This is a genomic window from Polynucleobacter sp. HIN7 (genome assembly GCF_030297595.1).
Classification (GTDB): domain Bacteria; phylum Pseudomonadota; class Gammaproteobacteria; order Burkholderiales; family Burkholderiaceae; genus Polynucleobacter.
On record NZ_AP028138.1, the window covers coordinates 1,484,956 to 1,542,626 of the forward strand.

General features: G+C 47.8%; 48 protein-coding genes (2 of these 48 only partly in view). 31 read left to right on the forward strand and 17 right to left on the reverse strand.

The window, feature by feature from the left end; translation table 11 throughout:
• The 5 genes in view from hda to panB are tightly spaced (at most 43 nt apart) and all read left to right on the forward strand, a layout consistent with a single transcriptional unit that may run on beyond the window.
• Positions 1–530, forward strand: partial view of a DnaA regulatory inactivator Hda gene (hda, locus tag QUE64_RS07465; RefSeq protein ID WP_286225166.1) — the 3' portion only. The gene continues 232 nt to the left of window position 1, outside the view; only the last 530 of its 762 coding nucleotides appear in the window; its start codon lies off the left edge, out of view; its stop codon occupies positions 528–530.
• Positions 527–1,207: a histidinol-phosphatase gene (locus QUE64_RS07470; RefSeq protein ID WP_286225167.1), complete on the forward strand. Its 681-nt coding sequence runs from the start codon at positions 527–529 to the stop codon at positions 1,205–1,207. The genes hda and QUE64_RS07470 overlap by 4 nt, the downstream gene beginning before the upstream one ends.
• Before the next feature lie 20 nt (positions 1,208–1,227).
• Complete coding sequence (gene pcnB / locus QUE64_RS07475; protein WP_286225168.1) at positions 1,228–2,655, forward strand: polynucleotide adenylyltransferase PcnB; 1,428 nt, start codon at positions 1,228–1,230, stop codon at positions 2,653–2,655.
• 43 nt (positions 2,656–2,698) lie between these two features.
• Entirely contained in the window at positions 2,699–3,208 is a 510-nt protein-coding gene (gene folK / locus QUE64_RS07480; RefSeq protein ID WP_286223441.1) for a 2-amino-4-hydroxy-6-hydroxymethyldihydropteridine diphosphokinase, read from the forward strand.
• Between the two features lie 15 nt (positions 3,209–3,223).
• Positions 3,224–4,039 (forward strand): 3-methyl-2-oxobutanoate hydroxymethyltransferase, encoded by an 816-nt coding sequence (panB, locus tag QUE64_RS07485; RefSeq protein WP_286223442.1) that lies wholly within the window; start codon positions 3,224–3,226, stop codon positions 4,037–4,039.
• Here panB and dnaJ read toward each other — a convergent pair.
• From dnaJ to hrcA, 5 genes are all read right to left on the reverse strand, one after another.
• Positions 4,036–5,154: a molecular chaperone DnaJ gene (gene dnaJ / locus QUE64_RS07490; protein WP_286225169.1), complete on the reverse strand. Its 1,119-nt coding sequence runs from the start codon at positions 5,152–5,154 to the stop codon at positions 4,036–4,038. The two genes, panB and dnaJ, sit on opposite strands and share 4 nt — an antisense overlap.
• Positions 5,155–5,234: 80 nt before the next feature.
• Positions 5,235–7,163: a molecular chaperone DnaK gene (dnaK, locus tag QUE64_RS07495; protein ID WP_286225170.1), complete on the reverse strand. Its 1,929-nt coding sequence runs from the start codon at positions 7,161–7,163 to the stop codon at positions 5,235–5,237.
• Positions 7,164–7,266: 103 nt separating this feature from the next.
• Positions 7,267–7,794: a nucleotide exchange factor GrpE gene (gene grpE / locus QUE64_RS07500; RefSeq protein ID WP_286223445.1), complete on the reverse strand. Its 528-nt coding sequence runs from the start codon at positions 7,792–7,794 to the stop codon at positions 7,267–7,269.
• Between the two features lie 65 nt (positions 7,795–7,859).
• A complete protein-coding gene (gene hemH / locus QUE64_RS07505; RefSeq protein WP_286225171.1) occupies positions 7,860–8,957 on the reverse strand; it encodes a ferrochelatase in 1,098 nt (365 codons plus the stop codon).
• 14 nt (positions 8,958–8,971) lie between these two features.
• Complete coding sequence (gene hrcA / locus QUE64_RS07510; RefSeq protein WP_286226201.1) at positions 8,972–9,988, reverse strand: heat-inducible transcriptional repressor HrcA; 1,017 nt, start codon at positions 9,986–9,988, stop codon at positions 8,972–8,974.
• Between the two features lie 34 nt (positions 9,989–10,022).
• On the opposite strand from hrcA, the gene QUE64_RS07515 reads away from it, so the two are divergent.
• The gene (locus QUE64_RS07515) at positions 10,023–10,928 is read left to right on the forward strand and encodes an NAD kinase (RefSeq protein ID WP_286224761.1); all 906 of its coding nucleotides are present in this window, start codon (positions 10,023–10,025) and stop codon (positions 10,926–10,928) included.
• 15 nt (positions 10,929–10,943) lie between these two features.
• Positions 10,944–12,608, forward strand: coding sequence for a DNA repair protein RecN (gene recN / locus QUE64_RS07520; RefSeq protein ID WP_286225172.1), 1,665 nt, complete (start codon positions 10,944–10,946; stop codon positions 12,606–12,608).
• Positions 12,609–12,614: 6 nt separating this feature from the next.
• On the opposite strand, the gene glnE is transcribed toward recN, so the two are convergent.
• A complete protein-coding gene (gene glnE / locus QUE64_RS07525; protein WP_286225173.1) occupies positions 12,615–15,428 on the reverse strand; it encodes a bifunctional [glutamate--ammonia ligase]-adenylyl-L-tyrosine phosphorylase/[glutamate--ammonia-ligase] adenylyltransferase in 2,814 nt (937 codons plus the stop codon).
• A gap of 57 nt (positions 15,429–15,485) precedes the next feature.
• Here glnE and QUE64_RS07530 point away from each other — a divergent pair, with 57 nt between their 5' ends.
• The 4 genes from QUE64_RS07530 to QUE64_RS07545 are packed head-to-tail and all read left to right on the forward strand — an operon-like array spanning position 15,486 to position 23,162.
• Complete coding sequence (locus QUE64_RS07530; RefSeq protein WP_286225174.1) at positions 15,486–19,640, forward strand: YhdP family protein; 4,155 nt, start codon at positions 15,486–15,488, stop codon at positions 19,638–19,640.
• A 26-nt stretch (positions 19,641–19,666) separates the two neighbouring features.
• Positions 19,667–20,488 carry a carbon-nitrogen hydrolase family protein gene (locus QUE64_RS07535; protein ID WP_286225175.1) on the forward strand — a complete coding sequence of 274 codons (822 nt, stop codon included), beginning with the start codon at positions 19,667–19,669 and terminating at the stop codon, positions 20,486–20,488.
• Positions 20,489–20,495: 7 nt separating this feature from the next.
• Entirely contained in the window at positions 20,496–21,983 is a 1,488-nt protein-coding gene (gene tldD, locus QUE64_RS07540; protein WP_286225176.1) for a metalloprotease TldD, read from the forward strand.
• Positions 21,984–22,040: 57 nt separating this feature from the next.
• The gene (locus QUE64_RS07545; protein ID WP_286225177.1) at positions 22,041–23,162 is read left to right on the forward strand and encodes a 3-deoxy-7-phosphoheptulonate synthase; all 1,122 of its coding nucleotides are present in this window, start codon (positions 22,041–22,043) and stop codon (positions 23,160–23,162) included.
• A 45-nt stretch (positions 23,163–23,207) separates the two neighbouring features.
• On the opposite strand, the gene QUE64_RS07550 is transcribed toward QUE64_RS07545, so the two are convergent.
• Complete coding sequence (locus QUE64_RS07550; protein WP_286225178.1) at positions 23,208–23,783, reverse strand: cob(I)yrinic acid a,c-diamide adenosyltransferase; 576 nt, start codon at positions 23,781–23,783, stop codon at positions 23,208–23,210.
• Between the two features lie 34 nt (positions 23,784–23,817).
• Here QUE64_RS07550 and QUE64_RS07555 point away from each other — a divergent pair, with 34 nt between their 5' ends.
• From QUE64_RS07555 to proC, 5 genes are read left to right on the forward strand one after another with little or no spacing between them, the layout of a single operon-like run.
• On the forward strand, positions 23,818–25,314 hold the full coding sequence (locus QUE64_RS07555) for an FAD-linked oxidase C-terminal domain-containing protein (RefSeq protein WP_286225179.1): 1,497 nt from the start codon (positions 23,818–23,820) through the stop codon (positions 25,312–25,314).
• A 2-nt stretch (positions 25,315–25,316) separates the two neighbouring features.
• Positions 25,317–26,450 carry a glycolate oxidase subunit GlcE gene (glcE, locus tag QUE64_RS07560; protein WP_286223455.1) on the forward strand — a complete coding sequence of 378 codons (1,134 nt, stop codon included), beginning with the start codon at positions 25,317–25,319 and terminating at the stop codon, positions 26,448–26,450.
• Positions 26,451–26,452: 2 nt separating this feature from the next.
• Complete coding sequence (gene glcF, locus QUE64_RS07565) at positions 26,453–27,706, forward strand: glycolate oxidase subunit GlcF (RefSeq protein ID WP_286225180.1); 1,254 nt, start codon at positions 26,453–26,455, stop codon at positions 27,704–27,706.
• Complete coding sequence (locus QUE64_RS07570) at positions 27,703–28,437, forward strand: YggS family pyridoxal phosphate-dependent enzyme (protein WP_286223458.1); 735 nt, start codon at positions 27,703–27,705, stop codon at positions 28,435–28,437. Before glcF ends, QUE64_RS07570 begins: the two co-directional genes overlap by 4 nt.
• A complete protein-coding gene (gene proC / locus QUE64_RS07575; protein ID WP_286225181.1) occupies positions 28,434–29,282 on the forward strand; it encodes a pyrroline-5-carboxylate reductase in 849 nt (282 codons plus the stop codon). Before QUE64_RS07570 ends, proC begins: the two co-directional genes overlap by 4 nt.
• Position 29,283: 1 nt before the next feature.
• Here proC and ubiA read toward each other — a convergent pair whose 3' ends face one another.
• The 3 genes from ubiA to recG are packed head-to-tail and all read right to left on the reverse strand — an operon-like array spanning position 29,284 to position 33,189.
• Positions 29,284–30,144 (reverse strand): 4-hydroxybenzoate octaprenyltransferase, encoded by an 861-nt coding sequence (gene ubiA, locus QUE64_RS07580; RefSeq protein ID WP_286226202.1) that lies wholly within the window; start codon positions 30,142–30,144, stop codon positions 29,284–29,286.
• Positions 30,144–31,070, reverse strand: a complete 927-nt coding sequence (locus QUE64_RS07585; protein ID WP_108508992.1) for a LysR substrate-binding domain-containing protein — start codon at positions 31,068–31,070, stop codon at positions 30,144–30,146. The genes ubiA and QUE64_RS07585 overlap by 1 nt, the downstream gene beginning before the upstream one ends.
• Positions 31,071–31,080: 10 nt before the next feature.
• Complete coding sequence (recG, locus tag QUE64_RS07590) at positions 31,081–33,189, reverse strand: ATP-dependent DNA helicase RecG (protein ID WP_286225182.1); 2,109 nt, start codon at positions 33,187–33,189, stop codon at positions 31,081–31,083.
• 30 nt (positions 33,190–33,219) lie between these two features.
• Between recG and queA the strand changes: the two genes are divergently transcribed.
• The 5 genes from queA (at position 33,220) to secF (ending at position 38,744) form a co-directional block, all read left to right on the forward strand.
• Positions 33,220–34,281, forward strand: a complete 1,062-nt coding sequence (queA, locus tag QUE64_RS07595) for a tRNA preQ1(34) S-adenosylmethionine ribosyltransferase-isomerase QueA (RefSeq protein ID WP_286225183.1) — start codon at positions 33,220–33,222, stop codon at positions 34,279–34,281.
• Positions 34,282–34,293: 12 nt separating this feature from the next.
• Positions 34,294–35,448, forward strand: a complete 1,155-nt coding sequence (tgt, locus tag QUE64_RS07600; protein ID WP_286225184.1) for a tRNA guanosine(34) transglycosylase Tgt — start codon at positions 34,294–34,296, stop codon at positions 35,446–35,448.
• Between the two features lie 88 nt (positions 35,449–35,536).
• Positions 35,537–35,866, forward strand: a complete 330-nt coding sequence (yajC, locus tag QUE64_RS07605) for a preprotein translocase subunit YajC (protein ID WP_286225185.1) — start codon at positions 35,537–35,539, stop codon at positions 35,864–35,866.
• A 40-nt stretch (positions 35,867–35,906) separates the two neighbouring features.
• The gene (gene secD, locus QUE64_RS07610) at positions 35,907–37,766 is read left to right on the forward strand and encodes a protein translocase subunit SecD (RefSeq protein WP_286225186.1); all 1,860 of its coding nucleotides are present in this window, start codon (positions 35,907–35,909) and stop codon (positions 37,764–37,766) included.
• 3 nt (positions 37,767–37,769) lie between these two features.
• Positions 37,770–38,744: a protein translocase subunit SecF gene (secF, locus tag QUE64_RS07615; RefSeq protein ID WP_286225187.1), complete on the forward strand. Its 975-nt coding sequence runs from the start codon at positions 37,770–37,772 to the stop codon at positions 38,742–38,744.
• Here secF and waaA read toward each other — a convergent pair.
• The gene (gene waaA, locus QUE64_RS07620; protein WP_286225188.1) at positions 38,722–40,098 is read right to left on the reverse strand and encodes a lipid IV(A) 3-deoxy-D-manno-octulosonic acid transferase; all 1,377 of its coding nucleotides are present in this window, start codon (positions 40,096–40,098) and stop codon (positions 38,722–38,724) included. The genes secF and waaA overlap by 23 nt on opposite strands.
• Positions 40,095–41,480: an adenylosuccinate lyase gene (gene purB / locus QUE64_RS07625; RefSeq protein WP_286225189.1), complete on the reverse strand. Its 1,386-nt coding sequence runs from the start codon at positions 41,478–41,480 to the stop codon at positions 40,095–40,097. The genes waaA and purB overlap by 4 nt, the downstream gene beginning before the upstream one ends.
• 80 nt (positions 41,481–41,560) lie before the next feature.
• On the opposite strand from purB, the gene QUE64_RS07630 reads away from it, so the two are divergent.
• Positions 41,561–42,175, forward strand: coding sequence for a glutathione S-transferase family protein (locus QUE64_RS07630; RefSeq protein ID WP_286225190.1), 615 nt, complete (start codon positions 41,561–41,563; stop codon positions 42,173–42,175).
• A gap of 3 nt (positions 42,176–42,178) precedes the next feature.
• Here QUE64_RS07630 and mnmA read toward each other — a convergent pair whose 3' ends face one another.
• Complete coding sequence (mnmA, locus tag QUE64_RS07635; RefSeq protein WP_286225191.1) at positions 42,179–43,288, reverse strand: tRNA 2-thiouridine(34) synthase MnmA; 1,110 nt, start codon at positions 43,286–43,288, stop codon at positions 42,179–42,181.
• A 201-nt stretch (positions 43,289–43,489) separates the two neighbouring features.
• On the opposite strand from mnmA, the gene QUE64_RS07640 reads away from it, so the two are divergent.
• The 6 genes from QUE64_RS07640 to QUE64_RS07665 all read left to right on the forward strand — a co-directional run bounded on the left by QUE64_RS07640 (position 43,490) and on the right by QUE64_RS07665 (position 49,104).
• Complete coding sequence (locus QUE64_RS07640) at positions 43,490–44,626, forward strand: Re/Si-specific NAD(P)(+) transhydrogenase subunit alpha (protein WP_286225192.1); 1,137 nt, start codon at positions 43,490–43,492, stop codon at positions 44,624–44,626.
• 17 nt (positions 44,627–44,643) lie between these two features.
• Positions 44,644–44,979 (forward strand): proton-translocating transhydrogenase family protein, encoded by a 336-nt coding sequence (locus QUE64_RS07645; protein WP_286223472.1) that lies wholly within the window; start codon positions 44,644–44,646, stop codon positions 44,977–44,979.
• Between the two features lie 14 nt (positions 44,980–44,993).
• The gene (locus QUE64_RS07650) at positions 44,994–46,358 is read left to right on the forward strand and encodes an NAD(P)(+) transhydrogenase (Re/Si-specific) subunit beta (protein ID WP_286225193.1); all 1,365 of its coding nucleotides are present in this window, start codon (positions 44,994–44,996) and stop codon (positions 46,356–46,358) included.
• An 80-nt stretch (positions 46,359–46,438) separates the two neighbouring features.
• The gene (locus QUE64_RS07655) at positions 46,439–47,434 is read left to right on the forward strand and encodes a tyrosine-type recombinase/integrase (RefSeq protein WP_286225194.1); all 996 of its coding nucleotides are present in this window, start codon (positions 46,439–46,441) and stop codon (positions 47,432–47,434) included.
• Between the two features lie 5 nt (positions 47,435–47,439).
• Entirely contained in the window at positions 47,440–47,643 is a 204-nt protein-coding gene (locus QUE64_RS07660) for a hypothetical protein (protein WP_286225195.1), read from the forward strand.
• A gap of 15 nt (positions 47,644–47,658) precedes the next feature.
• Positions 47,659–49,104: a hypothetical protein gene (locus tag QUE64_RS07665; RefSeq protein ID WP_286225196.1), complete on the forward strand. Its 1,446-nt coding sequence runs from the start codon at positions 47,659–47,661 to the stop codon at positions 49,102–49,104.
• 225 nt (positions 49,105–49,329) lie between these two features.
• Here the strand turns inward: QUE64_RS07665 and QUE64_RS07670 are convergent, their stop codons facing one another.
• The 4 genes from QUE64_RS07670 to groES form a co-directional block, all read right to left on the reverse strand.
• On the reverse strand, positions 49,330–50,535 hold the full coding sequence (locus QUE64_RS07670) for an autotransporter outer membrane beta-barrel domain-containing protein (protein ID WP_286225197.1): 1,206 nt from the start codon (positions 50,533–50,535) through the stop codon (positions 49,330–49,332).
• A gap of 764 nt (positions 50,536–51,299) precedes the next feature.
• Positions 51,300–51,629 (reverse strand): hypothetical protein, encoded by a 330-nt coding sequence (locus tag QUE64_RS07675; protein ID WP_286225198.1) that lies wholly within the window; start codon positions 51,627–51,629, stop codon positions 51,300–51,302.
• A gap of 106 nt (positions 51,630–51,735) precedes the next feature.
• Positions 51,736–53,391: a chaperonin GroEL gene (gene groL, locus QUE64_RS07680; protein ID WP_286223475.1), complete on the reverse strand. Its 1,656-nt coding sequence runs from the start codon at positions 53,389–53,391 to the stop codon at positions 51,736–51,738.
• 26 nt (positions 53,392–53,417) lie between these two features.
• A complete protein-coding gene (gene groES / locus QUE64_RS07685) occupies positions 53,418–53,708 on the reverse strand; it encodes a co-chaperone GroES (protein WP_108509006.1) in 291 nt (96 codons plus the stop codon).
• A 329-nt stretch (positions 53,709–54,037) separates the two neighbouring features.
• Between groES and QUE64_RS07690 the strand changes: the two genes are divergently transcribed.
• The 3 genes in view from QUE64_RS07690 to QUE64_RS07700 are tightly spaced (at most 23 nt apart) and all read left to right on the forward strand, a layout consistent with a single transcriptional unit that may run on beyond the window.
• Positions 54,038–54,874 (forward strand): EAL domain-containing protein, encoded by an 837-nt coding sequence (locus QUE64_RS07690; RefSeq protein ID WP_286225199.1) that lies wholly within the window; start codon positions 54,038–54,040, stop codon positions 54,872–54,874.
• Between the two features lie 23 nt (positions 54,875–54,897).
• Positions 54,898–55,521, forward strand: coding sequence for a response regulator transcription factor (locus QUE64_RS07695; RefSeq protein ID WP_108509008.1), 624 nt, complete (start codon positions 54,898–54,900; stop codon positions 55,519–55,521).
• A 17-nt stretch (positions 55,522–55,538) separates the two neighbouring features.
• On the forward strand, positions 55,539–57,671 hold the 5' portion of the coding sequence (locus tag QUE64_RS07700; RefSeq protein ID WP_286225200.1) for a response regulator. It continues 210 nt past the right edge of the window; the window shows 2,133 of its 2,343 coding nt (coding positions 1–2,133); it begins with the start codon at positions 55,539–55,541; its stop codon lies beyond the right edge, outside the window.

Consider the following 57,671-nt stretch of genomic DNA (forward strand, 5'->3'; position numbering starts at 1 on the left):
CAAACCAAGCGCAAACGCTTGGGATGGGATCGATTCGCCTGCTACCCAACGATCCGAGTACCTGGGTCGATGCCGAGCACAAACTCTCTGCAGCGGTAAACCCTGCACCGATCATCATGACCGTTGATGATGTGGATCAGCTGGATACGCATCAACAAGCCAGCCTTTTTCGCTTACTCAATTTAGTACATGCCTCACCACACTCGTTTGTGTATCTATCTGGGCATGTGCCCCCTGCACAATTGACATTACGAGAAGACTTGCGTACCCGTCTTGGCTGGGGGCTGATCTTTGAAGTTCATCCGCTGTCTGATTCAGAGAAGATCGAGGCGCTATCTCGCGCTGCAAAAGAGCGGGGTTTGATCTTATCCAACGAAGTTTTGCCTTGGTTGATTCATCATTTCTATCGAGATATGCCGAGTTTGATGGCATTACTCGATGCGCTCGATGCCTATTCTTTGGAGACCAAGCGCGCGATTACCCTACCCTTGGTTCGTGAACTCTTACAAATTTCTGGACACACCCCATGACTCGCATAGCTCTGTTTGATTTAGATCACACCCTCTTACCGTTTGACAGCGATTACGAATGGGGGCAATTTCTGGTGCGCTTAGGCGTTGTTGATGGGGAGCAATATGCCAAAGCCAACGATCAGTTTTACGCCGATTACAAAATAGGTAAGCTTGATATTGATGCATTCTTACGTTTTGCGCTAAAACCCTTGGCTGACAACCCGCGTACGCAATTAGAGGGCTGGCATCGTGCATTTATGCAAGAGAAGATCGATGGACGTCTTCATCCACAAGCGATGAGGCTTGTCCAACAACATTTAGATGCGGGGGATTTGTGTTGTGTGGTGACCGCTACCAATAGTTTTGTCACTCGCCCGATTGTGAACGCCTTTGGAATTGAACATCTAGTTGCTACTGAACCGGCCACGGAGAATAATCAACCAAAGGCAAATTTTACTGGCGGTATTGTGGGGGTTCCGAGCTTTAAAGAAGGAAAAATTACTCGAGTTAATGATTGGTTAGCCGGTTTGGGATTACGCTTGGAATCCATCGAGCAAAGCTTCTTTTACTCCGACTCCATGAATGATTTGCCACTATTGGAAAGAGTAACCAATCCAGTAGCCACCAATCCAGATGTGCGCTTGCGCGCAGAAGCTGAGAAGCGAAATTGGCCGATCTTAGAACTATTTCATTAAATTGATCCTAGCTCATCCTCATGATCACTAAATTCATCGATCGCTTATTGCGTCGAGGCCCTCGCCCAAAGTCAGATCAATCTGGGGCCACCCTAGTAGCTCATAAGGTTTCAAAGAAAACCCATCGGATCGATCCTGCCTTACTTTCAAAAAATGCAGTCAAGGTCACTCATACCCTGCAACAAGCGGGCTATAAGGCCTATATCGTGGGTGGGGCAGTTCGCGATCTGGTTTTGGGGATCGCGCCTAAAGATTTCGATGTAGCAACCAATGCCACCCCCGAGCAAGTACAAAAATTATTTAGGCGCTCACGCTTGATTGGTCGTCGCTTTCAGATTGTCCATGTCACTTATTTTGGTAAAGAGCGCCCTGAAATTATCGAGGTCTCTACCTTTCGGGCAGTACTAGAAAGTGTGGGTGAGCATATTGCCGAGAGTGGTCGTATTCTGCGTGATAACGTTTGGGGTACTCATGCCGAAGATGCTGCCCGCCGTGACTTTACGATCAATGCAATGTATTACGACCCCAGCTCAGAAACAGTGCTCGATTATCACGGTGGCATGGAGGATATCCGCTCTAAAACGATTCGCATGATCGGCAACCCAGCAAAACGTTACCGTGAAGACCCAGTGCGTATGTTGCGAGCGATTCGCTTTGCCGCTAAGACAGGTTTTCAGATTGAGCCCAAGACCCTTGCACCGATTCATGAGCTTGGCCAATTAATCCATGACGTTCCAAGCGCTCGCCTATTCGATGAGATTTTGAAGTTACTCATGTCAGGTCATGCTTGGGCCGGAATCCAGGCATTGCGTCACGCCAACTTGCATCATGGGCTTCTACCATTTATGGATCGTGCACTCGAAGATGCGCAAGCCGCCCAATTTATTGAACAGGCGCTGCGCAATACCGATGAACGGATTCAAATGGGCAAATCGGTTTCCCCGGGCTTTCTGTTTGCAGCCCTACTTTGGCCCGATCTAGAGAAGGAGTGGCAAGTACTCCGAAATACTGGGATGCCACCCGTTGCAGCACTCCATGCTGCAATTGATGCCGTTGTTGCCCCCTCACATACCGGCATCACCATTCAGCGTCGCCATGAGGGTGATATGCGGGATATCTGGACCATGCAACCGCGTTTTGAAAAGCGAGTGGGGCGCTACCCCGAGCGACTGCTGGAGGTTCCGCGCTTTCGGGCTGGCTACGACTTCATGCTCCTACGCGGCCAAACAGGGTATTGCAAACCCGGTCTTGGGCAATGGTGGACAGACTTTTATCATGCGGATTTACCCGAACGTGAAGCCTTGCTGGCAAGTGCCAAGCTAGAGGATTTGGCTTCTGGCAAAACCCCATCAAACCCAAATAGAAACAGGCGCCGTAGGCCAAAAAAGCCAAAACAAAACCCTGATGCCCATGCCGATTCTGGGCCAAATGACGCCAAGCAAACTTAATTGATTTTCAGTAAAGTAAGCGCATATTCTTAGTAGGGAACTCATGGCGCAGGCCTTTATTGGATTTGGTGGAAATATTGGTGATGCTCGGCAGAGCATCACCGATGCGATTGTCTGCCTGGCTCAGCATATTCAAATCCAGATCGTGAACAAAAGCTGTTTTTATCAAAGCGCGCCTGTCAATGCTGTAGGTGGTGATTACATCAATGCGGTTGTTGAGATTGATACTGAACTCAATCCCTATGGACTTTTGTATGTTTGCCAATCAATCGAGCATCAGTTTGGTCGCGAACGTCCTTATGCCAATGCACCCCGCACCCTTGATCTTGATATTTTGTTTTATGAAGGTATTGAGCAAAACCATTCTGAGCTCACCATTCCGCATCCACGCATTGCCGAACGCTCATTTGTGATTCTTCCTTTACTTGAAATCTGCCCCGATTTTTTCTTACCCAACCACGGCCCCTTAAAAAATCTTTTGCCGAATATTGCGCACCAACGCATCACCCGCATCACTTGCAAACACTGCGATTGCGACCAACAGTTGCATTAGGCTTAAAATCGGCTTATGAGTTATTTACAAGGCGATAAGCCAATCACGATCACGAAGTTATTGGCCATGCATGCCGATGGCGAGAAAATTGCGGTTCTAACCGCATACGATTCCACCATGAGCGCCCTTCTCAATCGCTGTGGAATTGAAGTGATTTTGATTGGAGACTCGCTTGGTAATGTAATCCAAGGTCATAGCAGCACTACCCCGGTTACCGTTGAGGAAATGGCCTATCACACGCAATGCGTTGCCCGGGCTAATCACCATGCATTCTTAATTGCCGATCTACCATTTGCGAGTTATGGAGACCCAGTGCAAGCACTGGAATCAGCCGCCGAGCTGATGCGCGCAGGGGCAGACATGGTCAAGCTTGAAGGTGGAAGTTGGCAGGTCGATATCATTCAATTTTTAGTCGAGCGCAGTGTTCCGGTTTGTGCTCACTTGGGGCTTTTGCCTCAGTCTGTCCACTTGCTTGGTGGTTATAAAGTCCAAGGCAAGTCAAAAGATGCCAGCGCTCTGATGTTTGAACAAGCGCACGCCTGCCAAGCCGCAGGCGCTCAAATGCTTGTCTTAGAGGCGATCCCATCAGCGCTCGGAGAAAAAATTACTCAATCACTTCATATTCCGACGATTGGGATTGGAGCAGGGCCAAATTGCTCCGGACAAGTTTTAGTACTGCCAGATCTACTCGGAATTAGCCCTGGCAAAGCGCCGAAGTTTGTGAAAGACTTTATGGCTGGTAGCAGCTCGATTGAGGCAGCAATTAAAGCCTATGTTCGTGAAGTCAAGTCCGGAAAATTTCCTGGACCTGAGCACTGCTTTGCCTCTTAATTAAAAAAACTCTTCATGCGATCAAACCAACCCTCTTGTTGAGGACTGTGTTTTTTACCACCGCTTCGAAGTGACTCATCAAATTGAGAGAGCAATGCTTTTTGTTCCTCGGATAACTTCACCGGGGTCTCAAGCAGGACGTGCACATACAAATCGCCCAATAGGGAAGAACGCAGCTGCTTAATTCCTTTGCCGCGCAAACGGAAGGTTTTGCCGGTTTGAGTTCCCTCGGGAATCGTTAGCTCAACTCTGCCGCCAAGCGTAGGAACTTCAATATCACCACCCAAGGTGGCGGTCGCAAATGAAACAGGCATTTGAATATGCAAATCGCTGCCATCACGCTCAAATACGGGGTGCTCTTTGACATGCACTTCGACGTAGAGATCGCCCGAAGGTCCGCCGTTAATACCCGGCTCACCATTACCGACGGAGCGCACCCGCATACCATCATCAATGCCGGCTGGGATCTTAATTTCGAGAGTCTTTTGCTCTTTGATCTTGCCGCTGCCATGACAGGTCTTACAGGGCTTGGGTATGTATTGGCCCGTGCCACGACACTTAGGGCAGGTTTGTTGCATTGAGAAAAAGCCTTGAGCAATCCTGACTTGGCCGCGGCCATCACAGGTTGGGCATTCTTCAATCTTTGAGCCTGGCTCTGCGCCAGAACCATTACAGGTTTTGCAATTACTCCAGCTGGGCACTCGAATTTGCGTGGTGTAACCCTCAGCGGCTTGCTCGAGGGTAATCTCCATGTTGTAGCGCAGGTCAGCGCCCTTATAAACCTGAGGACCAGAACTTCTTCCTTGACCAAAGATATCACCAAAGATATCACCAAAGGCATCAGCAAAACCACCTGCAGCGCCCCCAAATCCACTCATGCTAGGGTCAACGCCAGCATGGCCGTACTGATCGTACGCATTGCGCTTTTGGGGGTCCGCCAGTGTCTCGTAGGCTTCCTTGGCCTCTTTGAACTTTGCCTCGGCGGATGGATTATCAGGGTTGCGATCAGGATGGTATTTCATGGCTAATTTGCGATAAGCCTTTTTAAGCTCCTCATCGCTGGCATTTTTACCAACCCCTAGCACTTCATAAAAATCACGTTTACCAGTTGCCACAACCCATTCCTTATTCTTGGCCAAAAAGGCGAAGTCGGCACAAGGCCGACTCACCAATTTGCATCATTCTTTTTTAAGAATTACTTCTTGTCATCCACTTCCTTAAAGTCAGCGTCGACTACTTCAGCATCATTATTGGCTTTCGCCTCACCTGCTGGATTAGCAGCGCCTGGGTTAGCCTTTGCTTGCTCGGCAGCATAGGCTTTCTCGCCAAGCTTCTGACTGGCCTTTGCCAATGCTTCCGTTTTAGACTCAATCGCTGCTTTATCACTTCCCTTGATGGCTTCTTCTAACTCTTTCAATGCCGCTTCAATCGCACTCTTTTCAGAGGCATCAAGACTTGCGCCATGCTCATCGAGCGCTTTCTTTGTCGAGTGCGCTAAGGCATCAGCCGTATTTCGGACGGTGACCAGCTCAAGCAATTTACGATCTTCCTCAGCATTGGCTTCGGCGTCTTTCACCATCCGCTGAATCTCATCCTCAGAAAGACCTGAATTTGCCTTGATGGTGATCTTATTCTCTTTGCCAGATGCTTTGTCTTTAGCAGTGACGTGCAAGATTCCGTTGGCATCGATATCAAAGGTCACTTCAATTTGTGGCAAGCCACGGGGTGATGGCGGAATACCTTCCAAATTAAACTCGCCAAGCAATTTATTCGCACTAGCCATCTCGCGCTCACCTTGGAAGCACTTGATGGTAACCGCTGGCTGATTGTCTTCAGCCGTTGAAAACACTTGAGCATGCTTGGTCGGAATCGTCGTATTTTTGGGGATCATCTTGGTCATCACGCCACCCAAGGTCTCAATACCTAAAGATAACGGTGTGACATCAAGCAACAAGACATCCTTACGATCACCAGCCAATACTGATCCTTGGATCGCAGCACCAACCGCGACCGCCTCATCGGGGTTCACGTCTTTACGCGGTTCCTTGCCAAAGATAGCTTTGACTTGCTCTTGCACCTTCGGCATCCGAGTTTGGCCGCCGACTAAGATGACATCATCAATGTCTGCTGCAGAAACCCCTGCGTCCTTCATTGCCACTTGGCATGGGCCCATGGTACGAGTAATTAACTCTTCAACCAGAGACTCCAATTTAGAGCGGGTCAACTTCAAGTTCAAATGCTTAGGACCACTTGCATCGGCCGTTACATAAGGCAGGTTGATTTCGGTTTGCTGAGAGGAAGACAACTCGATCTTCGCTTTCTCAGCAGCATCTTTTAAGCGCTGCAAAGCTAAGACATCTTTGCTCAAATCAACGCCCTGTTCTTTCTTGAACTCGGCAATGATCCAATCAATGATGCGTTGGTCAAAGTCTTCACCGCCTAAGAAAGTATCACCGTTGGTAGATAACACTTCAAACTGTTTTTCTCCATCCACATTCGCGATTTCAATAATGGAGACGTCGAAGGTGCCACCGCCCAGGTCATAAACAGCAATCTTGCGATCAGCCTTGTCTTGCTTGTCCAATCCAAATGCTAAAGCAGCAGCAGTAGGCTCATTAATGATGCGCTTAACTTCCAGACCGGCAATCCGACCAGCATCTTTCGTGGCTTGACGCTGACTATCATTAAAGTAAGCAGGTACCGTGATCACCGCCTCGGTGACCTCTTCGCCCAAATAATCTTCGGCAGTCTTTTTCATTTTGCGTAGAACTTCAGCCGATACTTGCTGAGGGGCAATTTTCTTATCGCGCACCGATACCCAGGCATCGCCATTGTCTGCGGCGATGATGCTGTAAGGCATTAAGCGAATATCTTTTTGCACTTCTGCATCGGTAAATTTGCGACCGATTAAACGCTTAACCGCGTAGATTGTATTTTTTGGATTGGTGACTGATTGCCGCTTAGCAGGCGCACCAACCAATACCTCTCCGTCTTCCATATACGCAATGATGGAAGGAGTGGTTCTAGCACCCTCAGCGTTTTCAATGACTTTCGGGGCGTTGTTCTCAATAACTGCGACGCAGGAGTTAGTAGTTCCTAGGTCAATTCCAATAATTTTTCCCATAATGGCTCCAAATGATGGTGAGGCGTTGTTTCGAATAATGACTAGATGGGGGCAACTTTACATATTTCAAGGGGTCTAAGTCCTTGAAATAATTGGCCCAAACTTATTTTGCTTGGCTAACAGTCACTAGAGCGGGTCTTAAAACCCGATCGGCGATCAAAAAGCCCCTTTGCAAGACTGAGACCACCGTGTTGGGCTCTTGATCCGATGGGACCATGGAGATTGCCTGATGCTGGTGGGGATCAAATTTAGCCCCAGGCTCAGGGTTAATCTCAACCAAACGGCCTTTTTCGAAGGCAGCAATGAGTTGCTTTAGGGTGATCTCGAGGCCTTCCTTAAACGCTTTTGCATCGCCAGCCTCAGTGGCTAAAGCGGCATATAGGCTATCGCTCACTGGAATCAAGTGCTCCGCAAAATTTTCAATAGCGAATTTGTGGGCCTTTGCAATATCTTCAGCAGCGCGACGACGAATATTTTCACCTTCAGCTTTGGCACGCAAGAAGTTATCTTGCATTTCAGCAAGCTTGGTCTTGAGCTCTGCTAGCTCCTCTTCGATACTCAGGGGAGGCTGTTCATTCACTTCGGATGTTGTGTTATCAGCTGCTTGTTGCTCAGATTTTTGATCACTCATAGTCGTTCCACCTTGTTTTCTACATTTTATATGGGGTCAGTGATCACCCATTTCAAGTGGACTGCTTATCCAGCAGTAATCGCGGTCTCTGCTATCTGGGCACGCTGATTGCGAAGCTCCAAAACTGCAGGGGACTCAAGCTCTGTTGACCAACCATGCATATGCTCTAAAGCAATTGCGTGCAAAGCTGAAATGAAATTAGTATCGTCATTCAAGCAGGGGATATAACGATACTCTTTGCCACCATGCTCATGAAAAATCTCCTGACCCTCCATAGCAATTTCTTCCAAGGTCTCTAGGCAGTCTGCCGGGAAACCAGGACAAACGATATCCATTTGCGGGCAGCCTGCCTTCCCAAGCTCCTCAATCGTCAAGGCAGTGTAAGGCTTTAACCATTCCGCACGACCAAAGCGAGACTGGAAGGTGACGTGATAATTGGCCGGCTCCAAACCCAGTGCCTCTCCTAACAAGCGGCCTGATTTCAAACATTCGCAATGATAGGGATCGCCTTGCATCAAATTTCGTTTGGGCAAGCCATGAAACGACATGATAAGTTTGGCGCCCATTGAAAAATCGGGTCGGCCATGTTGCGCCCAGTAGGCTTCAATCTGTTGACGGAGAGACTCAATGTAAGCGCCATGATCATGATAGTGCTTCACAATTCGAAGTTCGGGTTGATTGCGCCATGTTTTAAGGACCGAGAACACTTCATCAAAACTTGAGGCGCTCGTGGTCGCTGAATATTGAGGGTATAAAGGCAATACCAATAAACGCTCAACATTTGCTTCTTGAAAACGTTTGAGGACTTCGGAAATAGATGGTTTGCCGTACCGCATCGCCAGGTCCACGATCACATTGGAATCCTCGCCCGCAAAGCGATCCCGCAAACCTTGAGCCTGTGCTTGCGAATAGACTAGCAAAGGAGAGCCCTCTTTTAACCAGATCGAAGCATATTTCTTCGCTGAGGCGCCGCTGCGAATCGGCAAAATAATGCCATGCAAAATGAACCACCAGATGATGCGCGGAATTTCAACGACCCGAGGATCCGACAAAAATTGCCTTAAGTAGGTTTTCACCGCCGCGCGCGTGGGCGCCTCTGGGGTACCCAGATTAATCAATAAAATGCCGGTCCGCGAGGTTCTTAAATGAGGGTTTGTTTTCAACAGTGATCCAATCATCAAGGAGAGCTCAAGGCGCCGCTCAGTAGCTTCGAGGTGATATCCACAATCGGAATCACGCGATCATACGCCATTCGAGTAGGCCCGATCACGCCGAGTGTTCCCACCACTTGCCCATCCACGCTATAGGGAGCGCTGATCACCGCCAAATCCTCATAGGGCAACAGCTCGCTTTCTCCGCCAATAAAGATCTGGATACCATCGGCATGACTGGATACGTCCAACAATTGCATGAGCAAGGATTTTTGCTCCAGCATATCGAACATTTTGCGTAATTTACTCAGATTGGAGCTCAACTCACCTACATCGAGCAGGTGGCGCTCTCCCGAGATCACCACATCTGGGTGATTTAATCCCGTATCACTCACACCATTTTCGAGGGCGAGTGCCATTAATCCAGCAATGTCACTCCGCAAATGATCTAACTCTGCGCGCAAGCGACTGCGGACCTCTGAAAAACTCTTTCCTGAAAAATGAGCATTAATGAAATTACTTGCCTCTGTCAGCTGTGCTGGGCTGTAATCTTGGTTGGTTGGCAAGATGCGATTTTGAACATCCCCCTCGGGAGTCACCAGAATTAACAAAATCTTGCCTTCACCAAGGCGCAAAAACTCAATGTGTTTAAAGACTTGGGAGCGCTTCGGGGTCATGACCACGCCAGCAAAATGCGTCAGATTCGATAAGAGCTGAGCAGCAGAACTGATCACCTTTTGGGGAGCATCGGGATATAGTGATTGCTCAGCCTGTTTAGAAGCCACCTCCTCTAGGGGTCGAATGGTCAACATCGTGTCGACAAACAAACGGTAACCACGCGGGGTTGGAATGCGTCCTGCTGAAGTATGAGGACTGGTCACCAAACCAAGATCCTCAAGATCAGCCATTACATTCCGAATCGTCGCCGCAGAGAGATCTAATCCTGAAAAGCGTGACAGGGTCCGCGAGCCTACTGGCTGGCCTTCCTCGATATATCTCTCGATTAAGGTTTTGAGCAGAACTTTTGAACGATCATCCATGATTGGAGTAATTTTATGCCTATGGTTTAATCGTCATATGTTAAGCCCATCAAGCAAACCCCTGCAGAAGAAGTTTAGGCGCGTAACCCTTGTGGGTAAGCACCAAGCAGATGGTATTGGCCAGCATTTACTTGAATTAGCCCAAATCCTCAGAAATCATGGCTGTGAGCTCAGCATTGAGGCATCCACGGCGACCCATTTGCCTGAGGCTAATTTGCAGGTTATTCAACTCCAGGATTTCCAGAAATCCACTGATTTGGCGGTTATTTTGGGGGGTGATGGCACCATGCTCGGCATTGGTCGCCAGATCGCTGGGACGGGGGTACCGCTTTTGGGAATCAATATGGGGCGTTTGGGTTATATGACCGACATCCCTTTTGAAGACGCCAAAACGGTTCTACCGCCCATGATTGATGGTCATTATGAAATCGATGAACGATCCCTTCTAGAGGCTAGTGTGTGGCGCAACAATCAAGAGATTCATCGTGGCTTAGCCTTAAACGATGTGGTCGTAAATCGCTCAGGACTGTCAGGGATGGTGGAACTCAAGGTGCATGTCAACGGCTCTTTTATGTACAACCAGCGCTCCGATGGCCTGATTGTGTCTACTCCAACTGGCTCAACCGCATACGCGCTCTCAGCAGGCGGTCCAATTTTGCATCCCCGCGTGCCAGGGATTGTGCTAGTACCAATCGCCCCCCATGCCCTCTCCAATCGACCTATCGTATTGGCCCAAGAATCGCAAATTACGATCGAAGTTGCCGGTGGACGAGAAGTGATTGTGAACTTTGATATGCAATCATTAACCAAATTACAAATCGGTGATCGGGTTGAGGTAAAGCGCTCGAACAAATCCATCTCCCTCTTACACCCACTGGGGCACAGTGACTACCAGACCCTAAGAGAAAAATTGCACTGGAACGAGTATCCTTCCACGTTTTAATCTGGGCAAATCAACATGCTTCAATCATTGGCATTGCGTGATTTTGTGATTGTGGATCACCTCGAACTTGATTTTGGCTCAGGTTTTAGTGTTTTAACTGGTGAGACTGGTGCAGGTAAATCGATTTTGCTCGATGCTCTCGCCCTCGCCCTGGGCGAGCGTGCCGATACCAGTCAAATCCGCGAGGGCTGCCAACGCGCCGAGATCGCTGCTATTTTTCAGGTCGAAGAGAGCCTAAAGGAGGAAATTGCCGCATGGCTGCGTGAGGCGGACTTCCCGCTTGAAGACGACTATCGGATTGTGATTAAACGCAGCATGGATCATTCGGGTCGTAGCAAAGCCTACATCAATGGTGGCGCGGCCTCATTAAATCAATTACGCGAACTGGGTGATCGTCTGGTGGATATTCATGGACAACACGCCCACCAACTCCTTCTCAAGACCGGTGCACAACGCGAGCTGCTCGATCGACACGCCAATCTTCAAGACCAAGCAGCAATTGTGGCGCAAGCATATCAATCCATGAATGCCACTGCCAAGCAATTACAGCAAGCCGAAGCAGCTGGCGCTGATTTGCAGCGTGAGCAAGAACGTCTCCAGTGGCAACTCGATGAACTCAATGAAATTGCACCACAAGCACATGAGTGGGGAGAAATCCAAACTTCGCATGCTCGACTGGCCAATGCCGCCAAGATTATTCAAGGGATTGAGCTTGCGATTGATAGTCTGAGTGATTCTGAGCATTCGATTGAATCACAACTGCATCGAGTACAGCATGCGATCGATGATTTAGTGAAGCATGATCCTAATTTGAACGAGATCAACGAAAGTCTTCGTAATGCTCAAATTCAGATTGACGAGGCGATTCATGGATTAAATCGATACCGACAAAAAATGGATTTGGATCCAGATCGCCTCGCAGAGCTCGAAGCCCGGATGCAGGTTCTCCATACTGCGGCCCGCAAATACAAAGTCAATCCCGAGCAATTGCCAGAACTCTGGATTAGCTCTCAGGAAAAATTCGCAGCGTTCACGGCAGCACAAGATATCGAGGCTTTGCGTCAACAATTTAAGGCTCAAGAGTCTGAATTTCTAAAACGTGCTCAAGAATTATCAAAGCGTCGTCATCAGGCAGCCGCTGAACTCAGCCAAGCCGTCAGCGATGCGATGCAGCGCCTCGCAATGGCAGGCGGTCAGCTGCAAGTCCTCGTTAGAACAAGCGAAGCCAGTCGTCATGGAATCGATCAAATTGAATTTCTGATCGCCGCGCACAGCGGCAGCACACCAAAGCCTTTGGCCAAGGTTGCTTCGGGGGGAGAGTTGGCGCGCATTAGCTTAGCCATTAGCGTCATTACCAGCAAGGCGAGCTTTACCCCAACCCTCATCTTTGATGAGGTGGATTCTGGCATTGGTGGAGCAGTGGCTCAAACGGTTGGCGAACTTTTGAAGCAACTGGGTCGGTCCCATCAAATCCTTTGTGTCACTCATCTAGCCCAAGTGGCCGGCCAAGGCGATCATCATTTCAAAGTTAGTAAACAAGAATTGGATGGCAAAACCCATTCCGATGTAAAGAGTTTAGGCCGACAAGAACGCATTGAAGAAATTGCTCGGATGCTAGGTGGCACAACCATTACTGACACCACGCGGCGACACGCGAGAGAACTGCTAAACCAGACCTAGAGTCAACTAAACAGGTTGTGAGGGAGCACCAAAGACTGCGTCCCATAGTTTTGTCACGCATGCTTTTGCTTTCGCAAAATCAGGTTGCTCATGGATAGATACCCGAATTTTTTCTGCTCCGTCCAGACGTAATCGATGCTGTTGGGCCCGAAACATGCGATAGGCATTCCCAATTTCAAGCGCATCCATCTCAGAGATCAACTGGTGCTTTGCGGCAATTCCTAAAAGTGCAATATTGCCTAAGTTACCCAATAAATCAGGGTATTGGCGAGCGAAGCCTAAAACCAAATATTGGACAATGAATTCAATATCGACCATGCCACCGGGATCATGCTTTAAATCAAAATCATTCGAGGGATTGGGATGGCCAGCATGGACCTTATGACGCATCTCAATAATTTCATGTTTGAGATCGGAGTGATTTCGTTCGTGGGCGAGAACTTCTTTGCGTATCTCTTCAAATTGAGCTCCTACCTTTGGATCGCCCGCGGCAAACCGCGCCCGAGAAATGGCTTGATGCTCCCAAACCCAGGCGGCATTATCCCCCTCGCGCAATTGATAGCGTCGAAAGGAATCAAGATTAGTTACCAAAAATCCTGCGGCTCCATTGGGGCGTAGGCGAGTATCGATTTCAAATAGAGTGCCGGCAGCAGTTAAAGTCGTCAACCAATTAATCATGCGCTTACCCAGCACCGAGTAAATCTCCTGAGCCGCATAGTCGGTTGGTGATGCGTCATATAAAAACACGAGATCGAGATCTGAGGCATAGCCCAACTCTTTACCACCCAATTTGCCATAGGCAATCACTGCAAATGGTGGCTGATGTTGCGGATTGAGACCAAACTTCTCTGCAACCGATGGCCAAACGCGCTCATAGGTTGCCTGTAATATCAAATCAGCCAGCGCAGATAAGCGATCACTCACCCGCTCAGTGCTTAAACCCTCTGGAGCACCTATTCCTAGATCAGCTAGGAGAATCAAAAAAGTTTCAGTGTGATGCGTTACCCGCAGGATATCCATGGCATGATCTGGGCTCGCCCCATCCGCAAGGGCGTCATCCAAACGCAGATCAAGATTTGCCTTTACTTTGCACCAATAGCTCTCAGGATCATGAATCAACTCAGATTGCGCATTGGCCGATAACAGATCGTCCAATAAATGAGGATGCCTTGCTAAATATTGAGCAGCCCATTGCGAGGCATTGAGGAGCATCAATACTTTTTGCAAGGCATTAGAGTTCTCAGCCAGAATGGATAGATAAGCGCTACGACGACAAATGGCCTCTAAGAGATCAAAAAAACGCAAGAGGGTTTGATCTGCATCGTCTGGATGGTCGGCCTCGATATCGTTCGCAGCCTTTTTTAATAAACTTCGTATCGTGAGTCGACTTTTCTCGGGCAGTGATTTGGCACGGGAGCCCTCCTGCCAGGCGCTCCACCGCTCATTGGCCTTGGGGAATAAATCAGCATTAGGTTGCCAGCTTGCGTCGTTTGCATCAATTTGCAAACGATTACTTTCGTCTAAGGCAAAGGCCTTTTCAAAATAACGTGCTACCTGATTTTGATGCTCGGTGAGTGTTTGCATAAACTCCTCGAGACGCCCTTCTTGATTCGGTCCAGCCATGGCTTGTGCCAACTGCGCTCTCGCATCATCCTGCTCAGGCAAATAATGTGTCTGCTGGTCTTCCCAAATTTGGATGCGATGCTCTAAACGTCTCAGAAATACATAAGCAGATTTGAGCGCTTCAATTTCTACTGCTCTCATCAGTCCACCCTCTTGCAGTCGATCTAAGACCTCAAGCGTTGGACGAATTCGCAAGCGCGGATCGGTGCCACCCCGCATTAACTGAAACATCTGGGCTAGAAACTCAATTTCACGGATTCCACCGCGGCCTAACTTAATGTCACGCGATCGCCCGCTGCGTTGATTACTCCGCTTATCTGCCTCTCGCTGAATTTGTGCATGCAACTCCCGAATCGCTGCAATCACACCGTAATCCAAATGGCGACGATAAACAAATGGCCGAATAATCTGCTCAAGCCCCTTTTCACATCGAACATAATCGGGATGCGATATGGGCGGATAAATCATGCGGCCCTTAATCCAAGCGTAACGCTCCCATTCACGCCCTTGTACAAACAAATACTCCTCGAGCATTTCTAGACTACAAACTAAGGGCCCAGAATCCCCATTAGGTCGCAAGCGCATATCCACCCGGAATACAAATCCATGGGCATCATGCTCAGAAATCATTTTGATAAGACGCCGGCCCAGCTTCGTAAACCATTCGTGGTTTGAAATCGAACTTGCCCCGTGTTGGGTCTCGCCTTCTTCCTCGTATAAGAAGATCAGATCAATATCCGAGGAAAGATTGAGTTCGCGACCACCCAATTTACCCATCCCCACAATTATGAGTGGCAGTTCGTAGTCTTCAGTCCGAGCCCAAGGTAGACCAAAGCGCTCTTGGAGATCCGTACGAAGATAACGCACGACTAGCCCAAGTACTTGCTCCGCAAAATAGCTGAGCGCCTGGGTCACCTCTAATAAAGGGGCCAGGCCATTAAGGTCTCGGCAACCAATCCAAAGCATCAACTGTTGACGAACCAGCCGCAGCTCACTCATAAGTGCTGTCTCATCCAACTCCTGACGATCGAGAGCCTGGCTGATTAGTAGGAGCAGCTGATCGATTTGGATGGCATCGACCGGCGTATGTATGCGCTCCTCTAGCCAAGCGCGCCAATCCGCGTGGGCACTTAGCCAACGATTTGCATAGACGGAGTTTTTTTCCAGAAAAGAAAGGGCGTCTTGATTGGAAACCATACCTTATCTTAATCGCTACTAGCCCAATCAATGGAGGGTGTCGGATAATGGCTAACAATGACCGAAAAAAAGTATCCGTTACGCCTCAAAGACCTCCTCAGGATGCGGCCTGACGCCACCTCATGGTCACGTTGGTCGCGCCGTCTGGCAATTTTGGCTCTCATTACAGTCGGACTCATGATTCTTGGGCATCTGGTGATCCGATTCATCATTTGGCCCCAACTCGAAACCTCAAAACCGGCTGTAGAAAAGTTACTATCACAGCGCATTGGCGTTGAGGTCAAAATCAATGAACTCAATGTCTACTGGCAAGGGATTCGTCCAGTCTTTGATATTCGCGACCTAGAATTTGTGGTGGACTCCAAACGCAATCCGTCTACCATTCCAGATACACCCTATTTAAAGATCGCTGAGATCCGAGGGGAACTCAGTTGGTCATCGTTTTATCACCTCAAACCCTATTTCACAAAATTACATGCCAGCAATGCAGTGATTCAAGTCACACGTGACTCACAAAAACGTTTGTATGTGGCTGGCATTCTTGCGGGTGACGGCGGCGATGATTTCCATCTCGAAAATTGGTTGTTTAAACAGGGTGATTTAAAGATTTCTGATATCAATATTCTTTGGAAGGATTTCTCAAAGTCCAAAGCAGATGCCGCAGATCTACGCATCGAGTCCATGCAACTACGAAATGGAATTCGGCAGCATGAACTTGATGCCGCTATTTATAGCCCATGGCATCAAGGCACCCTAACTCTCTTCGGAAAATTTTCTCACCGTCTTGGTGGGCAAGCGGGTCATTGGCGTGATTGGATTGGCGACTTTCAGTGGAAGGTCGCGCAACTCAATCTCGGCCAATTTAGTCGTGATTTTGAAATCCCTTTTAAACAACTCAGTGGGGTGCTGGACTCATCAGGGTCGATTGCCTTAAATAAAGGCATCCCCGATGGTGGACAGCTCAAACTAGCAATCGAGCAACCCGTCTTTCAACAATTAAAGAGCAATCAGGCGCTTGAGTTTGGACGTCTGGAAATGGAAGCGAAGCAATTCACCTCTGGAAAGTTCATTTCGCTTGGGGTGCAGCAATTTGCCTGGTTAAACAAGAATCAAAAACCAGGAACCCCCATGGAATCTCTGGCACCCATGACTTTTGGCTGGCAGGCGCCCAAAGGCGATGGCGAGCTTGAAAGGTTTGCATTCTCTTCGGCAAAAATTAGTCTTGAGAACCTCAGTCTGTTTGCATTGAACCTGCCCATTCCCAATCGAATCCGCCAGGTTTTAGAACAAACCGAACCACGTGGTGAGCTGATCGATGTTGATATCACATGGGCCGAACCAAAATCCAATATTCCCCTGATCGGTGGCCTCTTAAGTGGCCAAGGACCTAAATTTAATATTACCGGCACCCTCAATCAGGTGGGCATCAAGGCTTACCGGGACACTATCCCAAGCATTTCTAATTTAAGCGGCACGATTACCACCAATCAAAACCAAGGCAGCATCAAACTCAACTCACAAAATTTGCGATTAGTAATTGCCGACTTTTTATCAGAGCCACGCCTGCAGTTCGATAGTGCAAGTGGAGCGCTTAGTTGGTCATTAAAAAATAAACAATGGCAAATCGGCTTTAACCAGCTCTCCGTTAACAATCCGGATATCGCATTAATTGCTGATGGTAATTACCTAATTGGTAAAGAAAAGGCACCGGATACTTTAGATCTAACCATTCAGTTTCCTAGAGCAAAGGCACAAACAATCTACCGCTACCTCCCTGCAGAAATGTCAAAGGACGCGCGTGCCTATATTGAAAAGGCGTTCATTGGGGGCGAGATCAATAATGGGCGCCTCAGAATGAAGGGGGATCCTAATTTGGCCCCTTATGATGCTCCAGGAAGCGGCGAATTTGCATTAAATCTACCGATTTCTCAAACGGTTTTTCGACCAGCCCCCTTGTTTCCATCCACAAAAGGCAGCTGGCCTGAATTCACGGAAGTAAATGGTGTCGTTTCTATGCAGCAAGCCAAGCTGATGGTGGCTATCAAAGATGCTCGCTACCAAGGTCTTCAAATTCAAAATGTCAATGCAGAAATTCCAAATGTTTCTAGCGCAAAGCCTGTCCTCAATCTCAAAGGAAACATCACCGGCCCGATGAATGACATGATGGACTATCTCAGGACAACACCAATTCTTCTCACGCGTCCAGAATTAGCAAAGAATCTGAAGTTATCAGGCCCAGCAAAACTTGATCTAGATCTCCTTTTGCCCCTACAAAATACAGATGACGTTAAATTAAATGCTTTGCTGAACTTAGATAACAATGTCGTCGTTTGGTCTGATCTTGCTCCTTTTAATCAAGTACGAGGCAGCATTCGCATTACCGAAGATCTACCTCGCTTTGAACAGGTAAGCGCTGAATTCTTTAGTGGCACGATCAATATTCGACAAAACACGGCGCAATCGCAAACCAAACAAGATCTTTATGATCTCAATGGAACAATTGATCTTGAACGCCTTGAACGTCACTATGCCAATCAAGTAGGTCGCCAATCTCTGCAACTCTTGAAAGCATTGGATGGTAAGGCTGCATTTAAAGGCAAACTAGGTATTACTAGTAACACCACAGATCTCAATCTCGACTTAGATTTCAATGCTCTAAGCACCGCCCTTCCTGAACCCCTCAGTATCAAGAAGGGCAACAAACTAAACGGGATTTTTCGTTATCAGTCCAACGCCAGCGAGGGAGCACCCAAGCGAATTGCACAATGGTCCGCACAAATTGGGAAAACAATCACCCTACAAGGAAAGCAAGGTCCAGATGGGATTGTGGCGCAAGGAATTGGAATTGGTGCCCCAGCCATCATCCCTGAGCGTGGCTTAGGTCTCAATCTGCAAGCAAGCGATCTCAATATTGATGCCTGGCACCGCCTTTTATTTTCGAACGATGGAGTAAATAACAAACCCGAGGCTGCCAATATGGCTAGCCCTACAGATGGTGTCAATGGCCTTCAAGTATTTACAGCACGCGTCAATCAAGCGATTGCCATGAATCGCTCCTGGCCCAATCTTGCCGTAAGCGCCAAATTAGGGGGCAATACTTGGCAGCTGAATTTGAAATCTCCCAATCTTGAGGGTGACATTCAGTATCAGGAAAGAAAAAATGCTGATCTTCTCAAAGGCAAATTGCTTCGTTTGCATATTCCTCCAAGAATACAAAATCTGACAAATTCAAGCGCATCCGCTGACAAAGAGGTATCACTTAATGCGATTCCTGAACTGGATCTAAGTATTGATGACTTTAATTTCAATCAATACAAACCAGGCGCGATCGCAATCAAGACACGTAATAGTACAAATCGCATCACGATTGAAAGTCTCAAAATTAACAATCCAAGTTCGTCATCAACGGTCACTGGCGAATGGACAAGCGATGCCCAAGGCAATAATGAGCGCGTCATCATCGATACGACATCACAGGTTAAGGATCTGGGAACCGTGGTTGCCTATTGGGGCAATCCCAAAGCAGTTGAAGGCGGGAAGGGAACAATCAACGCCAAATTGGATTGGAGCGGTCCTCCCTACAATCCCTCCTTTGATACCCTGGCTGGCAATGTCAAGATCAATCTAGAAAATGGTCGCTTACTTCAAGTGGACTCCGGTTTTGCCAAAATTATTGGGGTGTTCAGTTTGCAAAGCTTATTAAAGTTTGCAACCTTTGATATTCAAGGTAGCCTTGGTAGTGTAGTTACCTCGGGAACCGCTTTCAACACTCTTTCTGGTGATTTTGTTTTGCGCAACGGTGTCGCCCGAACACAAAATTTCACGATGCAACTCAATCAAGCTCGCGTTGCCACTAGCGGTCTCGTGAATATTCCCAAGCAAACCCAAGACTTACGAATCACCATCTTCCCAACGATTGATGCAACAGCAGGCGCTCTTGCGCTCTTCGCAGTCAATCCGATTGTTGGCGCTAGCGCTCTGATTGGGCAATATTTAATCAGCAATCAACTAAACCGCACACTTCAGACCGATTACCTAGTTCAGGGAAGCTGGGATAAACCTGATGTAATCCCGCTGGACCAAAATGGCCAGCCTTTAGATCCAAAAGTGCTTGAGACCATCCGCTCTCGAAATTTATTGCGTGAGCAAAAGATGCCGCCAGCACCAAGCCCATCAAAGCCAGTCCCTACCACCCCAGCGCCTGCCAATTAACGACTAAAGCTTTAGTATTTAGTGGTATGGCAAATAAATTAACAGTAGCAGCGATTCAGATGATTTCATCTGCGAATTTGGCAGACAATCTGAGCACTGCTGAACGTCTAATCAAAAACGCGTCTGACCAAGGTGCAGTAGTGCTTGCGCTACCTGAGTATTTTTGCCTAATGGGCCTTGCGGATACCGACAAGGTCAAAGTGCGGGAGACCTTTGGTCGTGGTCCGATTCAAGACGCGCTTCAAGGCTTTGCTCAAAAGTATCAGATCTTCTTAATTGCAGGAACTATTCCCCTCGAGGCGAGTGATCCCCAAAAGGTGCTAAATGCGAGCTTAGTATTTAATCCTGATGGTCAGTGCATTGCCCGTTACGACAAGATCCATCTATTTGGTTTTCAGACGTCTAATGAGCGCTACCAAGAATCTGAAACGATTGAGGCGGGCAACCAACCTACAACGGTTCGCATTTTGCATGAGGGCAAGGAGTGGGTGTTTGGTTTAAGCATTTGCTACGATCTTCGTTTTCCGGAACTCTACCGACAGCAGGCTGGAGTTGACTGCCAAGTGATTCCAGCTGCATTTACCCACACCACAGGCAAGGATCATTGGGAGATTTTGCTCCGTGCCCGGGCTATTGAAAACCAGTGCTATTTTTTAGCATCTGCCCAAGGTGGGCTTCATCAAAATCAACGTCGCACTTGGGGTCAATCCATGCTGGTCGACCCCTGGGGCAATATTGTCTCTGAGCTCGCCACTGGCGAAGGCTGCGTGCTTGGTGAGCTAGACTCAACTGCACTCGAAGAGGTGCGCTCTAAGCTGCCCGCCCTAAAACATCGTAAGCTTATTTAAAAGAACCATGAACTCACTCGCTATCCCAAACCTTGCAACAACTGCAAGCCCACAAGAGGCTTTCGACATTGCGCATTCTTTTTTACTCAAGCCCAATGGCCTCAGTCCTTCTGATCTTGATCAACTGTTTGGGGTGATGCATGCGCATCGCTTAGATGATGCGGATTTATATTTTCAGCACACACGTAGTGAGCAGTGGAGTTTAGAGGAGGGGATTGTCAAATCCGGTAGTTTCAATATTGATCAAGGTGTTGGTATTCGTGCGATCTCAGGCGATAAAACAGCATTTGCTTACTCGGATGTGATTAGCTCTGAAGCTTTATTAAAGGCTGCCCATGCTACTCGTGTAATTGGTCCTAAAGGTGGCAAAGTCAAAGTCCGCACCCCACTTTCGGCATCGACACACCCTAATCCAGCCTTATACAGTCCCTTCAACCCTTTGGACTCATTAACGCCCCCAGAAAAAATTGCGCTCTTAGAGGGGATTGAGCGGCGCGCGAAGGCACGTGACCCACGCATCATTCAGGTGATGGCTAGTCTTGCGGGTGAGTTTGATGTCGTCATGGTAGCTCGCTCGAATGGCTTATTAGCTGCCGATATTCGCCCACTCGTGCGCGTATCCATCCATGTCATTGCCGAGCAAAATGGTCGTCGAGAATCCGGCTCTGCCGGCGGTGGAGCACGCGCCGACTACGGTTTTTTTGATACCCAGCGTATCGATCAGTGGGTCGACGAAGCAGTTGATCAGGCCCTCCTAAATCTCGATTCCCGTCCAGCACCTGCAGGTCCAATGACCGTTGTGATGGGGCCGGGATGGCCCGGTGTACTGCTGCATGAAGCCATTGGTCACGGCCTCGAAGGAGACTTTAATCGCAAAGGATCTTCTGCGTTCTCTGGACGCATTGGTCAGCGTGTAGCCGCTAAGGGCGTCACGGTGGTTGATGATGGAACACTCAGCGGACGTCGCGGCTCTCTCAATATGGATGATGAGGGTACACCCACGCAATGCACCACCCTGATTGAAGACGGTGTTTTAAAGGGCTATATTCAAGATAGTCTGAATGCACGCTTGATGGGAATGCCACTAACAGGCAATGGACGGCGTGAGAGCTTTGCCTCGCTGCCCCTACCCCGTATGACCAATACCTACATGCTATCTGGTCAATATGACCCAGAAGAGATTGTGGCCAGTATTGATCGAGGTCTCTATGCTGTGAACTTTGGTGGTGGGCAAGTTGATATCACGAGTGGCAAATTTGTATTCTCTGCCTCGGTGGCGTATTGGGTGGAAAAAGGCAAGATCCAATACCCCGTCAAAGGCGCAACCATTATTGGCAACGGCCCAGAATCTCTCAAGCAAGTGAGCATGATCGGCAACGACCTTCGTCTAGATAGCGGGGTGGGCGTATGCGGCAAAGAAGGGCAAAGCGTCCCGGTTGGTGTGGGTCAGCCAACCTTGCGCATTGATGAGATGACCGTTGGGGGCACGGCTTGATTTACATGCGCTTGTATTGGATCGCACCGACCTCTACGAGGCTTTAGAATAGAGGGTATGAGCACAAAACCCCATACCCCCCAAGAAAACTGGTACGCAAGCTTAGATAAAACCTCTGCGACCGATGATCAACGTGTCGGCAACATTACTGTTTTGCCGCCTCCCGAGCATTTGATTCGGTTTTTTCCAATCGTAGGTACTCCAACTGAAAAGCTAATCGGGCGTACTCGAGACAAAATACGGAACCTAATTCATGGCAAGGATGATCGCCTCCTAGTAATCATTGGTCCTTGCTCGATCCATGATCCTTCCGCAGCATTGGAATATTGCCAACGCCTCATGAAAGAGCGTACTCGCTTAGCAGACGATCTAGAAATTGTCATGCGCGTCTATTTTGAGAAACCCCGCACGACAGTTGGCTGGAAGGGACTCATCAACGACCCCTATCTCGATGAGAGTTTTAAGATTGAAGAAGGCCTACGTATTGCGCGCCAAGTACTCATGGAAATTAATCGCTTGGGCATGCCAGCCGGTAGTGAGTTCCTGGATGTGATCTCGCCTCAATACATTGCCGATCTAATTTCATGGGGTGCAATCGGCGCCAGAACGACAGAGAGTCAAGTTCATCGCGAACTGAGTTCTGGACTATCTGCGCCAATCGGATTTAAAAACGGTACTGATGGCAATATCAAAATTGCAACCGATGCGATTCAAGCGGCGCATCGACCACATCATTTCTTATCGGTGCATAAAAATGGTCAGGTTGCAATCGTTGAAACCAAGGGCAATAAAGACTGTCACGTGATTCTGCGCGGCGGCAAAGAGCCCAACTACGAAGCAAAGTACGTTCAAGCAGCCTGTGCTGAACTAGAAGCCGCAAAGTTACCAGCTTCTTTAATGGTCGACCTCTCTCATGCCAATTCAAGTAAACAGCATCAACGGCAAATCGATGTTGCTAATAATGTTGCTGAACAAATCGAGCGTGGATCCCGTAAGATTTTTGGGGTGATGATTGAAAGCCATCTAAACGCCGGCGCTCAGAAGTTCACACCCGGCAAGGATGATCCAAAACAGCTGGAATATGGCAAGAGTATTACCGATGCCTGCATTAACTGGGATGATTCTGTGAAGGTGCTTGAACGTCTTGCCCAAGCGGTTCGCAAGCGGCGGCGCGCCTAGTTATGTTTTATTTATCAGGAACGCGGCTTTAGGCCGCGTTTTTTCTTACTCGTTGTCTTGTGCTTTATTTTGATTCTTCCACAGTACGTCTTGACCACCAGCGGCTTGGTTTAAAACCCGGGCAATCACAAATAGAAGGTCGGATAAGCGATTCACGTATTGACGCGGCGAGTCAGCGATTGGGTCAACCCAACCCAACTTAACAATCGAGCGTTCAGCGCGTCGACAAACCGTTCGACAGACATGCGCTTGAGCTGCTGCACGGCTTCCTCCTGGCAAGATAAATTCTTTTAGCGGAGGCAGATTGGCGTTGTAGTAAGCTAACCAAGTATCGAGCTGTTCGACTTGCTCAATTTTTAATAGGGTGTAATTAGGAATACAAAGCTCTCCACCCAAGTCGAATAAATCATGCTGGACTCGCAGGAGTAATGCCTGAAGATCAGAAGCAATTGATGGAGGGAGATCTTCGGTCATCAAAACCCCAATTTGGGAGTTGAGCTCATCCACATCGCCCATCGCACAGATGCGTAAATGATCTTTTTCAACACGGCTACCGTCACCAAGGCCAGTCATACCGGCATCACCAGTTCGGGTTGCAATTTTTGATAGTCGATTTCCCATGAACAGATTATAGGTAAATGGCTAAAATAGACGAATGAGTGCCCTCGCTTCTTCTGCTGAAATCCAATCTCTACAGGCCAAACAGGCTATTTTGGTCGATGCCTTACGGCCATTTCTAGGGGATGATGCCCTGCTTTGGCAGCCCGAGGACACCATTCCCTATGAATGCGATGGCTTGGCGGCTTATCGCAAAATGCCCCTAGCAGTAGCGCTTCCTGAGAATGAAGAGCAAGTGGTGAATATTCTGAAGGTCTGCAAAGCCCTGGGGGTTCCTGTAGTACCCCGCGGCTCGGGCACCGGTCTCTCAGGCGGTGCAATGCCAATTGAACAAGGCTTGGTTTTATCGTTAGCCAAGTTCAAAAAGATTTTGCAGGTCGATCCCTTTACACGCACTGCGGTCGTACAACCAGGTGTCCGTAACCTGGCAATCTCAGAAGCGGTCGCAAAGCATGGTTTGTACTATGCGCCTGATCCATCCTCGCAAATTGCTTGCTCGATTGGCGGAAATGTCAATGAGAACTCAGGTGGCGTGCACTGCTTAAAGTATGGCTTGACGCTTCACAATGTATTGCGAGTCCGTGCCGTCCTCATGAATGGTGATGTGGTGGAATTTGGCAGCATGGCACCAGATTCACCAGGTTTGGATTTGTTAGCTGTATTGATTGGTAGCGAAGGAATGCTCGGTATCGTCACAGAAATTACTGTGAAGCTCGTACCAAAACCAAAATTAGCACGTGTCATTATGGCCAGCTTTGATGATATTGAAAAAGGTGGCAATGCAGTCGCCGCCATCATTGCTGCGGGGATTATTCCAGCTGGTTTAGAGATGATGGATAAACCAACCACGCGTGCTGTTGAGGAGTTTGTGCATGCTGGCTATGACCTCAACGCAGAAGCTATCTTATTGTGCGAATCAGATGGAACCCCTGAAGAGGTCGAAGAAGAAATCGCACGCATGAATGCCGTGCTAGAAAAGCAAGGGGCTAGTCGTATTCAAGTGTCTGAAAGTGAGGCAGAACGTTTGCGCTTTTGGAGTGGACGCAAGAATGCCTTCCCCGCCGCTGGTCGGATTGCGGCAGATTATTACTGCATGGATGGAACCATTCCAAGGCGTCATATTGCAACTCTACTCAAGCGCATCAAAGGCATGGAGGCCAAATATGGTCTGGGCTGTCTCAATGTCTTTCATGCGGGAGATGGCAATATGCACCCCCTCATTTTGTTTAATGGTGCCGATCTGGATGAGTGGCATCGGGCTGAAGAGTTTGGTACTGAAATCCTTGAGGCCTGTGTTGAGCTCGGGGGCACCATCACCGGTGAACATGGTGTGGGGATCGAGAAGATTAATTCCATGTGTGTTCAATTTGGCGAACAAGAGCGTGAGCGTTTTTGGGGGGTTAAAGCAGCATTTGATCCAGATCGTCTTTTAAATCCGGATAAAGCCATTCCAACTCTCAATCGCTGTGCCGAATATGGACGGTTGCGTGTCAGCGGTGGTGTTTTACCCCACCCCGAATTGGAGCGCTTCTAGGCATGAACGAAACCGTACTATCCCAGTTTCGTGAGCAAATTATTGAGGCTGGTAAACAGAATCAGGTGCTATCGATTCAAGGTGGTAATACAAAATCATGGTACGGCAACCCAAACCAGTCTCCCATTTTGAGTACGAAACCGTATCAGGGGATATTAGATTACCAACCTGAGGAGTTAGTAATCACGGCGTGCGCTGGCACACCGATTGCAGAAATCGAGTCAACCTTGGCCAAAAATAATCAGATTCTGCCGTTTGAGCCGCCCCACTTTGGAGAAGATGCGACTTTTGGGGGTGTGATTGCTGCGGGCCTCGCTGGCCCTGCTCGCATTAGCGCCGGAAATTTACGGGACTTTGTTTTGGGAACTCGACTCATGGATGGTCGCGGTGAAGACCTATCCTTTGGCGGCAAGGTCATGAAAAACGTCGCCGGTTACGATGTCTCGCGCCTGCTACCGGGTTCACTAGGAACGCTCGCTCTGCTTTTGGAGGCCTCTGTAAAAGTACTGCCAAAGCCCGCTGCCACTGCGAGTCTACGCTGCAAGACGGGCGCTGCCAATGCATTAAAAGTACTCAATGAATGGGCTGGACAACCTTTACCGCTCAACGCCAGCGTATGGATCGGTCATGCAGGTGATGAAGGCGAGCTAACGATTCGATTGGCAGGCGCTAAGGCGGCGGTCACCTCTGCTAGTCAAATGATACAAGATCGACTTGGCGCTACCGTACTCGATGATTTAGAGGCTGATCTATTTTGGCGTAATCTTCGTGAGCAGCAGCTTTCTTGGTTTACTCAAATGCCAAATCATCATGCACTTTGGCGACTCTCCTTGCCTGCCAACTGCCCAGTGCTGGAGATACCTAAGGATTGCTCACCAGCAATCATGATGGAGTGGCATGGACAAGAGCGTTGGATTCAAGGTCCTGCTAATCAATCAACGGCGAACGTGTTACAAAAACTCGCACTACAGCATGGCGGGCATGCGACCTGCTTTCGATCCTTGAATGCCGATGGGTTTGAACGCTTTACACGTTTGGAATCCAATCCACTAACTGCCGGATTAGAGGCTGTACAAAAACGCTTGCGCCATTCCTTTGATCCCTTTGGCGTATTTACCACTGGGCGCCTACCTTAAGTATGGAAACAAAATTAGCTCCTGAGTTCATCAATACCGCGGACGGGATTGAAGCAAAACGCATATTAGGCAAATGCGTACATTGCGGGTTTTGTACAGCAACTTGTCCAACCTATCAACTTTTGGGTGATGAGTTGGATGGTCCTCGTGGTCGTATTTATTTGATCAAACAAATTGCTGAAGGTCAGACTCCCACGGAAAAGACCCGAACCCATTTGGATCGTTGTTTAACGTGTCGAAATTGCGAAAGCACCTGTCCCAGCGGTGTGGAGTATGGCAAGTTAGTTGATATTGGCCGTAAGTGGGCCGAAGAAAAGACAGCCCCTCGCCCCGTTGGGCAGAAGTTAACGCGTTGGCTATTAAAAGAAGGGTTAACTAACAAACCTTTATTTGATTCAGCGATGCGCATTGGTCGCATCATGCGTCCACTGATGCCCGCCTCCCTTGCTCGTAAGGTTCCCAATGGCTTGCCAGCAGGTCCAAAGCCCAATCAACAGCACAACCGAAAAATGCTCATGCTCGATGGCTGTGTTCAGCCTGGCATGCTACCTAACATTAACCATGCCACACTACGGGTGTTTGATGCTTTAGGTGTTCAGTTAATTAGTGCCCCCAAAGCGGGTTGCTGTGGTGCGCTACGGTATCACCTCAATGATCAAGTCGGCGGTCTGGCGGATGCGAAACGCAATATCGATGCGTGGTGGCCATTCATTGAGAATGGCAAGGACTCAGTAGAAGCGATTGTGATGAATGCGTCGGGCTGCGGAGTGATGGTCAAAGACTATGGTCATTTATTGGCGGATGATCCTGTCTATGCAAACAAAGCAGAGCGTGTCTCGCAATTATGTAAAGATGTTTCGGAGCTCTTACCTGCGTTTAAAGACGCATTAATTAGTCGAATTGGCGCACATCCAAAACCTGGTGTGGTTTACCATCCTCCATGCACATTGCAGCATGGTCAACAAATTCGCGGGAAGGTAGAAGGTCTTCTCGAAAGTCTGGGGATTTCAGTGCATTTATGTGCTGACAGCCATCTATGCTGCGGCTCAGCGGGTACATACTCGATTTTGCAAGCCAATCTTTCTGAGCAATTACGGGCTCAGAAACTTCAAAATCTTGAGGCTGCCTGTACGCAATCAGGAGCTAAAACAATCGTCTCTGGCAATATTGGCTGCATTAGTCATTTACATCAAGATGATCTACCTGTGCGCCATTGGATTGAAATCATCGATCAATTGTTGCCAAAAAACCCATGAGTCGGATTACTGATCGCCTGATGGCTGTTCGGCATCGCATTGATGCAGCCGCTGAACACTGTGGTCGGGATCCTGAGTTAATTGAATTAATTGCTGTTAGCAAAACCTTTCCGGCGAGCGCGATTGAGGAAGCGATGCATGCTGGTCAAAAAGCCTTTGGTGAAAATTATGTCCAGGAGGCAGTCGAAAAGATTCAACGACTCGATCAACTGCGTCCATGGCTGGAGTGGCATTTTATTGGTCCGCTGCAAAGTAATAAAACATCAGATATCGCCCAACACTTTGATTGGATTCACACCATTGATCGCGAGAAAATTGCGCAACGGCTCTCGGATCAACGACAAGCCCATAGTCGTCTGGGCCCCCTTCAGGCATGCGTTCAGGTCAATATCAGTCAAGAAGAAAGTAAGTCGGGTGTAATGCCAAGCGATACCTTGCAACTGTGTAAGGTGGTAGCTTCGCTTCCGGGCTTGGTATTGCGAGGTCTTATGGCTATCCCAGCTCCCAGTTCCAATGAGGCCGAGCAGCATGAAGCTTTTGCAGCAATGCGGCACTTGTTTGAGGATATTCGGATGCAAACTCAAAGAGTGGCTGGTTTTGAAGACTTTGATACTCTTTCCATGGGAATGTCCGACGATCTTGAGGCGGCGATTGCTGAGGGTGCCACGATGGTGCGCGTTGGTAGTGCAATTTTTGGAGAGCGCAAACAAAGCGCTAAGATAGAGTCATGACAAATATCCAACCGATGAATACCGTATTTATTGGTGGTGGCAATATGGCCAGAGCGATTATTGGTGGTCTCTTGCAGCAAGGGGCCAACTCAAAGTCCATTTGCGTGATTGAACCTCAAGCACAAACTGCCAAACTGCTTGAGAATGATTTTTTGATTCCAACCTATGCGGATGTAAGCGATGCGCGTCAGAAAATTGAGACAGCACACATCATTGTTTTAGCCATCAAGCCCCAAGACTTTAAGACCGCAGCCACTGAACTCAGTAAGTATTTGCAAGCTGTTGCTCATGGCCCCGTGATCCTGAGCATTGCAGCCGGAATCCAAATTGCTGATATGTCACGCTGGCTTGAATACTCCGCATGCATTCGTGCCATGCCCAATACCCCTGCCCTGATTAATCAAGGGATCACCGGTTTATTTGCACCAGCTTGCGTCAGTGAGCAGCAACGCAAATACGCTCAAATAATTGGCTCCGCTGTTGGTAAAGTCATTTGGGTCTCTAATGAATCCCAAATGGATGCGGTGACCGCCTTATCAGGAAGCGGCCCGGCATATGTATTTGCTTTTTTAGAAGCCCTTCAAGCTGGGGGGGAGAAGATGGGGCTTGCGCCAGAGATCGCTCGTGAGTTGGCTAATCAAACTCTGATGGGCGCGACCACCCTTGCTCTCCAGTCTTCCGAATCCCCCATGAGTCTTCGTCAAAAAGTGACCTCTAAAGGTGGAACTACTGCTGCTGCACTGGAGGTCCTTGATCAACGGCAGTGGGCAGCGATTTTGCAAGACGCACTACATGCTGCTCAAAAACGTGGGGCGGCCATGGCGAAAGAATTTGGGCAATCCTAGACTACGAGCGCAGCGCTAGCCCAAGCACAATTCCTAAAAAGAGCGCAGCCCCCAACCAATTATTGTGTAAGAAGGCTTTAAAGCATGCTTCGCGCTGCCGGGTGGCGACTAATCGCAGTTCGTAAATAGCGCAACCGAGCGCTAAGAACCAGCCCACATAGAACCAAGAACTCAGGTCAATCATCTCGGCCACCCAAATTTGGGAGGCCAACAAGAGCCCATAACAAATCGAGATTGCCGTTACATCAAACCGCCCAAAGGTAATGGCAGACGTTTTAAGTCCCAAGCGTAGATCATCATCGCGATCGACCATGGCATAGGCAGTATCGTAGGCAATCGCCCAAAAAACATTGCCAGTAAATAAAATCCAGGCTTCCAGTGGTATGTGATTTTGAACCGCTGCAAACGCCATGGGAATACCAAAACCAAATGCCAGGCCAAGGATTGCTTGAGGGATTGAAAAAAAGCGTTTCGTAAAGGGATAAATGGCTGCTAAGAGAACTGCCACAACCGATAACTGCTTGGTCAAGCCATTTAAAGGCTGAATCAATACAAATGAGATTAATGCCAAAATCACGGCGATTGCAATTGCCTCGTACTTAGATATTTTTCCACTGGTAAGTGGGCGATGCTGTGTGCGTTCTACGTGCTTATCAAAATGACGGTCAGCATAGTCATTAATCGCGCAACCAGCACTGCGCATCAAGACCGTTCCCAAGCAAAAGATCAATAGGATGATTGGGTTTGGAAAGCCATCGCTTGCAATCCAAAGGCCCCAAAGTGTTGGCCACAGTAGTAAAAGAATGCCGATGGGCTTATTCAAGCGCACCAGATGAATATACGACTGCAAACGCCCAGAAATCAGAGCAACCTCGCTCCAGGTAAATCGCACGCTCGAATGGTCCGAGCAATCGCCTTCATAGCCTCAACCCTGGGATAGCCTTTACGCCAGACCAAACTGACGCGCCGCGTTGGCTCAGGTGATTCAAATGGGATGTAGAGGATCAATCCGTCACGATCATTTGGATTACTGACTGAGGTGCGCGGCAAGACCGTAATTCCGATTCCGCCGGCGACCATTTGTCGGATGGTCTCTAGCGAGGATCCCTCAAAACTACGATGCTCCCCAAGCGTTAGGCCTGTGCCAAATCGATTGAGTTCTGGGCAAACGCCCAGCACATGATCCCGAAAGCAATGGCCTGCCCCGAGCAACAAAGTATTTTGTTCCTTCAGTTCTTTTTGGCCAATCGATTTTCGGTCTGACCATTCATGCCCTTTAGGGATCGCTACCAAGAAAGGTTCTTCATAGAGATCTACAAAATCCAAGCCAGCACTTGGAAATGGGTCCGCCAAAATGGCACAGTCAAGCTCTCCTTGACGCAACATCTCGATTAAACGGACCGTAAAGTTTTCTTCCAAAAATAATGGGGCCTTCGGTAAGGTGTCGCGCGCTACACGAACGAGACTGGGTAGCAAATAAGGAGCGACGGTATAAATTGCACCAAGTCGCAACGGTCCAGATAGGGGATCCTGCCCATGCTTTGCAAGATGCTTGAGTGCGTTGGCTTCCTCGAGTACCCGTTGTGCCTGCTGAATAATCACGGCACCAAGGGTTGTGAGAGCCACGTCTGAACTGGTGCGCTCAAATATTTGGGTTTGTAATTCTTCTTCTAACTTTTTAATCGCAACCGATAAAGTGGGTTGCGATACATGACAGGCTTCAGCGGCACGTCCAAAATGGCGCTCACGAGCAACTGCAACGATGTAACGAAGTTCAGTTAAGGTCATATGCTTATTATCAGGCCTTTAGAAAATCTGTGCGCGAACCCAGCCAGCGCCCCAAATGCGCCTCAACCAGCTCTGGGTAGGCGCGTAACCAATGCTCAGCAAGCTCTTGTGCAACCTGAATTAACCAGGCATCGCGCTGTAAATCGACAAAGCGCAACATGGCTTCACCCGACTGCCTTGCTCCCAAAAGCTCGCCAGGACCACGCAAAGCAAGATCGCGCTCCGCAATTACAAATCCATCAGAAACCTCGCGTAGGGTCTGTAAACGTTCTTTAGCAGCCAAGGATAGAGGCTCGGAATACACCAAGATGCAGGCTGACTGATTAGAGCCCCTGCCAACACGACCTCGCAATTGATGGATCTGTGCATAACCAAAGCGTTCAGCATGCTCGATCACCATTAGTGCGGCATTGGGAACATCTACTCCGACCTCAATCACCGTGGTTGCCACCAATACGTCAATCTGACCGGCTTTGAAGGCGGCCATAATGGCCGCTTTCTCATCCGCTTTCAGACGTCCATGAATCAAAGCTAGCTTGTATTCGGATAAATATTCAGATAACTCAGCATGACTAGCAACTGCTGTTTGTAATTGCAAGGCTTCTGACTCTTCAATCAGCGGGCAAACCCAATAGGCCTGAAGACCCTTTTGCAACCACTGCTTCAAACCCTCAATCACCTCGTGGCGCCTAGCATCTTTAACCAATTTGGTGGTAATTGCTTGTCGTCCCGGTGGTAACTCATCGATGACCGAGACATCGAGATCGGCATAATAGGTCATTGCCAGGGTTCGCGGGATCGGGGTAGCAGACATCATGAGTTGGTGGCAGTAGTAAGTTTCTGAACCAATACGCTGAGTGATCTCCAGGCGCTGACGAACCCCAAAACGATGTTGCTCATCAATCACTGCCAATCCCAGTGCGGCGAATTGAACGGCATCCTGAATGAGCGCATGCGTTCCCACAATGATTTGAGCTGTACCCGATGCAATCATTTCTTGTGCATGTTTTTTTTCTTTCCCTTTCATGCCACCCGATAACCAAACCACACAAATGCCGAGTGGCTCAAACCACTCCTTAAATTTCCAGTAATGCTGTTCTGCCAAAATTTCAGTAGGCGCCATGATGGCCGCCTGAAATGAGCGCTCCACTATCTGTGCGCTGGCTAGAGCTGCGATGATGGTTTTACCGCTCCCAACATCACCTTGCAAAAGACGATTCATGGGAAATGGTTCGGATAGATCATGGGTAATCTCCGACCATACTCGTTGCTGTGCATTGGTGAGCTCGAACGCCAGGGAGCGCATCAGTTGTAAAGGAAGGTTTTCTAATTTCTTTGGTGAGCTCGATTGTTTTGGCGGCGCAGGACGCGCTCTGCGAGTAGCATGCGCTCGCTTTAAAGAAATTTGTTGCGCAAGGAGTTCTTCCAATTGCACCCGACGCCAAGCAGGATGGGTTCGCTCAATGATGGATTGAGTATCAGCATCAACCGGTGGCTGATGTAGGTAATGGATGGAATCTCGTAGGCTCCACTTCATCACGCTTTGTGCGGCAGGACTTAAAGCGCTCTGCGGAATTGTTTCTGCCAACCAGGCTTCTAAGCCGGGATCCTTCAAGGCATTGAGTACTGCCTTACGAATTTTGGCCTGACTCACTCCCGCAATCACCGAATACACCGGGGTTAGGCTTTTGGGCAAGGGTGTATCAGGTGATACGACGCGCACCGTCGGGTGAACCATTTCTGGGCCGAAATAGCCATCCCGAACATCACCCCGAACCCGTACGTGTACCCCAACTGCCATTTGCTTTTGTTGACTGGGGTAAAAATTTAACCAACGAAGGTTTAAGGTACCCTCATCATCCTCGATCGTAACCAACAGTTGTCGACGGGGTCGATAAACCACCTGACTACGAATCACTCGCCCTTGGGTTTGAACGGGACCTTGAAGTGCCGATGCACAAGCCTCGTCAATCGTCCACAGTTTGGTTTCATCCTCATAGCGAATGGGCAGGTGAAGAGCCAATGCGGCAGGCGTAGTCAGCCCCATTTTCTCGAGGAGATTAGGAGACCCCTCACGGCTCGGTGTTTTAGGTGCTTTTGTGTTGGACTTGGCTCTCATGGTTAGAATCCCAACACCGATAGTAATGCCATGCAATTATCCGACTTCAACTACGACCTCCCGCCTGAGCTAATCGCTCAGCATCCTCTTCCACAACGATCCGCCAGCCGGCTCTTGGAGCTAGCGCAGACTGCGGATGGGAGACCTGAGTGCATTGATCGTTCATTTACCGATATTGTCCAATTAATTGGTCCAAACGATCTCCTTATTTTTAATGACACCCGAGTTATTCCGGCCCGCCTGTTTGGCCAAAAGGAAACCGGTGGACAGGTTGAGGTTTTGATTGAACGCATCACGGGGCCCAATCAAGCGATTGCTCAAATTCGTGCATCCAAGGTCCCAAAACCTGGTGGAAAAATTCGGCTGCGTGCCTATTCGGACATAGTCGCGCCTGAGACCGCCCCAGAACTCGTGGTGAATGGTCGAGTCAATATTGGTGGCAATAGTGATTTCTACGAAATTGTATTTCCTGAGAATGCAATGTCTGTATTAGAGAGCTATGGTGAACTCCCATTACCTCCCTACATTAGCCACACACCCGATGAGGAAGATGCCAATCGATACCAAACGGTGATGGCTCAAAAACCCGGAGCGGTAGCCGCTCCAACCGCGGGCTTGCATTTTGATGAGGCTCTACTCAAGCGCCTACGGGATCATGGGGTACAACAAGCAGCTATTACCTTGCACGTTGGCGCGGGGACATTTACCCCAGTCCGGCATGAGGACTTGGCGCTCCATCAAATGCACTACGAGTGGTACTCGATCCCGAAAAATACGATAGAGGCAATTGAACGTACCAAACAAAATCAGGGCAAGGTGATTGCTGTGGGCACTACAAGCATTCGAACACTGGAAAGTTATGCCATTACCGGTCAACTTGAAGGTGAAACGAATTTATTTATTACGCCTGGCTTTGAGTTCAAAATCGTCGACGCACTCATCACGAATTTTCATTTACCAAAGTCAACACTTCTCATGCTTGTTAGTGCCTTTGCTGGAGTCGATGCGATTCGCTACGCCTATGCACATGCTATTCGCGAGCGCTACCGTTTCTTTAGCTATGGTGACGCGATGTTCCTACGGCGAACCTGAGACAATGCGGGTATGAGCCCACTCGAATTCACATGCATTAAAGAGGACGCCGATAGCCACGCGCGTCTTGGGAAAATGCGCCTACCCCATGGTGAGGTTCAAACTCCTATTTTTATGCCAGTAGGCACCTACGGTACCGTAAAAGCCGTTACCCCTCGTGACCTACACGAAATGCAAGCCCAAATTATCTTGGGCAATACCTTTCACTTATGGCTGCGTCCTGGCTTGGATGTCATTCGTAAACATGGCGGCCTGCATCGATTTATGGGCTGGGATAAACCGATCCTAACTGACTCAGGAGGCTTTCAGGTATTTAGCTTGGGCGCTCTTCGCAAAATTACCGAGGATGGCGTCACCTTCTCTTCGCCGATTAATGGCGATAAATTATTTATGTCGCCAGAAGTATCCATGGAGATTCAGGCAACGCTCAATAGCGATATTGCAATGCAATTTGATGAATGCACACCCTATGAAACTCAAGGGCAGCCCACTTCCGAAAAATCCGCGAGTGAATCTCTGCAACTGTCACTACGTTGGGGCGAGCGCTCGATCAAGCGCTTTCGAGAACTCGAAACCGGTAATGCCCTATTTGGAATTGTTCAGGGTGGCATGTATGAAACACTTCGAGACGAATCACTCGCGGGTGTAGCCACTCAAGGCTTTGATGGGATTGCGATTGGGGGTCTATCGGTTGGCGAACCCAAGCCTGAATTTGAGCGCATCTTGAGTCATACAGGGCCGCGCCTACCCAAACACTTACCGCATTACCTGATGGGGGTTGGAACCCCTGAAGATTTAGTGCTTGGGGTCAACATGGGGATTGATATGTTTGATTGCGTGATGCCAACGCGTAACGCCCGAAACGGTTGGCTATTTACCCGCTTTGGGGATCTCAAACTTCGCAATGCCGGCTACCGTGACGATGATCGACCGATTGATATGCAATGCGCCTGCTATACCTGCCGACACTTTACCCGCTCATATCTGCATCACCTCCAAAAAGCCAATGAAATCCTCGGGGCTCAGTTAAATACGATCCATAATCTTCACTACTACCTTGAGCTCATGGAAGGCATTCGCTCTGCTCTTAAAGAGGGGGTTTTCTCGCAATTTAAAGCCCTGTTTCATCGCCAACGCCAACGCGGCATTGAGCCCCACCAAGACTAAGGCTTTAGGGTTAGTCTCAAAATCCCGGCTGACCGCCAGTCGGTTTAGAATTGCGGCTTACGTGTCGTAATTAATTGGAGGCCCCAAGATGTTGATTAGCAATGCTTTTGCGCAAAGCGCGCCTGCCGCAGGTGGTGATGCTGGTGGATTAATGAGTTTTATTCCCTTAATCCTCATGTTCGTGGTGCTTTATTTCATCATGATTCGTCCACAGATGAAGCGGCAGAAAGAGACCAAAGCGATGCTCGAGGCACTTGCTGCTGGCGATGAGGTCATTACCGCCGGTGGTATTTTGGGGAAAGTCACTGCTGTTAAAGATCAGTACGTAATCCTTGAGCTAGTTCCAGGTACCGAAGTGCAGATGCAAAAGAATGCAGTAACGAGCGTTCTACCCAAAGGTACGATTAGATCCGTTTAATAAATCAGGGCGCTTTATTGGCGCTCACTAAGCCAGCACTATGAATCGCTACCCCCTTTGGAAATACCTTGTTATTGGGGTAGCTCTCGTCATTGGTTTTTTGTATGCCTTACCCAATATCTTTGGTGAGGCACCCGCAGTTCAAATCTCCGCAGCCAAACCTACGATCAAGGTCGACCTCACTACCCAATCTCGGATTGAGTCACTGCTGAACGAGTCAAGTATTCAAAACACGGGGATTTTCTTTGAGCGCACTGGGAATGTCGGTAGCATCAAGATTCGCTTTGAAAATACCGATACACAACTCAAAGCACGGGATTTAATTAATCAGAAGCTCAATGTGGATCCTAAAGAGCCCAACTACATTGTGGCACTAAATCTTCTCTCCAATACACCCAATTGGCTTGGCTCAATTAATGCTCTTCCCATGCCTTTGGGTCTTGACCTGCGTGGTGGCGTGTATTTCTTATTGCAAGTCGATATGCAAGGAGCAGTCCAGAAGAAACTGACTTCCTTGGCGACTGATATTCGTGGACAACTGCGTGATAAAGGGATTCGTCATCAAGGCATTGAGCGCGCAGGCGACGCCATTACGATTCGCTTTGGATCGACTACAGAAGCAGATGCTGCCCGCGCGGCACTAGCAGGCCCTCAAGCTGATCTAGAGTGGCTTCTGGAGAAATCAGCCGATGGCGCCAAACTGGTTGGGCGATTTAAGGCTAGTGCACTGAAAGAAGTTCAAGAGAATGCTGTCAAGCAAAACATCATTACCCTCAATAAACGCGTCAATGAATTAGCGGTCAAAGAGCCGGTGATTCAACAACAAGGGGCGGAGCGCATCGTGGTGCAACTTCCAGGCGTTCAAGATACTGCGCGCGCCAAAGATATTATTGGTCGTACTGCAACCCTTGAATCCCGCCTCGCAGATCCAGTCGCCTCAACGATTGGTCTCAATGAAACCCCGCCACCTGGTACCGATGTATTTCGATTTGGCGAGAATCGCCTAGGCGTCTTCAAAAAATCGGTGATCTTCACAGGCGATCGCATTACCGATGCAAGTGCTGGCTTCGATCAGAACCAACGCCCCTCTGTCAACATCTCACTGGATGCCGCGGGCGGAAGAGTGATGCAAGAGGTAACGCGTGAGAACATTGGTAAGCCCATGGGCATGATTCTGTTTGAAAAGGGCAAGGGTGAAGTATTAACAATTGCAACGATTCAAAGTGAGTTTGGCTCGAAGTTCCAGATTACTGGGCAGCCGACCACTGAAAGCGCCAATGACCTTGCGCTCCTTTTGCGCGCTGGATCCCTGGCTGCCCCCATGGAAATTATTGAAGAACGCACCATTGGTCCAAGCTTGGGTCTTGAGAATATTGAAAAAGGATTTACGTCTCTCATCTATGGCTTTGCAGCGATTGCGATTTTCATGATTGCCTATTACATGCTATTCGGCACATTCTCAGTCATTGCGCTTGGGGTTAATTTAGTTCTCTTAATTTCTTTACTATCAATGCTACAAGCCACACTCACCCTGCCTGGCATTGCGGCGATGGCATTGGCGATTGGTATGGCGATTGACTCTAACGTTCTCATTAATGAGCGGATTCGGGAAGAGCTACGCAATGGTGCGGCTCCCCATACAGCGATTGCGATTGGCTTTGATAAGGCGTGGGCTACGATCTTGGATTCCAATATCACGACACTCATTGCTGGTTTAGCCCTGCTTGCCTTTGGCTCAGGCCCCATTAAAGGCTTTGCAGTAGTGCATTGCCTTGGCATCTTGACATCAATGTTCTCCGCCGTATTCTTTGCGCGTGGCATCGTCAATCTTTGGTACGGACGTCAAAAGAAGTTGCAGTCGATTTCGATTGGCCAAGTCTGGCGGCCACAAGGGAAATAAATCATGGAATTTTTCCGAATCCGCAAAGATATTCCTTTCATGCGTCATGCATTGTTACTCAATGCATTTTCGTTAATTACATTTTTAGCGGCGATCTTTTTTATTTGGCAAAAAGGCTTGCATCTCTCGATTGAATTTACCGGCGGTACGGTAATGGAGATTACTTATCCACAAACCGCCCCCCTTGACTCCATTCGTGATCAGATTGCCAAAATTGGGTACACCGATACCCAGGTACAAAACTTTGGAAGCTCGCGCGATGTCATGATTCGTTTGCCTCTGCAACGCGATCAAACCGGTCAAGTTATTCCGTCCGCGCAGCAAAGTACTGCAGTCATGCAAGTACTGGAGGCCAATAATTCTGGGGCGAAGCTGCAGCGCGTTGAATACGTCGGTCCTCAAGTTGGAAAAGAACTAGCAATCGATGGAATCAAAGCCCTGATCTTTGTGGTAATTGGCATCATGATTTACCTCGCGTTTCGTTTTGAATGGAAATTTGCTGTAGCTGGTATCTTGGCGAACCTGCATGATGTGGTGATCATTCTGGGATTCTTTGCCTTCTTCCAATGGGAGTTTTCGCTCTCTGTACTCGCCGCTGTATTAGCAGTTCTTGGCTACTCGGTGAACGAGTCAGTAGTGATCTTTGACCGTATCCGTGAAAGTTTTCGCCGGCAGCGTAAGATGAGCCCGCGCGAGATTATTGATAACGCCATTACCAGCACCATCAGCCGTACCGTCATCACGCACGGCAGTACCGAGATGATGGTGGTTGCAATGCTAATTTTTGGTGGACCGTCCCTCTTCTATTTTGCCCTTGCGCTTACGATTGGCATCTTGTTTGGAATTTATTCCTCGGTATTCGTCGCCGCAGCTATTGCAATGTGGTTAGGTATTAAGCGCGAGGACCTCATCAAGGCGGATCGCAAGCCAAATGAAAACAATCGTCCCGATGATCCTAACTTTGGAGCGCAGGTCTAAGCTGCTCTAAGATTCGTTGGGTTGCGCCTTGATGTTCAGCTGCAAACTCAAGTGCATGGTCCCTTCGCTCGTTTCGCTCCACCGTATTTAGTAAAAGATTTTCGATCGCCCTTGCTAAGGCATCCATTAACACCATTTCAGAATCCCCAGTGATTCGAATGGCAGCGCCGCAAGCAACGGCATCCTCACTAGCCTTCTGAAAATTATAAGTATGTGGCCCCAAAATTACGGGGCAACCATTTGCACAGGCCTCAATTAAATTTTGTCCACCGGTTGGTAATAGACTGCCGCCCATCACCACAAAATCACTAGCAGCATAGTAAGCCGCCATCTCACCCATAGAGTCGCCAAGCAAAACGTCAATCTTTGCCCAATGCAAGGATGGATCCATTTCTTCACTGGAGCGAGGATCACTGAAACCAGAGCGGCGCTCAAAGGCTAATCCTGATTGATAAATAAGATCAGCAACCTCAGAGAATCGATCTGGATGGCGTGGCACGATGATGAGCAATGGCGCATGAAACCAAGTGTTGGTCTTCAGAATATGCTTCCAAGCATCCAGAATGATTACCTCTTCTCCGACTCGGGTACTGGCTGCGCAAACCACAAGGCGCCCCTGAGCTTGAACCGCTTTTTTCCAATGCTCTCCCAAGGCGCGTGTTTCAGGTTGGCTGGCGATATCGAACTTCATATTCCCAACGATCTGCACATTCTCAACACCAAGGGCTTGATAACGCTTCGCATCATGGGCTGACTGGGCCAAAATACCTGCAAACGACTGGAACAGTGTCTGGCCCGCTCTGCCAAAACTCTGTACACGCTGAAAACTGCGCTCAGATAAGCGAGCGTTGATCAGAAAAAGAGGGATCTCTAGTTGACGCGCCCGCAATACAAAACCGGGCCATGCCTCGGTTTCCATAAGAAGGCCCAGTCGGGGCTGAAAATGCTTCAGAAAACGCTCGATCGACCAACAAATATCGTAGGGTAAATAGACTTGTACGAGTCGACCTTGTTGAATCGCTTTCCAATAGAGCGCTCTGCCTGCCTCACGCCCCGTGGGAGTCATGTGCGTTAGAAGAATGGGGTGGCCTTCATGGAGCAGTGTCTCGATTAAGGCTTGGGTGGCATGCGTTTCACCAACCGAGACCGCATGAATCCATATCGGCCGAGTCTGAAATTTCTTGGTTTGATTGAATCCAAAGCGCTCGGCGATATGCTGACGATAACCTCGATGGTGACGACTGCGCCATAACAGACGAGCAATAACAATGGGTATTAAGAGATGCCAGATTGCCTCATACAAAAAATAGAGGCCAAAGGGGTAATGCGCAGCTGGGCGATTGGATCGACTCAACGCTTACTAGGCTTCAATCGCGATGCCAACTCTGCGGCCTTGCCCGTGTATGAAGCAGGGGTCATTTTTAGTAAACGCTTCTTCTCTGGCTCAGGAATCGCAAGGGTTTTAATAAAACGCTGCAATACATCGCGTGTAATGGCCTTACCGCGAGTTAAATCCTTTAATTGCTCATAAGGGTTCTCAATCCCGTAACGGCGCATCACCGTTTGAATGGGCTCAGCGAGAACTTCCCAGCAATCATTTAGATCAGATGCAATCGCCGTAACATTGACCTCTAATTTAGAAAGACCGCGTAGAGCGCTGTCATACGCCAATACGCTATGACCAAATGCAGGGCCCAAATTTCGTAAAACGGTGGAGTCAGTAAGGTCACGCTGCCATCTTGAAATCGGCAGTTTTTCAGCTAAATGACGCAGGAGTGCGTTCGCAATCCCAAGATTACCCTCAGAGTTCTCAAAATCAATTGGATTGACTTTGTGCGGCATAGTAGAAGAACCAATTTCCCCTGCCTTGGTTTTTTGCTTAAAGTAACCCAGAGAAATATAGGCCCAGAAATCACGATCGATATCGAGCAAAATTGTATTAGCACGAGCAATTGCATCAAATAGCTCAGCCATGCCATCATGGGGCTCAATCTGAATCGTATAGGGATTAAATTCCAAACCAAGCCGCTGTTCGACAACCTCTCTAGCAAATTGCTCCCAGTCAAAGTCTGGATACGCTGCCAAGTGAGCGTTGTAGTTACCAACCGCACCGTTCATCTTGCCAAGTAGCGCGACATTGCTAATCGCTTGAATCGCTCGCTCTAGGCGTTTTGCCATATTGGCAATCTCCTTACCCAAAGTGGTTGGTGAGGCTGGCTGACCATGGGTTCTAGATAGCATTGGAATGGTGGCATGCCGAACCGCGAGCTCATTTAAAGCCTTCAAAATTAAACGCAGTTGTGGAATCAATACATGATCACGCGCTCCCCGCAACATCAGGCCATGCGAGGTATTGTTAATGTCTTCCGACGTACAAGCAAAGTGAATGAACTCACTTGCTTTTAGCAACTTTGGACGTTTCGCAACTTTTTCTTTTAACCAATACTCAACCGCCTTGACATCGTGATTGGTAATCGCTTCGATCTCTTTGATACGCTGTGCATCTGCCTCTGAAAAATCACTGGCCAGTTTTAAGAGAAAAGCCTCATCGGCTGCATCAATCTTTGGAATATTGGCTAACTTAGCCTCGCTCAGCGCCAAAAGCCATTGGATTTCGACTACCACCCGCTGTTGCATAAATGCTGCCTCAGATAGCCAAGGACGCAGGGCATCAAGTTTTTTTGCATACCGGCCATCGAGTGGTGATAGTGCCGTTAATGAAGATAGCGTGGACAAGGGGTTCTCGTTACAAAGTGATCAAAACTTGATTTTAATGGGTTTATGGCCGACCTCATAGATTGCTATACTGCGCCCTTATGAAAATTATTGGATCCCTAACTAGCCCTTTTGTTCGCAAAGTACGCATCGTCATGGCGGAAAAAAAGATTGATGCCGAACTGGTCCTTGAGAATGTATGGAACTCAGAGACCACCATTGCAGAATTTAATCCTTTAAGCAAGATTCCGTGCCTGCTGATGGATGATGGCGGTGCCATGTTTGATTCGCGAGTCATTGCTGAATACATCGACACGCTAAGTCCAGTTGGCAAGCTCATTCCTGGTACTGGACGGGAGCGTGCTGCGGTTAAAACTTGGGAGGCCTTAGCCGATGGCGTAATTGATGCCGGTATTTTGGCGCGCCTAGAAAAAACCTTTCGCAATGATGGCGAGCAAAGCGAGAAGTGGCTTGAGCGTCAAATGCATAAAGTGCATCAGGGTATGGAGACCATGTCAAAGAGTTTAGGTAACTCTAAATGGTGCCATGGCAATCAATTTAGCCTTGCCGACATTGCCTTGGGATGTGCGCTTGGCTGGTTTGAATTGCGCTTTCCGGAGCTCAACTGGAAAACTCAATACCCAAACCTTGCCACGCATTTTGCACAACTATCGGATCGCCCCTCATTCAAAAAGACTACGCCACCAGCGCAGTAATGCTTAGCGAACGATAATTCCGCCGCCCAAGCAAACATCCCCTTGATAGAGAACGGCGGACTGGCCTGGCGTGACCGCCCACTGAGCCGTCTCGAATTGCAACTCAAAGGAGTCGCCGTCTTCGGCGGTAATTGCGCAGAGCGCATCCTCTTGCCGATAACGGGTTTTTGCGCTGTATTGGCCCAGTGGCGGCTCATGGCCTGAAATCCATGAGGCATCCATTGCAGCTAAGGTTTCGCTCAATAACCAGGGATGATCGTGGCCTTGTGCCACGTAGAGCGTGTTATTAGCAACATCTTTGCGGGCCACATACCAAGCATCACCGGTTCCATCTTGGCTACCGCCCAAACCAATTCCTTTGCGCTGCCCCAAGGTAAAGAATGCCAAGCCCATATGCTCCCCCAATTGCTTACCATCCACACTCAGGATCGGGCCTGGGGTTCTGGGCAAATAGCGGTTTAAGAATTCTCGAAAAGGGCGCTCGCCAATAAAACAAATCCCCGTTGAGTCTTTCTTACGAGCGTTGGGTAAGCCCAAATCTGCAGCGATCTCACGGACCTCTTTTTTGGTGATATCGCCAAGCGGGAACAGCACTTTGGATAATTGGGCTTGCGTTAAGCGATGCAAGAAGTAGCTCTGATCTTTCGTCAGATCCCGGGCTTTTAGTAGTTGCACATGATCAGCATGACGCTCAACTCGAGCATAGTGCCCAGTAGCGATCAAATCAGCCCCCAAATGCATCGCATGATCTAAAAACGCTTTGAATTTAATCTCGGCATTGCAAAGCACATCCGGATTTGGTGTTCGACCTGCTGCGTACTCTCTCAAAAAATCAGCAAAGACACGTTCACGATACTCTTGGGCAAAGTTCACTGCTTCAACATCGATCCCCAAGAGATCAGCAACAGATACAACATCAATCCAATCTTGCCGTGCAGAACAATACTCATCCTGATCGTCGTCTTCCCAGTTTTTCATGAAGAGACCAAGCACCTCATAGCCCTGGTCTTTTAGTAACCAGGCGGCCACCGAGGAGTCAACGCCCCCAGACATACCCACCACCACCTTTGGTCTGCCAGAAGGTGTAATTTTTTGGGATTCTGTGGCGGTCATGGCTGGAAAATAGAATTATTAGGGGAAACCATTAAAAAAGTGCGAAAATACAGAAATTGTTTCAAGCTCACATATTGTAAAAGTCTCGGTCAAGCTCTGGCCAAAGGGATATACAGGAGACTGGGCGGGCTAGCTCACAAGGCATGGCTAATTAATTAAAATGGTTCCTTTTTTAAAAATTCTTGCTTTTGGAGATACGCCATGCGCATTGGAGTGCCGCTGGAAACCAGACCCGGAGAAACCCGGGTTGCCGCGACCGCTGAGACCGTTAAAAAGCTGATTAGCCAAGGTCATCAAGTCATTATTCAATCAGGTGCAGGGGTTGGCGCCAGCCTTCCCGATAGTGCTTATGAGGCCGTTGGGGCCAGCATTGGCTCCGCAACCGACGCATTTGCCTGTGAGATTGTTCTCAAGGTTCGCGCGCCCCAGGCTGATGAACTAAAGCAGATCAAAGCGGGATCCGTCCTGATTGGCATGCTCGATCCCTTTGATAATGCAGGAATTTCTGCGATGGCAGCTCAGGGAATCACCGCTTTTGCCCTCGAAGCCGCACCGCGTACCACCCGTGCCCAGAGTATGGATGTGCTCTCCTCCCAAGCCAATATTGCCGGTTACAAGGCCGTGATGTTGGCCGCGAATGAGTATCAGCGCTTTATGCCCATGCTAATGACAGCTGCGGGAACCGTAAAAGCTGCCCGCATCCTTATCTTGGGTGCTGGGGTTGCCGGTTTGCAGGCGATTGCAACCGCTAAGCGCCTTGGCTCCGTCATTGAGGCCTCTGACGTCCGCCCTGCCGCCAAAGAGCAAATTGAGTCCCTAGGCGCCAAATTTGTCGACGTACCCTATGAAACCGATGAGGAACGCGAGATTGCTCAGGGGGTTGGTGGTTATGCCCGTCCTATGCCTGAGGCATGGATGAAGCGTCAAGCGGCGCTGGTGGCTGAGCGTGCAGCTCAAGCTGATATTGTGATCACCACTGCATTAATTCCGGGGCGCAAACCTCCTGTTCTCTTGCATGCCGATACCGTTGAGAAGATGAAAGCTGGCTCGGTGGTGATTGATATCGGCGCTGGGCGCGGTGAGAACGGCTCAGGGAACTGCCCACTAACTCGTGCAGACCAGGTGATCAATCACAACGGTGTAAAGATTGTTGGTTACACCAATTTACCAAGCATGGTGGCTGCGGATGCCTCAGCCCTCTATGCCAGAAATTTGCTTGATTTCATGAAGCTCATCATTAATAAGGAAGGGCAACTTGCCATTCCAGCTGCAGCCGATGACGATATTGTTGCCGCCTGCTTGATGTGCCGTGATGGCCAAGCCATTCGCACCAATTAATTATTGAGGGAACCAAAATGGATGCTGCTGCTATTCAAAGTCTATTAACCGTCCAAAACATCACAGTTTTTGTGTTGGCTATTTTTGTTGGCTACCACGTGGTGTGGAATGTAACACCTGCTTTGCATACCCCGCTGATGTCGGTGACGAATGCCATTTCAGGGATCATCATTGTTGGCGCGATGTTGCAAACGGAAGTCATCAATGGTGATGAAATCACCCTAACAAGCTTGATTGGAGCGCTAGCGATTTTCTTAGCATCCATCAATATCTTTGGTGGTTTTATGGTTACTCGGCGAATGCTTGAGATGTTCAAGAAAAAAGCTCCGAAGAACGAATCGGCTGGCAACTAATAAGAGAGCACATCATGTCAAACTTCACAGCCATTTCTTATCTTGTTTCGTCCGTGCTATTTATTTTGGCACTCAAAGGACTCTCATCCCCAACCACCTCGCGCCAAGGCAATGTCTATGGCATGGTTGGGATGGCACTTGCGGTTATTACTACCTTCCTCATTCCAAGCTTTAAGCCGGTTTATTGGTTAATTGGGGGAGCAATCATCGCGGGCGCCATCATTGGTTCGATTGCAGCACAACGCGTGCAAATGACCAAGATGCCCGAGCTAGTTGCATTAATGCACTCCTTTGTTGGTTTATCAGCGGTGTTAATTGCAATTGCTGCGGTCTTTAATCCCGCCCAAACCCATAGCGGGGCTCAGAAGATTGAGTTGTTTATTGGCGCCTTTATTGGTGCGATTACCTTCACCGCATCCGTCATTGCCTTCGGAAAACTCTCTGGCAAGGTGAGCGGTAAACCAGTGAGTTTTTCAGGACAGCATTTGCTCAACTTGATCATGGCGATCTTGATGGTCGCTGCTGGCGTTGCATACTTCCTCACCGATAGTCACGCCGCATTCTTGATCATGTGTGCAATTGCCCTAGTGCTCGGTATCACCTTGATTATTCCGATTGGTGGCGCTGATATGCCAGTAGTGGTATCGATGCTCAACAGCTACTCTGGCTGGGCAGCAGCTGGTATTGGCTTCACCCTCAACAACCCAGTGTTAATCATTGCGGGTGCTTGCGTTGGATCCTCGGGTGCGATTCTGTCCTACATTATGTGTAAGGCAATGAACCGCTCAATTACCGCTGTTTTGCTGGGTGGTTTTGGTGCGGAAGCTGCTGCAGGTGGTGACGATGGCGGTCCCAAAAACTACAAAACAGGTTCTGCAGAGGATGCCGCCTTCTTGATGACCAATGCTGATACGGTGATCATTGTTCCTGGCTACGGTCTTGCAGTAGCGCGTGCTCAGCATGCCCTTAAAGAGCTCACCGAGAAGTTAATTCATCATGGTGTTACTGTGAAGTACGCGATCCACCCTGTTGCCGGTCGTATGCCTGGCCACATGAACGTACTATTAGCCGAGGCCGAAGTTCCTTACGATCAAGTGTTTGAGATGGAAGACATTAACAGCGACTTTGGTCAGGCAGATGTGGTTCTTGTTTTGGGCGCCAATGACGTAGTAAATCCCGCAGCACGCACGCCTGGTAGCCCCATCTTCGGTATGCCCATTTTGGAAGCGTTCAAAGCCAAAACCATCATCGTCAACAAGCGCTCGATGGCAGCTGGCTACGCTGGCCTCGACAACGAACTCTTCTACATGGACAAAACCATGATGGTCTTTGGTGATGCTAAGAAGGTGGTTGAGGATATGGTCAAAGCGGTTGATTAGGACTGCTAGACCAATAGATATAAGGCTGTAAGGGAGATTTAAAAGGGCTTGTCCAATTCCTGTCCAACTGGAGAGGAAAAATGGCATCGATTCGTAACCGTAACGGTAAGTGGCAAGCCCGAATCACCCGCAAAGGACAACAAGCTGTTGCCAAGTCCTTCTCAAACAAACAAGATGCAGAAAAATGGGCAAGGCAGATCGAATCCGAAATTGATAAGGGCTGCTATACCAATTTAGTTCTGGCTGAGCGAACCTTGTTTTGCGAAGTAATTGAGCGATATATCCAAGAAGTCACCCTGAAAACTCGTAGTATGCGAGAGGACACTTATCGATTAAAAGCTCTGGCAAGGCATCCAATTGCCAAACAATCGATGGTAAATCTAACGCCCATGAAAGTAGCGGAATATCGAGATGAACGACTAAAGATAGTCTGTAATGGCACAGTTATTCGAGAGCTGAGTTACTTCTCTTCCATTATTAATCACGCCAGACGGGAATGGGGCATCAATATTAATAATCCTATCCCGCTAGTAAAAAAGCCGCCCAGCACCCAGGGAAGAAGTCGCATCCTAACAAATGAGGAGCTTAGTAGACTATATGAAGCACTCAAACCGAGAGTTAAAAATGCAAATCACTGGATTCTTCCAATAGTTAAGTTTGCCCTTGCAACTGCAATGAGGCGTGGGGAATTATTGGCTTTGAAATGGACTGATATTGACCTTAATAAACAAACGGCACATATCCCGATAACAAAGAATGGTGATAGCAGAACTGTTCCACTGTCTTCAGAAGCAGTTTTAGTACTAAAAGATCTCCCAAGAAGTATTAACGGGAAAGTGTTTCCAATCACTAACTCCACCCTCTCGGCAGCGATTGAAAGAGCAAGAACTAAAGCAAATATTGATGACTTTCATTTTCATGACCTACGCCACATGGCAATAACCAGTCTTGCCGATAAACTACCTAACTTAATTGAGTTGTCTTCTGTAACGGGTCATCGAAGTCTTGCTATGCTTAAACGCTATTACCATCCAAGAGCTGAGGATATTGCAAGAAAGTTAGATAAGATTGCCTAAATGGAATGATTACCGTAAAGCACAACTCAGAAATTCACGAATTTGAAACTCTCGATCAAGCAATGGCTTGGGCGAAGGAACTGGGCGAATTTATCAGGATTGAATTTGACGGGATGGAAGTTGTAGGGAAGTTTGGGGCAGACGGTATCTTGGACGGTAAGTTTCCCAATGGCGAAGCCTATACATGGGTAAAGCGCAGAAGAAGATAAAGCGATTAAAAGATCATGTCTTTATTTGAATACCGAGTCTATTCAAAACATCCTGCTATTAAGTTGCAAGCTCAAGCTCTAATTGAGGAGATGCTCAAGGACTACCGTAGAAAGCCACCCAAAGCTCGCATTAGTAGCCTCACAAAGTGGATGAAAACCGCCGTAGCCGCTCTATATCTCATCGGCGGTTACCAAAAGGGCGATGTACAGATTCCTACGGGTCGCAATCACTACCATGGAGTGACACGACGTAGCCCCATGTATCAAAGCGAACTCTTGGATTGCCTCAAATGGCTCATTAAGAATGGATATATAGAAAAGACCAAACCAGCTCATCAGAGTGAGTCTGGCACGTGGACACCCGCATCATATCGATTGACTCGCAAGTGGCTCGATATAGCGGTTCAATTCTGCCCGTATCAAACCCGTCAAGAGCAGATTCTGAAAACCATCACTCGCAATCCAGAAGCTCCACTCATCGAGCTGCGAAAAGACGGCAAACGGATGCGACTCAATCATCATCCTGAGAAATGGATCTGGTTAGACCGCATTGCAGCCTACAACAAACGACTAGAGTCCCATGAGATTCGGCTCAACGGTGAAGTCATACCACCCGTTGTCTTTTCCCTGACCCGCATCTTTAATGATGGTGTATTTACCCGAGGTGGGAGGTATTACTCGACCTTTCAGGGCTTTAAGTCTCAATTACGACTATTGCTAACGATTGATGGCGAACCCGTTGTGGAGGTTGACTATAAGGGTTTGCATCCATCACTTCTTTATCAACGGGCGGGCTTACCTGAGCCGACTCGTGATGCCTACACGATTGAGGGCTATCCCAGAAAGCTCGTGAAGAAAGCCTTCAATATCCTCATTAATCGTAAGAAACCTGCTCCAGCAACTCAAAGTCTCATCTTTTATTTAAATAAAAATAGACAAGAGTATAGGGACGATCAGCACCCTCAGCCACCCACTATTAACAAGGCTTATTGCATCGCCTTAGAACAGGCTGTTCGAGACCATCATAAGCCTATCGAGCAGTTCTTTTGCACTGGTATAGGACTGGAGCTTCAAAATCACGATAGCCTCTTATGTGGCTCTGTATTTGACTATTTTCTGATGAAAACAGACGCTATTGTGCTGGCAGTGCATGACTCATTTATTGTGAAACAAAGTGATATGAGCCACCTTGCTGAAGCATTGAAATATGCTGAATATTGGGTATCCAGAAAGCTAAACAAGCCTTATCGAGAACCAGAACTAGAAGCTGAGGTTGCTAAACCACTACCGAATTACGATCAACTGCTAATGTCTGCATTTGGAGAGATTATTGCCACAAAGACCACTCCTGAAGAGGCTATCCTAAAGGAACATCTCAACCAAGAATTAGAAATCCTAGACGATATTCAATCATTAGCTGACGCAGATGCTGACTCTGATGAAGGCACAGAATTAAGCTAATTAACTGTACTAGAGCAGAAGATGAAGGAGCTATGGCTTATTGGTACGAGTAAGCCCATCAATATAGCTAAATATCAATATATATCAATTATTTACAGAGGTTCTGGTTTAATGACTTTTCTGAAAAATAGAGCTAGTCAAGTAATTGATAATTAGCAAAGACACCAACCTTTTTAAATGAAAAAACCCGCCGAAGCAGGTCTTTTGCTGACTTACTACAGTGGATTACAAGCCGATGGTGTAAGTCGCCATCACCGTAGAGGTTGACACGGCTTGAAATGGCTCTTGGCGGTAAATGCCAGTGACACCAATACGTTGGTTCTTGAGGATGTCATAGTAGCCGCCGACTGTTGCAGTGGGTCTGGTCTTGACTGGATTGGGGTTGAAGTTCACGGGGGTTAAACCATCCACTCCAGTGGCTGAGTATGAGCCATTACTGGTATTGGTATCGGTCTCAACGCCCGCACTGGCAAACAAGGTAGTCTTTGGAATACCACGGTATCTGGCTTCAGCGCCAGCTAGTACAGTGGTGGCATTGGTATTCAATGCTGAGTAGGTAAGCGGTGCTGTTACTGCACTGGTAGCGGCTTCGGTATAGCCACCCATATTGTTTTGGGTATACCGCACTCCCGCATAAGGAGATACAACTACATCAGGCATCACAGCAAAACCATACTTGGCGACCACTTGAGCACCTTGGCTAATCAGTTGGGAACCGCCACTACCGGCTTCACTAGTACCAACCACCTGACGAGTAATAGTCGTATCTTTTTGTCCATAAGCGGCAGAGACTTTGACTTCCGCACCCACTCCATCGGGACGCTGGCTCCACACCCCAAAGAGTCCAATCATGGGGGTGCTATTACCCAATTGAACCGTGCCGGGACCGCTACGAGATAAGTTCTGATCCACCCAGGCACCAATTCGGCTGTTGTTCTTATCCAAGCGGTAAGAGGCGATCAATAAGCCGCTGGTGTTGTTGATCCCTTGAGCTTGTACGGTGGTATTGCGACCACCCGCACTAACACAAATACCACGCTTATCAAATAAGGAGCAGTCATAGGTAAAGCCATTGACCATGACGGTATTTTGTAAAGTAAAGGTACCTTGCAAGACTGAGGCGGTGTTGACGAGGGATTGTTGAGTGTCAGCGGCGGAGGGACCGAAAAATGCCTGAAGATCAGTTAACACTATATATGCATTTGATAAGTCTAATCTTGCAATTTGAGCTGAGCTTAGACGAAATCCAAGGATGGATCCACCATTGAGCCCGCCTGGGGTTGAAATATTGGGCGTAAAAGTCGCCAATAATCTTCCCGAGGAGTCGTATACAGAGATGGATGGCGTTGAGTAGATTCCAGGAGTTGCGCTTACAGCATAATTGATAAAGCCCGTTACGCCACTGGCAAGTCTTGAAAAAGAAATGCTCATTTTTCCAATATCTGTATTTAGACCAATATAGTTAAATGGCGCATCCCACAAACCATTCTGGTCTAAGCCATATCCACTTGTAAAGCCATAAACAGAGCTCGTATGTGTTGATGTGAATGTTATTCCATTTTCTGTTACTGGACCCGAGGTAAATAGATTTGATGGTGTAAATGGTATGCTCGTTGCGCCGGGTATAACCGAAGTTATAACTTGAGCATTGCTTAACTTACTAATGATTGATGATAACAATAGAACGCTGAATAATGCTGCTTGAATCTTTTTGTGTTTATACATATTTTGTAATAGATAGCTGTATGTTTAATAAGTTTATTGTTCTATTCTGATCATCAATCAAATCGATTAATGCTGTATGGCGAATTATTATTGATGTAACAATATAAGAAAGTTAAGTTTGATTTTACCTTTGAATATCAACAAAGTAGCTAGTGTTTTACCCCAAAGGACTTAATCCCCCCCCCCGTCATATCATATCGGACAGGACGGGAATACTGTCCATTTTCTGTCCATTTCTTGTCCAATTAAGTCCAAATTAGTGGTTAAATAAAGACTTAACTAACAATCAACAGGAATTGACGCAAACCTAGGAATCGCTCTATAAGCCTTATAAATCGACAACGAACTCTTCTACATGGACAAAACCATGATGGTCTTTGGTGATGCTAAGAAGGTGGTTGAGGATATGGTCAAAGCGGTGGATTGATCAAATCAGTCGGTAATGAAAAGGCAGCCTAGGCTGCCTTTTTTTATCGAAAGCCCAAATGATCTTTATCGGTCCGCTCTTGTCCCTCCACAAATAATTTTTTACACAAACCAGCACCACTACTATTTGGCTTCTTGCTAGCTTCTTTTTGCATCTTAAACATCGCCTCAAAACAATCACGGCGATGATCGTATTGACTGATAACGGTTTTGACTTCCTTACCCTTATAAAAATAAGTGAAATCAAGCGTCCAATACTGGTCTCCTAAAACGATTGGATCTCCCTTTTTAAGAACGATCGGTTCTTGCTGCTTCACAGGAGAGGTGCATCCAGATAAGAGCAAGATGCTTATGATCCATAAAATTTTATTCACCGATCTCACTTAGTAATTTTTTATCTACAAGAGCTCATCGTAACTAAAATTGATGCAAATAAAAAGGGCAGCCAAGGCTGCCCTTTAGTTTGGACCGAAGTCTTAATTACATCATTCCGTCCATACCACCCATGCCACCCATGCCACCCATACCGCCTGGCATACCGCCGCCAGCAGCTTCCTCTTTTGGAGATTCTGCAATTGCGCAGTCGGTGGTCAGTAATAGTGCAGCAACAGATGCGGCATTAACTAACGCGGTCTTTGTAACCTTGGTTGGGTCAATCACGCCTTGAGCAACTAAGTCACCATACTCGCCCGTGGCAGCGTTGTAACCATGATTACCTTTACCAGCGGCTACTGAATTCACTACTACGCTAGCCTCATCACCTGCATTGGAAACGATGATACGTAGTGGCTCTTCCATTGCGCGCAACACAATGCTAATACCAGCGTTTTGATCAGGATTATCGCCCTTGAGACCAGCAATGCCCTGCTTTGCACGAATCAGTGCAACGCCGCCGCCAGGAACAATGCCCTCTTCAACGGCCGCACGGGTCGCATGCAATGCATCATCAACACGTGCTTTCTTCTCTTTCATTTCGACTTCGGTTGCAGCACCAACGCGGATTACAGCAACACCGCCTGCCAACTTAGCAACACGCTCTTGTAGTTTCTCGCGGTCATAGTCGCTGGTGGCTTCGTCGATCTGAACGCGAATGTTCTTGACGCGGGCTTCAATCGATTTTGCATCGCCTGCACCATCAATAATGGTGGTGTTCTCTTTGCCAATCTCAACACGCTTGGCTTGCCCAAGATGCTCAAGAGTGGTCTTCTCGAGTGTTAGACCAACTTCCTCAGCAATCACTTGGCCACCGGTCAAGATTGCAATATCTTCCAACATCGCTTTACGACGATCACCAAAACCAGGCGCCTTCACAGCACATGTTTTTAGGATACCGCGGATGTTGTTCACTACTAGGGTTGCCAAGGCTTCGCCTTCAACATCTTCAGCAACAATCATCAATGGGCGACCTGATTTAGCCACTTGCTCGAGAACTGGCAAGAGATCACGGATATTGCTGATCTTCTTATCAAACAAGAGAATATAAGGGTTCTCCAACACAGCGGTTTGCTTCTCAGGCTGATTAATGAAGTATGGGGACAAGTAGCCACGGTCAAACTGCATACCCTCTACTACTTCTAATTCGTCTTCAAGAGACTTACCATCTTCGACGGTAATCACACCCTCTTTACCAACCTTCTCCATTGCTTCAGCGATACGCTTACCAATGCTCTCATCGCTATTCGCTGAAATCGAACCAACTTGTGCAATTTCTTTGGTGGTGGTGCAAGGCTTGCTGATTTTTTTGAGCTCTTCAATCGCAGCGCTTACCGCTTTATCAATACCGCGCTTGAGATCCATGGGATTATGGCCAGCAACTACATACTTCATACCTTCACGCACAATTGACTGAGCTAGTACAGTAGCGGTTGTCGTGCCGTCACCTGCGATATCAGCGGTCTTCGAAGCAACCTCCTTGACCATCTGAGCACCCATGTTCTGGAGCTTATCTTTGAGCTCGATTTCTTTAGCCACTGAAACACCGTCTTTGGTGATAGTTGGGCCGCCAAATGAGCGCTCGATCACTACATTACGGCCTTTGGGTCCAAGAGTTACCTTGACTGCATTTGCGAGGATATTCACACCCTCAACCATCTTGACGCGGGCGTTATCGCCAAACACTACATCTTTTGCTGCCATGATTAAATTCCTTTCTAGTTGCCTAATTACTTCTGAACAACGGCCATGATGTCTTCTTCACGCATGACAAGAAGCTCGTCGCCATCAACTTTTACAGTTTGACCCGCATACTTTCCAAATAGAACGCGATCGCCAACTTTGACATCGGGGGCATTTAATTTGCCACTGTCATCACGCTTACCGGGGCCAACGGCCAATACCTCGCCCTGATCAGGCTTTTCTGCTGCGTTATCTGGAATCACGATTCCAGAGGCGGTTTTTGTTTCTTGATCTAAGCGCTTAATAATCACGCGATCGTGTAAAGGACGTAGATTCATTCCCTCTCCTATGTTAGTAAGTATTAACTAATAAAATATGCTGCCTTATTATCTCTGCACATTGAGTTAAATATATGATTTATATAAATATTTTCAATAAAATGAAATAATTTATAATCATTATTAGCACTCTAGTGTAGTGAGTGCTGATTATATAGGTGTTCATTCGCTGTTTTCAAGAGCCCGCTCCCTAAACGCAATATGGATTTTGGATGATGCCTTCCATAGCCAGGCAGGCGTAGGAAATTTCTTACACATAAATCATCTTTATGCCCTTACTTAAAACGGTTGGCATGCATAGACTCATTCATATTCGATTGGAGAAAAGCATGAGCCCTAAATCACGGCTTTATAACTTGGTGATGGCATGGAAGAACAAGCCCTTCCGTGAATTGCGTGACATTGAACAGCCATATTGGGAAAGCCCGAGAGATCAAGAAGAATTTGCTCATCCCACCCCAAAAAACTCCGTTAATGAATTCGTCTATCGGGGAATTGATTTTGAACCCATCTTCAATCGCTCCGGAAGTGCCTTAAAGGGGGTTTTATTTCGACCCCTGTTGACGGCAAGCTCATCCGAGGTCTTGCGCTTTTGCATGGAAGGAATTGATGCTATTCATTACTGGCAATGCAGCAATCGCATCATCCCCCTCATTCTTCCAATCAATGTATCTGATCTAAAGATTGCATCATGCGTTGATGGACTATGCGATCTGATCTTAAATTCAAGGCTACCCATCGGCCTAATTAATATTGGCTTTACAAATCACCAAGCCATCGATAACGAATTAAGTGCTGCCATCACAAAGCTAAGGCGCTTGGGCGTGCTATTTCATGCTCTTCAGTTTGATGGCAACCCAAATACGATCAAATTAATTAGCCAGTTTCAGTTTGAGGCTGTTCATTTTGATGCGTCGCACATCCGCGAGACGAACTCTTCGGCTAGCGCCCAAATAATTGACCAAATCCACTTATTTAAGAAGTGGTCCTGCAAAACTTACTTCAGTAACGTGACTTTTGTCCGTGATAACGAACTTGCCTATCAACTCGGTATCGATTATTGCTATGGCAGCCTCATGCTCTCACCTGTCAATCGACATCAAATTATTCATATTCAAGATAGTCGTATTGGTAAAGCACTTTTTTCTATTCAAACATCAAAATAACTTTAACCACAAGGAGACCTGTAATGCGTAATAAAGTGATGTTGATTGATGATCATCCTGCCATGTTAATGGCATTGAAGTCCATGCTGTTAAACCAAGTGCCATTTGAAGTGGTTGCCCAAGCCCAAAGCGGCGAAGAATGCCTCAGTGTTTTAAAAAATGTGCAGCCCGATATTGTGATTTTGGATTTGGATATGCCCAAAACCGATGGCTTTGATGTTATCCGGAAGATTGGGATCTCTTACCCCAATATCCGTATCCTAATCCTATCGAGCCTTGACGAGCAGGTCTATGGAGGAAGAGTACGCTCCTTAGGCGCCCATGGCTTTGTGAACAAAACAGCTAGCGCCAATATTATTCTAGCAGCCTGCGTTGCCGTTTCACAAGGCTACACCTTCTTCTCAACAGGTCGTAACGGCCATGCAGCCCTATCCGATAGCGAGAAGATGGCGTCTATTTCTGATCGAGAATTACAAGTCATGAAATACCTGGGTAAAGGAAAATCCAATGCAGAAATATCGGACCACCTCAATATCAGCAGCAAAACGGTTGCAACTTACAAGCATCGTTTATTTGATAAGTTAGGGATTTCCAATATCGCTGATCTGGTTCTCTTTTGCCGCAATAACCACATTATTGAAGGCTAAGATTGGGGCGAAGCGCGATGCATTCTTTGTTAGGGTGGCTATTCGGTCTAAGCATCGCGCTTTGCTTGCAATGCGCTCACGCCCAAGGAGGCTTTCCCCAATTTACCCAAGCAGAACAAGAATGGATCAAAGCCCATCCAATCGTTCAATTTAGCATTCATGAGAAGTATCGCCCCTACTGGGATGGCGGCATTTATCCAAAACTACTATCAAAGTTAAAAGATTGTTCAGGCCTCGAATTTTCACCAAAGTGGCGTAGCTCTGATGAAGCTGGCATTCATCAAATTCGTAATGGCGAAGTAAGTCTTGTGATTGATCCCAATCAGAAACTGGAATCAGCGCTTCTTGGTCGACTTACAGAGCCAATTTTTTGGGGACAGGATGTGATGATAGCAACGCAATCGAATAGCACGTCTTCATTAAATCCTACAGTTGAAAAGACCATCTTCTTTGATCGTGGCTATGACTTTACAGGGCCAATGAATCAAGCGCGTCTTATCAATTCACCAGAATTAATTGCTCAAGAGTTATTAACAGGAGAGGCGCACTTTGCTGTGATGCCGTTACGCTTGGCAATGCATCTTAGCGAACAACTCAATCTTCAAAAAATACAAATTCGGCCTTTAGGTCATAAGCCATTTGCCTATCGATGGCTGATCGCAGACCAAGATCGCATCCTGCACTCGATTGTTCAAAAATCATTGCACGAAGCAGACCCCATCTTTATGGGTGAGCTATTAGCGATTCCATCCTTAGCGCCAAATCGATCGGGATATCTGGCAAATTGGCTCTGGTTTGGCATGGCCGGCTCCTTTGCATTAATTGCATTTTTGATTGGGCACCATATTTGGCAACGTAAGAGGCAATTCCGAACGGAATCCGACCTATTAAACATTGCTCAAGAAGCTAAAGATGCCAGCGATGCTAAATCCGCATTCTTGGCTACCGTTAGCCATGAAATTCGCACGCCAATGAATGCGGTCATTGGTGCTCAGGAACTATTACTGAAGAATAGCTCATTGAACCCACATCAACGCGAGTTATTGCAAAGTGCCCACATGTCGGCGGCTTCTTTATTGGGAATGCTCAATCAAGTACTCGACATGGCCAAAATTGAAGCGGGAAAATTTACGGTCGAGCATGAGCCAGTTGATTTAAAGCAAATTCTCTCTGAAATTAATCAAACCTTCTTTGGGTATGCCAAGAACAAAGGACTTCACCTTGCTAGCTTTATTGATCCAAATATTGCCGATGTATTACTGCTCGATCCCTTACGGATTCGTCAAATTCTTCACAATCTTCTCAGTAATGCTATTAAATTTACGGAGCAAGGTCTCGTGTTTTTTGAAGTTCGGATATTGGCCAATGACCATGCAGGCCAATTACTAGAGTTTCGGGTGATTGACCAAGGAATTGGCATGGCCAAAGAGGATATTGAGCGGGTGCAGATGCCCTTTGAGCAAATTCGCTCTCACCTGTCAACGAGCAGCGAGTCGGGCTCAAGTACCGGGCTTGGGCTCAGCATTACCAATCATCTCATTGGGTTAATGCAAAGCCAATTAATTATTGAGAGCGCACCTAATTTAGGAACGAGTATTCATTTTGTTGTTGCATTTTCTAGAACCTGTCACCCGATTGAGAATGATCAACGCTCTCTAAATTCATCAGGCCATCCTTTGTTTAAAAATAGTCGAGCGCTGATTGTCGAGGATCATCCTGCTAGCCGACAAATTCTTTATTTGCAATTACAAAGCCTTGGTGTTCATGTTGACCAATGTGCCAATGCTAGGGAAGCCCTCGAATATCTTCATAAAGATGTCTATGACATGATTCTCACGGATCACTCAATGCCCGGAATGCATGGTACCGATTTGGCTCGCATGATTCGCTCGATGGGTTATCACGATATTGTGATTATTGGCATTACAGCCGATATCTATGCCCAGACTTCGCAGGACAAACTAATGCAATCGGGTATGAATGGTGTTCTGATTAAACCAATCCGCCTAGAATGCCTTCAGTCTGAATTACTGAAACACTTACATCCGCGCCCCACGAAAGCAGCCATCAAACCTTCAGACGCGTCTTTGCAGATGAATGATTTGATTCTGGAGGAAGTTTATAAAGTTCAACTTGAAACGCTGGAGATG

Coding starts and splice junctions, on each gene's coding strand:
- QUE64_RS07470 (WP_286225167.1), top strand. CDS start 527: ATGACTCGCATAGCTCTGTTTGATTTAGATCACACCCTCTTACCGTTT.
- pcnB (WP_286225168.1), top strand. CDS start 1,228: ATGATCACTAAATTCATCGATCGCTTATTGCGTCGAGGCCCTCGCCCA.
- folK (WP_286223441.1), top strand. CDS start 2,699: ATGGCGCAGGCCTTTATTGGATTTGGTGGAAATATTGGTGATGCTCGG.
- panB (WP_286223442.1), top strand. CDS start 3,224: ATGAGTTATTTACAAGGCGATAAGCCAATCACGATCACGAAGTTATTG.
- dnaK (WP_286225170.1), bottom strand. CDS start 7,163: ATGGGAAAAATTATTGGAATTGACCTAGGAACTACTAACTCCTGCGTC.
- grpE (WP_286223445.1), bottom strand. CDS start 7,794: ATGAGTGATCAAAAATCTGAGCAACAAGCAGCTGATAACACAACATCC.
- QUE64_RS07515 (WP_286224761.1), top strand. CDS start 10,023: ATGTTAAGCCCATCAAGCAAACCCCTGCAGAAGAAGTTTAGGCGCGTA.
- recN (WP_286225172.1), top strand. CDS start 10,944: ATGCTTCAATCATTGGCATTGCGTGATTTTGTGATTGTGGATCACCTC.
- glnE (WP_286225173.1), bottom strand. CDS start 15,428: ATGGTTTCCAATCAAGACGCCCTTTCTTTTCTGGAAAAAAACTCCGTC.
- QUE64_RS07530 (WP_286225174.1), top strand. CDS start 15,486: ATGACCGAAAAAAAGTATCCGTTACGCCTCAAAGACCTCCTCAGGATG.
- QUE64_RS07535 (WP_286225175.1), top strand. CDS start 19,667: ATGGCAAATAAATTAACAGTAGCAGCGATTCAGATGATTTCATCTGCG.
- tldD (WP_286225176.1), top strand. CDS start 20,496: ATGAACTCACTCGCTATCCCAAACCTTGCAACAACTGCAAGCCCACAA.
- QUE64_RS07545 (WP_286225177.1), top strand. CDS start 22,041: ATGAGCACAAAACCCCATACCCCCCAAGAAAACTGGTACGCAAGCTTA.
- QUE64_RS07550 (WP_286225178.1), bottom strand. CDS start 23,783: ATGGGAAATCGACTATCAAAAATTGCAACCCGAACTGGTGATGCCGGT.
- QUE64_RS07555 (WP_286225179.1), top strand. CDS start 23,818: ATGAGTGCCCTCGCTTCTTCTGCTGAAATCCAATCTCTACAGGCCAAA.
- glcE (WP_286223455.1), top strand. CDS start 25,317: ATGAACGAAACCGTACTATCCCAGTTTCGTGAGCAAATTATTGAGGCT.
- glcF (WP_286225180.1), top strand. CDS start 26,453: ATGGAAACAAAATTAGCTCCTGAGTTCATCAATACCGCGGACGGGATT.
- QUE64_RS07570 (WP_286223458.1), top strand. CDS start 27,703: ATGAGTCGGATTACTGATCGCCTGATGGCTGTTCGGCATCGCATTGAT.
- proC (WP_286225181.1), top strand. CDS start 28,434: ATGACAAATATCCAACCGATGAATACCGTATTTATTGGTGGTGGCAAT.
- QUE64_RS07585 (WP_108508992.1), bottom strand. CDS start 31,070: ATGACCTTAACTGAACTTCGTTACATCGTTGCAGTTGCTCGTGAGCGC.
- recG (WP_286225182.1), bottom strand. CDS start 33,189: ATGAGAGCCAAGTCCAACACAAAAGCACCTAAAACACCGAGCCGTGAG.
- queA (WP_286225183.1), top strand. CDS start 33,220: ATGCAATTATCCGACTTCAACTACGACCTCCCGCCTGAGCTAATCGCT.
- tgt (WP_286225184.1), top strand. CDS start 34,294: ATGAGCCCACTCGAATTCACATGCATTAAAGAGGACGCCGATAGCCAC.
- yajC (WP_286225185.1), top strand. CDS start 35,537: ATGTTGATTAGCAATGCTTTTGCGCAAAGCGCGCCTGCCGCAGGTGGT.
- secD (WP_286225186.1), top strand. CDS start 35,907: ATGAATCGCTACCCCCTTTGGAAATACCTTGTTATTGGGGTAGCTCTC.
- secF (WP_286225187.1), top strand. CDS start 37,770: ATGGAATTTTTCCGAATCCGCAAAGATATTCCTTTCATGCGTCATGCA.
- QUE64_RS07630 (WP_286225190.1), top strand. CDS start 41,561: ATGAAAATTATTGGATCCCTAACTAGCCCTTTTGTTCGCAAAGTACGC.
- mnmA (WP_286225191.1), bottom strand. CDS start 43,288: ATGACCGCCACAGAATCCCAAAAAATTACACCTTCTGGCAGACCAAAG.
- QUE64_RS07640 (WP_286225192.1), top strand. CDS start 43,490: ATGCGCATTGGAGTGCCGCTGGAAACCAGACCCGGAGAAACCCGGGTT.
- QUE64_RS07645 (WP_286223472.1), top strand. CDS start 44,644: ATGGATGCTGCTGCTATTCAAAGTCTATTAACCGTCCAAAACATCACA.
- QUE64_RS07650 (WP_286225193.1), top strand. CDS start 44,994: ATGTCAAACTTCACAGCCATTTCTTATCTTGTTTCGTCCGTGCTATTT.
- QUE64_RS07655 (WP_286225194.1), top strand. CDS start 46,439: ATGGCATCGATTCGTAACCGTAACGGTAAGTGGCAAGCCCGAATCACC.
- QUE64_RS07660 (WP_286225195.1), top strand. CDS start 47,440: ATGATTACCGTAAAGCACAACTCAGAAATTCACGAATTTGAAACTCTC.
- QUE64_RS07665 (WP_286225196.1), top strand. CDS start 47,659: ATGTCTTTATTTGAATACCGAGTCTATTCAAAACATCCTGCTATTAAG.
- QUE64_RS07670 (WP_286225197.1), bottom strand. CDS start 50,535: ATGAGCATTTCTTTTTCAAGACTTGCCAGTGGCGTAACGGGCTTTATC.
- groL (WP_286223475.1), bottom strand. CDS start 53,391: ATGGCAGCAAAAGATGTAGTGTTTGGCGATAACGCCCGCGTCAAGATG.
- groES (WP_108509006.1), bottom strand. CDS start 53,708: ATGAATCTACGTCCTTTACACGATCGCGTGATTATTAAGCGCTTAGAT.
- QUE64_RS07690 (WP_286225199.1), top strand. CDS start 54,038: ATGAGCCCTAAATCACGGCTTTATAACTTGGTGATGGCATGGAAGAAC.
- QUE64_RS07695 (WP_108509008.1), top strand. CDS start 54,898: ATGCGTAATAAAGTGATGTTGATTGATGATCATCCTGCCATGTTAATG.